At 63.3% G+C, this 54,729-nt stretch carries 52 protein-coding genes, 1 tRNA gene and 2 pseudogenes (1 of these 55 cut by a window edge); 28 read left to right on the top strand and 27 right to left on the bottom strand.

Annotation, left to right across the window (positions count from 1 at the left end; genetic code table 11):
• The first annotated feature begins 11 nt into the window (after positions 1-11).
• From AC07OK_RS21470 to AC07OK_RS21455, 4 genes are all read left to right on the top strand, one after another.
• On the top strand, positions 12-1,106 hold the full coding sequence (locus tag AC07OK_RS21470; protein WP_494692191.1) for a histidine kinase: 1,095 nt from the start codon (positions 12-14) through the stop codon (positions 1,104-1,106).
• Positions 1,096-2,247: a sensor histidine kinase gene (locus AC07OK_RS21465; RefSeq protein ID WP_494692190.1), complete on the top strand. Its 1,152-nt coding sequence runs from the start codon at positions 1,096-1,098 to the stop codon at positions 2,245-2,247. The genes AC07OK_RS21470 and AC07OK_RS21465 overlap by 11 nt, the downstream gene beginning before the upstream one ends.
• On the top strand, positions 2,183-2,992 hold the full coding sequence (locus AC07OK_RS21460) for a LytR/AlgR family response regulator transcription factor (protein WP_494692189.1): 810 nt from the start codon (positions 2,183-2,185) through the stop codon (positions 2,990-2,992). Before AC07OK_RS21465 ends, AC07OK_RS21460 begins: the two co-directional genes overlap by 65 nt.
• A 112-nt stretch (positions 2,993-3,104) precedes the next feature.
• Positions 3,105-4,052: an alpha/beta fold hydrolase gene (locus tag AC07OK_RS21455; RefSeq protein ID WP_494692188.1), complete on the top strand. Its 948-nt coding sequence runs from the start codon at positions 3,105-3,107 to the stop codon at positions 4,050-4,052.
• A 14-nt stretch (positions 4,053-4,066) separates the two neighbouring features.
• On the opposite strand, the gene AC07OK_RS21450 is transcribed toward AC07OK_RS21455, so the two are convergent.
• The gene (locus AC07OK_RS21450; RefSeq protein ID WP_494692187.1) at positions 4,067-5,704 is read right to left on the bottom strand and encodes a serine hydrolase domain-containing protein; all 1,638 of its coding nucleotides are present in this window, start codon (positions 5,702-5,704) and stop codon (positions 4,067-4,069) included.
• 106 nt (positions 5,705-5,810) lie between these two features.
• Between AC07OK_RS21450 and AC07OK_RS21445 the strand changes: the two genes are divergently transcribed.
• A complete protein-coding gene (locus AC07OK_RS21445) occupies positions 5,811-6,635 on the top strand; it encodes an AraC family transcriptional regulator (protein WP_494692186.1) in 825 nt (274 codons plus the stop codon).
• Here the strand turns inward: AC07OK_RS21445 and AC07OK_RS21440 are convergent.
• Both AC07OK_RS21440 and AC07OK_RS21435 read right to left on the bottom strand, forming a co-directional pair.
• Positions 6,592-7,215 carry a LysE family translocator gene (locus tag AC07OK_RS21440; RefSeq protein ID WP_494692185.1) on the bottom strand — a complete coding sequence of 208 codons (624 nt, stop codon included), beginning with the start codon at positions 7,213-7,215 and terminating at the stop codon, positions 6,592-6,594. The genes AC07OK_RS21445 and AC07OK_RS21440 overlap by 44 nt on opposite strands.
• An 83-nt stretch (positions 7,216-7,298) precedes the next feature.
• Positions 7,299-8,903, bottom strand: coding sequence for an alpha-amylase family glycosyl hydrolase (locus AC07OK_RS21435; protein ID WP_494692184.1), 1,605 nt, complete (start codon positions 8,901-8,903; stop codon positions 7,299-7,301).
• Between the two features lie 277 nt (positions 8,904-9,180).
• Here AC07OK_RS21435 and AC07OK_RS21430 point away from each other — a divergent pair, with 277 nt between their 5' ends.
• The 3 genes from AC07OK_RS21430 (at position 9,181) to AC07OK_RS21420 (ending at position 11,456) form a co-directional block, all read left to right on the top strand.
• Positions 9,181-10,719, top strand: coding sequence for a sensor domain-containing diguanylate cyclase (locus tag AC07OK_RS21430; protein WP_494692183.1), 1,539 nt, complete (start codon positions 9,181-9,183; stop codon positions 10,717-10,719).
• 93 nt (positions 10,720-10,812) lie between these two features.
• The gene (locus AC07OK_RS21425) at positions 10,813-11,064 is read left to right on the top strand and encodes an AbrB/MazE/SpoVT family DNA-binding domain-containing protein (protein ID WP_494692222.1); all 252 of its coding nucleotides are present in this window, start codon (positions 10,813-10,815) and stop codon (positions 11,062-11,064) included.
• On the top strand, positions 11,061-11,456 hold the full coding sequence (locus AC07OK_RS21420; protein WP_494692182.1) for a type II toxin-antitoxin system VapC family toxin: 396 nt from the start codon (positions 11,061-11,063) through the stop codon (positions 11,454-11,456). Before AC07OK_RS21425 ends, AC07OK_RS21420 begins: the two co-directional genes overlap by 4 nt.
• A gap of 66 nt (positions 11,457-11,522) precedes the next feature.
• Here the strand turns inward: AC07OK_RS21420 and AC07OK_RS21415 are convergent, their stop codons facing one another.
• Both AC07OK_RS21415 and AC07OK_RS21410 read right to left on the bottom strand, forming a co-directional pair.
• Positions 11,523-11,858, bottom strand: coding sequence for a collagen-like triple helix repeat-containing protein (locus AC07OK_RS21415; protein WP_494692181.1), 336 nt, complete (start codon positions 11,856-11,858; stop codon positions 11,523-11,525).
• 101 nt (positions 11,859-11,959) lie between these two features.
• Entirely contained in the window at positions 11,960-12,658 is a 699-nt protein-coding gene (locus AC07OK_RS21410) for a glutathione S-transferase family protein (protein ID WP_494692180.1), read from the bottom strand.
• A gap of 92 nt (positions 12,659-12,750) precedes the next feature.
• Between AC07OK_RS21410 and AC07OK_RS21405 the strand changes: the two genes are divergently transcribed.
• A complete protein-coding gene (locus tag AC07OK_RS21405; protein WP_494692179.1) occupies positions 12,751-13,716 on the top strand; it encodes a GlxA family transcriptional regulator in 966 nt (321 codons plus the stop codon).
• On the opposite strand, the gene AC07OK_RS21400 is transcribed toward AC07OK_RS21405, so the two are convergent.
• Complete coding sequence (locus AC07OK_RS21400; RefSeq protein WP_494692178.1) at positions 13,676-14,596, bottom strand: cupin domain-containing protein; 921 nt, start codon at positions 14,594-14,596, stop codon at positions 13,676-13,678. The genes AC07OK_RS21405 and AC07OK_RS21400 overlap by 41 nt on opposite strands.
• A 100-nt stretch (positions 14,597-14,696) precedes the next feature.
• On the opposite strand from AC07OK_RS21400, the gene AC07OK_RS21395 reads away from it, so the two are divergent.
• Together AC07OK_RS21395 and AC07OK_RS21390 are read left to right on the top strand one after the other, a co-directional pair.
• Positions 14,697-15,422: a hypothetical protein gene (locus tag AC07OK_RS21395; RefSeq protein ID WP_494692177.1), complete on the top strand. Its 726-nt coding sequence runs from the start codon at positions 14,697-14,699 to the stop codon at positions 15,420-15,422.
• Between the two features lie 109 nt (positions 15,423-15,531).
• Positions 15,532-15,972, top strand: coding sequence for a nuclear transport factor 2 family protein (locus AC07OK_RS21390; RefSeq protein ID WP_494692176.1), 441 nt, complete (start codon positions 15,532-15,534; stop codon positions 15,970-15,972).
• A gap of 33 nt (positions 15,973-16,005) precedes the next feature.
• Here the strand turns inward: AC07OK_RS21390 and AC07OK_RS21385 are convergent, their stop codons facing one another.
• Complete coding sequence (locus tag AC07OK_RS21385; RefSeq protein WP_494692175.1) at positions 16,006-16,926, bottom strand: substrate-binding periplasmic protein; 921 nt, start codon at positions 16,924-16,926, stop codon at positions 16,006-16,008.
• A 181-nt stretch (positions 16,927-17,107) separates the two neighbouring features.
• On the opposite strand from AC07OK_RS21385, the gene AC07OK_RS21380 reads away from it, so the two are divergent.
• Positions 17,108-19,453, top strand: coding sequence for a TonB-dependent receptor (locus tag AC07OK_RS21380; protein ID WP_494692174.1), 2,346 nt, complete (start codon positions 17,108-17,110; stop codon positions 19,451-19,453).
• Between the two features lie 39 nt (positions 19,454-19,492).
• Positions 19,493-20,446, top strand: coding sequence for an MYG1 family protein (locus AC07OK_RS21375; RefSeq protein ID WP_494692173.1), 954 nt, complete (start codon positions 19,493-19,495; stop codon positions 20,444-20,446).
• A gap of 18 nt (positions 20,447-20,464) precedes the next feature.
• Here AC07OK_RS21375 and AC07OK_RS21370 read toward each other — a convergent pair whose 3' ends face one another.
• Positions 20,465-21,337, bottom strand: coding sequence for a LysR family transcriptional regulator (locus AC07OK_RS21370; RefSeq protein WP_494692172.1), 873 nt, complete (start codon positions 21,335-21,337; stop codon positions 20,465-20,467).
• A 95-nt stretch (positions 21,338-21,432) separates the two neighbouring features.
• On the opposite strand from AC07OK_RS21370, the gene AC07OK_RS21365 reads away from it, so the two are divergent.
• On the top strand, positions 21,433-22,344 hold the full coding sequence (locus AC07OK_RS21365) for a DMT family transporter (protein WP_494692171.1): 912 nt from the start codon (positions 21,433-21,435) through the stop codon (positions 22,342-22,344).
• Positions 22,345-22,372: 28 nt separating this feature from the next.
• Entirely contained in the window at positions 22,373-23,725 is a 1,353-nt protein-coding gene (locus AC07OK_RS21360) for an aminopeptidase P N-terminal domain-containing protein (RefSeq protein WP_494692170.1), read from the top strand.
• 57 nt (positions 23,726-23,782) lie between these two features.
• Here AC07OK_RS21360 and AC07OK_RS21355 read toward each other — a convergent pair whose 3' ends face one another.
• From AC07OK_RS21355 to AC07OK_RS21345, 3 genes are read right to left on the bottom strand one after another with little or no spacing between them, the layout of a single operon-like run.
• Positions 23,783-24,682: a PEP-CTERM sorting domain-containing protein gene (locus tag AC07OK_RS21355; RefSeq protein ID WP_494692169.1), complete on the bottom strand. Its 900-nt coding sequence runs from the start codon at positions 24,680-24,682 to the stop codon at positions 23,783-23,785.
• A 32-nt stretch (positions 24,683-24,714) separates the two neighbouring features.
• Complete coding sequence (locus AC07OK_RS21350) at positions 24,715-25,302, bottom strand: C39 family peptidase (RefSeq protein WP_494692168.1); 588 nt, start codon at positions 25,300-25,302, stop codon at positions 24,715-24,717.
• Between the two features lie 39 nt (positions 25,303-25,341).
• Entirely contained in the window at positions 25,342-26,019 is a 678-nt protein-coding gene (locus AC07OK_RS21345; RefSeq protein WP_494692167.1) for a hypothetical protein, read from the bottom strand.
• A gap of 385 nt (positions 26,020-26,404) precedes the next feature.
• Here AC07OK_RS21345 and AC07OK_RS21340 point away from each other — a divergent pair, with 385 nt between their 5' ends.
• Both AC07OK_RS21340 and AC07OK_RS21335 read left to right on the top strand, forming a co-directional pair.
• A complete protein-coding gene (locus AC07OK_RS21340; protein WP_494692166.1) occupies positions 26,405-27,004 on the top strand; it encodes a TetR/AcrR family transcriptional regulator in 600 nt (199 codons plus the stop codon).
• A gap of 26 nt (positions 27,005-27,030) precedes the next feature.
• Positions 27,031-27,297 (top strand): YciI family protein, encoded by a 267-nt coding sequence (locus tag AC07OK_RS21335; protein WP_494692165.1) that lies wholly within the window; start codon positions 27,031-27,033, stop codon positions 27,295-27,297.
• Here AC07OK_RS21335 and AC07OK_RS21330 read toward each other — a convergent pair.
• Entirely contained in the window at positions 27,271-28,341 is a 1,071-nt protein-coding gene (locus AC07OK_RS21330) for an RNA-guided endonuclease InsQ/TnpB family protein (RefSeq protein ID WP_494692164.1), read from the bottom strand. The genes AC07OK_RS21335 and AC07OK_RS21330 overlap by 27 nt on opposite strands.
• A gap of 104 nt (positions 28,342-28,445) precedes the next feature.
• Between AC07OK_RS21330 and AC07OK_RS21325 the strand changes: the two genes are divergently transcribed.
• A complete protein-coding gene (locus AC07OK_RS21325; protein WP_494692163.1) occupies positions 28,446-29,036 on the top strand; it encodes a dihydrofolate reductase family protein in 591 nt (196 codons plus the stop codon).
• Positions 29,037-29,116: 80 nt separating this feature from the next.
• On the opposite strand, the pseudogene AC07OK_RS21320 reads toward AC07OK_RS21325, so the two are convergent.
• The 3 genes and pseudogenes from AC07OK_RS21320 to AC07OK_RS21310 all read right to left on the bottom strand — a co-directional run.
• Positions 29,117-29,509, bottom strand: a pseudogene (locus AC07OK_RS21320) (nuclear transport factor 2 family protein); the annotation flags it as partial.
• A 66-nt stretch (positions 29,510-29,575) separates the two neighbouring features.
• Positions 29,576-30,958: pseudogene (locus AC07OK_RS21315) on the bottom strand (FAD-binding oxidoreductase); the annotation flags it as partial.
• Between the two features lie 139 nt (positions 30,959-31,097).
• Entirely contained in the window at positions 31,098-31,997 is a 900-nt protein-coding gene (locus tag AC07OK_RS21310; RefSeq protein WP_494692162.1) for a LysR substrate-binding domain-containing protein, read from the bottom strand.
• 106 nt (positions 31,998-32,103) lie between these two features.
• Between AC07OK_RS21310 and AC07OK_RS21305 the strand changes: the two genes are divergently transcribed.
• The 6 genes from AC07OK_RS21305 (at position 32,104) to AC07OK_RS21280 (ending at position 35,854) form a co-directional block, all read left to right on the top strand.
• Positions 32,104-32,958: an aldo/keto reductase family oxidoreductase gene (locus AC07OK_RS21305; protein ID WP_494692161.1), complete on the top strand. Its 855-nt coding sequence runs from the start codon at positions 32,104-32,106 to the stop codon at positions 32,956-32,958.
• A gap of 186 nt (positions 32,959-33,144) precedes the next feature.
• Positions 33,145-33,558 (top strand): PAAR domain-containing protein, encoded by a 414-nt coding sequence (locus tag AC07OK_RS21300; RefSeq protein ID WP_494692160.1) that lies wholly within the window; start codon positions 33,145-33,147, stop codon positions 33,556-33,558.
• Positions 33,555-34,097, top strand: a complete 543-nt coding sequence (locus AC07OK_RS21295; RefSeq protein WP_494692159.1) for a PAAR domain-containing protein — start codon at positions 33,555-33,557, stop codon at positions 34,095-34,097. Before AC07OK_RS21300 ends, AC07OK_RS21295 begins: the two co-directional genes overlap by 4 nt.
• Positions 34,098-34,106: 9 nt before the next feature.
• Positions 34,107-34,697, top strand: coding sequence for a lysozyme (locus AC07OK_RS21290; protein WP_494692158.1), 591 nt, complete (start codon positions 34,107-34,109; stop codon positions 34,695-34,697).
• On the top strand, positions 34,681-35,106 hold the full coding sequence (locus AC07OK_RS21285; RefSeq protein ID WP_494692157.1) for a hypothetical protein: 426 nt from the start codon (positions 34,681-34,683) through the stop codon (positions 35,104-35,106). The genes AC07OK_RS21290 and AC07OK_RS21285 overlap by 17 nt, the downstream gene beginning before the upstream one ends.
• Positions 35,107-35,458: 352 nt before the next feature.
• The gene (locus AC07OK_RS21280; protein ID WP_494692156.1) at positions 35,459-35,854 is read left to right on the top strand and encodes a cupin domain-containing protein; all 396 of its coding nucleotides are present in this window, start codon (positions 35,459-35,461) and stop codon (positions 35,852-35,854) included.
• A gap of 259 nt (positions 35,855-36,113) precedes the next feature.
• On the opposite strand, the gene AC07OK_RS21275 is transcribed toward AC07OK_RS21280, so the two are convergent.
• The 4 genes from AC07OK_RS21275 to AC07OK_RS21260 form a co-directional block, all read right to left on the bottom strand.
• Positions 36,114-36,443: a HigA family addiction module antitoxin gene (locus tag AC07OK_RS21275; RefSeq protein ID WP_494692155.1), complete on the bottom strand. Its 330-nt coding sequence runs from the start codon at positions 36,441-36,443 to the stop codon at positions 36,114-36,116.
• Positions 36,444-36,460: 17 nt separating this feature from the next.
• Positions 36,461-36,742 carry a type II toxin-antitoxin system RelE/ParE family toxin gene (locus AC07OK_RS21270; RefSeq protein WP_494692154.1) on the bottom strand — a complete coding sequence of 94 codons (282 nt, stop codon included), beginning with the start codon at positions 36,740-36,742 and terminating at the stop codon, positions 36,461-36,463.
• A 245-nt stretch (positions 36,743-36,987) separates the two neighbouring features.
• On the bottom strand, positions 36,988-37,782 hold the full coding sequence (locus AC07OK_RS21265; RefSeq protein WP_494692153.1) for a substrate-binding periplasmic protein: 795 nt from the start codon (positions 37,780-37,782) through the stop codon (positions 36,988-36,990).
• A gap of 152 nt (positions 37,783-37,934) precedes the next feature.
• Positions 37,935-38,834 carry a LysR family transcriptional regulator gene (locus tag AC07OK_RS21260; RefSeq protein ID WP_494692152.1) on the bottom strand — a complete coding sequence of 300 codons (900 nt, stop codon included), beginning with the start codon at positions 38,832-38,834 and terminating at the stop codon, positions 37,935-37,937.
• Positions 38,835-38,962: 128 nt separating this feature from the next.
• On the opposite strand from AC07OK_RS21260, the gene AC07OK_RS21255 reads away from it, so the two are divergent.
• Positions 38,963-39,712 (top strand): SDR family NAD(P)-dependent oxidoreductase, encoded by a 750-nt coding sequence (locus tag AC07OK_RS21255; RefSeq protein WP_494692151.1) that lies wholly within the window; start codon positions 38,963-38,965, stop codon positions 39,710-39,712.
• 192 nt (positions 39,713-39,904) lie between these two features.
• Here the strand turns inward: AC07OK_RS21255 and AC07OK_RS21250 are convergent.
• Positions 39,905-39,980, bottom strand: a tRNA-Phe gene (locus AC07OK_RS21250).
• Between the two features lie 122 nt (positions 39,981-40,102).
• On the opposite strand from AC07OK_RS21250, the gene AC07OK_RS21245 reads away from it, so the two are divergent.
• Positions 40,103-41,503: a M20/M25/M40 family metallo-hydrolase gene (locus tag AC07OK_RS21245; protein ID WP_494692150.1), complete on the top strand. Its 1,401-nt coding sequence runs from the start codon at positions 40,103-40,105 to the stop codon at positions 41,501-41,503.
• 3 nt (positions 41,504-41,506) lie between these two features.
• On the opposite strand, the gene AC07OK_RS21240 is transcribed toward AC07OK_RS21245, so the two are convergent.
• From AC07OK_RS21240 to AC07OK_RS21210, 7 genes are all read right to left on the bottom strand, one after another.
• The gene (locus AC07OK_RS21240; protein ID WP_494692149.1) at positions 41,507-42,817 is read right to left on the bottom strand and encodes an alpha-amylase family glycosyl hydrolase; all 1,311 of its coding nucleotides are present in this window, start codon (positions 42,815-42,817) and stop codon (positions 41,507-41,509) included.
• Positions 42,814-45,171, bottom strand: coding sequence for a S9 family peptidase (locus AC07OK_RS21235; protein ID WP_494692221.1), 2,358 nt, complete (start codon positions 45,169-45,171; stop codon positions 42,814-42,816). The genes AC07OK_RS21240 and AC07OK_RS21235 overlap by 4 nt, the downstream gene beginning before the upstream one ends.
• A gap of 130 nt (positions 45,172-45,301) precedes the next feature.
• Positions 45,302-46,708, bottom strand: a complete 1,407-nt coding sequence (locus tag AC07OK_RS21230) for an MFS transporter (RefSeq protein WP_494692148.1) — start codon at positions 46,706-46,708, stop codon at positions 45,302-45,304.
• 87 nt (positions 46,709-46,795) lie between these two features.
• On the bottom strand, positions 46,796-47,368 hold the full coding sequence (locus tag AC07OK_RS21225; protein ID WP_494692147.1) for a hypothetical protein: 573 nt from the start codon (positions 47,366-47,368) through the stop codon (positions 46,796-46,798).
• 362 nt (positions 47,369-47,730) lie between these two features.
• Entirely contained in the window at positions 47,731-48,441 is a 711-nt protein-coding gene (locus AC07OK_RS21220; RefSeq protein ID WP_494692146.1) for an SDR family oxidoreductase, read from the bottom strand.
• Positions 48,442-48,516: 75 nt separating this feature from the next.
• Entirely contained in the window at positions 48,517-49,095 is a 579-nt protein-coding gene (locus tag AC07OK_RS21215; RefSeq protein ID WP_494692145.1) for a TetR/AcrR family transcriptional regulator, read from the bottom strand.
• A gap of 130 nt (positions 49,096-49,225) precedes the next feature.
• Positions 49,226-49,855 (bottom strand): hypothetical protein, encoded by a 630-nt coding sequence (locus tag AC07OK_RS21210; RefSeq protein WP_494692144.1) that lies wholly within the window; start codon positions 49,853-49,855, stop codon positions 49,226-49,228.
• A gap of 426 nt (positions 49,856-50,281) precedes the next feature.
• Here AC07OK_RS21210 and AC07OK_RS21205 point away from each other — a divergent pair, with 426 nt between their 5' ends.
• Together AC07OK_RS21205 and pepN are read left to right on the top strand one after the other, a co-directional pair.
• Positions 50,282-52,339, top strand: a complete 2,058-nt coding sequence (locus AC07OK_RS21205) for a S9 family peptidase (RefSeq protein WP_494692143.1) — start codon at positions 50,282-50,284, stop codon at positions 52,337-52,339.
• 62 nt (positions 52,340-52,401) lie between these two features.
• A protein-coding gene (gene pepN / locus AC07OK_RS21200; protein ID WP_494692142.1) for an aminopeptidase N crosses the window boundary here: on the top strand, positions 52,402-54,729 show its 5' portion. 309 nt of this gene lie beyond the right edge of the window; 2,328 of the gene's 2,637 nt are visible here — the first part of the coding sequence; the start codon lies at positions 52,402-52,404; its stop codon lies beyond the right edge, outside the window.

The raw sequence follows: 54,729 nt of genomic DNA, 5'->3' as shown, positions 1-54,729 counted from the left end.
CAGGAATCGCCATGCAGCTGTCCGCCGCCCTGCCAAGTCAAGCCCAGCTGCACGCCTGGCTGCCGCCCTTTGTCGCGGCGGCGTTGGCGTGGAATCTGCTCGCGCTGTCCGGCGCGCTGGCCAGCTATGGCGACGCCCAGCAGCATGGCACGGGCCACGCCTCGTTCGCGCTGACGCTGCTGCGCTTTGTGGCGCAGCACTTGCCGCTCGTGGCGCTCAGCCTGGTGCTGGCGGTCGGCTTTTATCGCGCGCAACGGCGCGCGCCGCAGTTGGCGCAGCTGCTGCCGGCCTATCTCGGCGTGCTGGCGCTGGGCGTGCCCCTGCTGTGCATCTGGCAAAGCGCGATCGACGGCGTTTTCAGCGGCAGGGGCCTGGCCTCGCCGCTGGCCTTGCTCCAGCAGCAGGGCGCGCTCAGCTGGTGGTTCCAGGCCCTGCTGCTGACGCTGGCGTTCTGCGCCCACCTGGCCTACAGCGCCTGGCGCCACGCGCATGCGCAGGCGCTGGCCTGGCAGCTGGCGCAACAAGCCAACCTGGCGCTGCGGCTGCGCTTGTTGCAGGGCCAGCTGGAACCGTATTTGCTGTCGGGCGCGCTGGCCGGCATCGCCCGGCTGAACCGCCAGGGCTTGCGCGAGCCGGCCACGCGGGCGCTGGCGCGCTTGAGCGACCTGCTGCGTTATGCGCTGCGCGCCAGCCGCTCGGACTGGCAAAGCGTGGCCGATGAGGTGCGCTTCCTGCGCGACTATCTCGACCTGCAGCGCATCTGCCGCGACGCCGGCCTGGACGTCGCATGGCAGCTGGAAGCGCTCGACTGGAGCGGCTACCGCTGCCCGCCGCTGCTGCTGTTGCCGCTGCTGGAGCAGGCGCTGGAGGCAGCGCCGCCGCGGCTGACGGTGCGCATCGTCCGCCAGCCAACGGACGAGGGCGGCCTGGTGCTGGTCGAACTCAGCTATCCGCACGGGGCCCGCGCGGGCAGGGGCGCGGCGCTGGCAGCGCTGGAGGCGCGGCTGGCCTTGCAGTACGGCGGCGCCGCCACGCTGGCGCTGCAGACCGATGGCGAGCTTACCCATCTCCGCCTGGCCTATCCGGTGGCGCGCCATGATGATTGACGCCATCGCCCTGCCGCAAGCCGCGCCGGCATCCGCGTGGCCGGCGCTGCGTGCGCTGCGCGCATGGCGGCCGTGCCTGCTGATCCTGCTGGGCTGGCAGCTGCTGGCGCTGCTCGAAGCGCTGGCCAGGGCCATCGACGCCGGCCACGCCGGGCGCGCGCTGGCGCTGCCGGCCTTGCTGTCGACGCTGATGCTGCAATACCTGCCGCTGGTGTGCAATAGCTGGCTGCTGGCGCTGGTGTTCCGCCGCTGGCCCGAGCGGCTGGCGCGGCGCTCGGCCTTGCTGCTGGCGCTAATGCTGTCGATGGCGGTGTTCCTGCCACTGCTGACCGGCGTCGATATCCTGGTGGTGCTGCTGCGCGACGGCCGCCCGCTGGCCGACTTCCCCGCCATGCTGGACCAGGTCGGCCGCATGACCTGGTGGTACAACCTGTTCGTGGTGGGCCTGGCCTTCCTGGCGCAGGCCGGCTACAGCGCGTGGCGCCGCGGCCGGCAGCAGGAACTGTCGGCGCAGCGGGCGCAGACGGAACACCTGCAACTGCGCCTGGGCCTGCTGCAAGGCCAGCTCAAGCCGCACTTCCTGTTCAACGCGCTCAACAGCATCAGCGCGCTGGTGCGCACCGCCGATGCGGCGCTGGCCGACCAGGCGCTGGGCCATCTGGAGCAGCTGCTGAACTATGCGCTGGCGGTGGGCCAGGGCAAGCCGGCCAGCGTCGCCGACGAGTTGCATTTCCTGCGCGGCTACCTGGCGCTGCAAAGCCTGCGCTACGGCGACCGCATGCAGCTGGACTGGGCGATCGAGCAGCGCGACTGGAGCCGCCATGCCTGTCCGCCGCTGCTGTTCCAGCCGCTGGCCGAGAACGCCGTGCACCACGGCGTCGAGGCGCACCAGCAGCCTTGCCGCATCCACATCGGGCTCGAGTATGCCGCCGGCATGCTGCGCCTGCGTATCGCCAATCCGGTGCTGGCCGCCTCGCGCGCCGGCACCGGCCTGGGTTTGAGCATGACGCGTGAACGCCTGGACATCCTGTACGGGCCGCGCGCTGAACTGAACATAGACGCCGATGAACACCACTATGCGATCGAACTACGCTTCCCCGTCGACGGCCCGGCCCAGGACGGTCCTGATCGTCGACGATGAACTGCCGGCCATCGCCAACCTGGAATGGCTGCTGGCCCGGCATCCGCAATGGCGGGTGCTGGAATCGTGCCGCTCCAGCGAGCAGGCCAGGGCGCGCTTGCAGAGCGCGCCGGTCGACCTGATCCTGCTCGACATCCAGATGCCGGGCCAGTCCGGCCTGGAGTTCGCGCGCGAGCTGTGCCAGCGGCCGGGCGCGCCGCTGATCGTGTTCGTCACCGCCTACGACGAGCACGCGCTGAGCGCCTTCGACATCTTCGCGCTGGACTATATGCTCAAGCCCTTCGACGACGAACGCTTCGACCTGATGCTGCGGCGCGCGGCGCTGATGCTGGAGCTGAACCAGCAGGCGGCGATGAACGGCGCGGTGCACGCCTACCTGCGCGACCGCGCCGCCGACGAGGCCGGATACAGCGCGCCGCCCTTGCAGCAGGTGGTGGTGCGCACCGCCGCCGGCCTGGAGCGCATCGCCCTGGACGATGTGCTGTGGCTGGGCGCGGCCGGCAATTATGTCGAGCTGCATCTGGCCGGGCGGGTGGTCCTGCACCGCAGCACCATCACCGCCATCGTCGAACGCTTGCCGGAAGATGCGTGGGTGCGGGTGCACCGGACGGCCGTGGTGCGGCGCAGCGCCATCGCCGGCCTGCGCAGCGACAGCGACGGCTACTACGCGGTGCGCCTGGCGCAGGGCGATACGGTGCGGGTCAGCGCGCGTTACCTCAAGCAGGTGCAGGCCATGTTCGCCTGAAGGCCCGGTTCGTCCCAGAACTGGCGCGATTGATCACATTGTCATAGCCGACAGGTTTACCTCCGTGGCAAGCTAGCTTCACCTTATGGCTTACCTCAGGAGGAACACCAGAATGAACAAGATCGGTATCAAACTGCTGGCGCGGATGGCGGCGATGATTTTCGCCTGCGCCGCGCTGGGCGCAGGCGCGCACGCGCAGTCGCTGGAATCGGACAAGTCGCTGGAACAGAGCGTCAAGATCGTGCGCGTCCATAATCTCGATTTTCCCGTACTCGACGTCGGCAAAGGGCCTGTCGTCTTGCTATTGCATGGCTTCCCTGATTCGCACCGCGTGTGGCGTCATCAGGTGGCGCCATTGGTGCGCGCCGGCTACCGCGTGGTGGCGCCGGACCTGCGCGGCTTCGGCGACGCGCCCATCCTGCCGGCCGTGTCCGACTACACCATCGGCAAGGTGCTGGGCGACGTGACCGGCCTGCTCGATGCGCTCGACATCAAGCAGGCGCGCGTGGTCGGCCACGACTGGGGCGCGGTGGTGGCCTGGTACCTGGCGGCGTTCTTCCCGGACCGGGTGGAGCGGCTGATGGTGATGTCGGTGGGCGCGCCATGGAACCCGGCGTTCAACAGCATCGAGCAGCGCGAAAAGTCCTGGTACTCGCTGTATTTCCAGTTTGAAGGCGTGGCGGAAGCGCGCTTCCGGCAGAACGACTATGCCTTCTTGCACGCCCTGAGCCGCGACGAGGGCGACATCGACGCGGCCATCGCCCACTTCAAGCTGCCGGGGACCTTGACCGCCGGGCTCAACTGGTACCGCGCCAATTCGAAGCCGTCGATGCCGCCGCCGGACGGCACGCCGGCGCCGCCGACCCCCAAGGTGCATTGCGATGTGGTGGGCGTCTGGAGTGATCGCGACCACTACCTGACCGAGGAACAGATGCAAGCCTCGGTCGACGAAGTCACCGGCAAGTGGCGCTACCACAGGGTGGACGGGGCGGGCCACTGGATGATGCTGGAACATCCCCGTCGGGTCAGCGAACTGATACTCGATTTCCTCGAGCGTTAGGCCGCTGCGGCCGGTCAGCCGCGGCGCACCAGTTTCATGCCGTTGGCGCGGCCGGTGTAGGCCACCATGCCGGTGATCTTGCCGGCATGGTTGCGTTCCAGCCGGACCACCAGACTGCTGGCGCTGAAGGCGTCGGCGAACACATTGCTCATCGGCATCTCGCCGAAGCGCGGCACCGTCAACCACAGCTTGCCGTCCTTGAGTTTCATGACGAAGGTGGCGTTCAGTTCGGCGCTGTAGTAGCTGCCGGCGACGGCGGCCAGCTGTTCCGGCTTCATGCTGCCGGCGCTGACCCGTTCGAAGCGGGCCGCCGGTTCGCCCGGACGCTCGACCACCAGCGTGCGGTCGGTGATGGTGGCCGGCTTGGCGGTGCGCTTGGGGTCGCGCATGAAGCGGCCTTCGCCGACCGGCAGCAGTTCCTGCTTCATGCCCGGCCCGGTGTACCACAGCTTGCCGTCCAGCGCCTCGACCCGGCGCAGCATGCCTTCGCGCGCGTTCCAGTAGACGCCGGCATAGCGGGCCGGATCGGCCAGCGGCACGGCCTGCGCTTCGGCGGCGGCCGCCGCCACCGGGAATTCGCCGGCCGCGTAGATGTCGGCCACCCGGCGCGCCAGGCTGCTCGGGTCGAGGTCGGGGCGGTTGCACAGCACGGCCACGCCCAGCTTCAGCTTCGGCAGGCGCAGCAGTTCCGCCTTGTAGCCGGCGAAGGCGCCGGCGTGCGACACCACGTCCAGGCCGCGATAGTTGTCCAGCATCAGGCCGCGCGCATAGTTCAGCGGGGTGCCGTCGTTGAGCTTGCCCACGGCCTGCAGCTGCTCGACCAGCTGGGCGCCGCCGACCTTGGGCTGGTAGAAATTGGCGTCCCACTTGGCCAGGTCGGCCACGGTGGACTGGACCGCGCCGTCGCCGGTATGTTCCCAGTTCGACATCAGCAGCGCAAAGCTGGCGGGGCCGTTTGGACGGTAGGCGGTGGCGCGCCGCGGCACCACCGTGTCGTGGTCGTCGAGGATGCGGGTATCGCTCATGCCCAGCGGCTCGAAGATGCGCGCCTTGGCGAAGGCGGCCATGCTGCCGCCGCTGACTTTTTCGACGATCTGGGCCAGCAGCAGGTAGCCGGTGTTGCTGTAGGCGTAGGCGCTGCCGGGCTGGAAGTTCAGGCCCTGCTGGCGCGCGACGTCGGCCACGGCCTCTTCGTTGGTGCTGACGTCGCCCAGGGCCACGCCTCTCAAGTTCATCAGCAGCAGATAGTCGCGCAGGCCGCTGGTGTGGTGCAGCAGGTGGTCGACGGTGATCGGCGTGCCGTAGTCCGGCAGTTGCGGCAGGTAGCGGCGGATGTCGTCGTCCAGTTTGAGCTTGCCGTCCTGCACCAGCAGCAGGATGGCGGCGGCGGTGAATTGCTTCGAGGTCGAGCCGAGGTCGAAGACGGTGTGTTGCGCATCGATGGCGACGCCGTACTCAAGGCTGGCGGCGCCGTAGCCTTGTTCCAGCAGCGGCTTGCCATCGCGCCAGGCGGAGACGGCGCAACCGGGCGCGTCGGCCTTGGCGTAGGGGGCGAACAGGGTCGCGACCTGCTCGACGGGCGTGGCGGCGCCGGCGGCATGGGCCAGGACCAGGGCGGACAGCAGCAGGGACAGGCGGGTAGGGTTTTTCATGGTGATCTCCGTTGTGGTTAGGTGTTGTAGTGAAGTATAACACCGGCACTGATGGGGATGTCAACATTGAAATTAATTAATTTGTGGAATGGGGTATGCTGGCGATATGCCGCATTCGAACGCCAAGCCCGGTCCCCGTTTCTGGCGGGACGCCAACCTGCCCCACATCGAGGCGCGGGCGGTGGGCGATGGGCGCAAGCTGGGCTACGCCAGGCACTCGCACGAGACGTTTTCGATCGGCGTGATCCGGGATGGCCACACCAACTACCTCAACCAGTCATCGCGCCAGCTGGTGGGGCCGGGCGCTGTCGTGCTGATGAATCCGGGCGATGTGCACGCCTGCAATCCGGTGGGCGATGAGACCTGGTCGTATCGCATGCTGTATGTCGACCGCGGCTGGCTGGCCGGCTTGCAGCGGGAATGGGGCTTCAGCGCCAATGCCGACTTCCGCCCCTACGCGGCGACCATGAGCACGGCGCCGGCGCTGTACGCGGGCTTCAACCATTTTTACGAGGTGTTGACTGCCGGCGGCTCCGACCATCTGCTGCGGCAGTGCGCGGCCGTGAGCTTCTTCGAGCAGGTCCAGTCCGGCCTCGATCCGGCCGCCCTGGTCGAGCGCGAAGCGAACCGCAAGCTCGAACGCGCGGCCGACTACATCAACGACAATTGTGCTGCGGCGCTGAGGCTGGAGGATATCTGCGGCGCCGCCGGGCTCTCGCCCTCGTACCTGATCCGCGCCTTCAGGAAGCGCTACGGCATGACGCCGCACGCCTACCTGCTGAACCGCCGCATCCAGCTGGCGCGCGGCTTGCTCAAGGAGGGCAGGGCGATTGCCGAGGTCGCGCTGGAGACGGGCTTTGTCGACCAGGCGCATTTCCAGCGCATCTTCAAGCAACTGCTGGCGGCGACGCCGGGACAGTACCTGCGCTGAGCAGCAGGTAGGCGGCGCTGGCCGCCAGCAGCAGCGCCATGGCGCGGTTAAACCAGCGCATGACGGCGGGATCGCCCAGGCGGCGGCGCAGGAAGGTGCCGGCATAGGCCCAGCAGGCGATCGACAGGTAGCAGATCACGAAGTACAGCGCCGCGAACTGCCACACCAGCACGGCGTCGCCGTCGGCGGCAAACGCGCCCATGCCCGCCACCGACGCCACCCAGGCTTTGGGATTGAGCCATTGCATGGCGGCGCCGGCCGCCAGCGACGGCCCCCCGGCGCCGCCGGCCAGCGACAGCGCGCCGTCGTCGCGCGCCAGCTTCCACGCCATGAACAGCAGGAAGGCCACGCCGGCCAGCTGTATCGCCCGCGTCAGGGCCGGCAGTTGGGTCAGCAGTTCATGCAGGCCCAGGCCGGTCAACAGCAGCAAGGCGGTGAAGCCAACGGTGGCGCCGGTGACGTGGCGCATGCTGGCGCGCAAGCCGTGCTGCGCCCCGCTGCTGAGGGCGACGATGTTGACCGGGCCGGGGGTGATCGACGAGGCCAGGGCGAAGGCCGCCATGGAAATCAGGATGCTCATAGTTGCGTATCTCCGGTAAGAATGAATCATGCCGGAGCGACGATACGCGGCGCGCGCAGCGCCGTATTGTAGAAAACAACCCTTCAGCAGGCGCGGATCACGCAGCCATGCGCGGCCAGCTTGCCGTGCGCCTGGTCCCAGCCATCGGCATACAGCACCGGGCCGGCCGGGGCCTCCAGCGTCACCGGCCGGTCCGACAGATTGGCCAGCACCGTGATGGCGCCGGCGCCACTGCCGCGCCGCATGCCGATCACGCCTGGCGGCAGTTCCTCGATGAACGCGGTGGCGTCCTGGCGCAAGGCCGGATGGGCGCGCCGCAAGGCCAGCAAGGCGCTGTAGTGCTTGTGCATGGCGGGGTTGAAGGCGCCCCAGTCGAGCCGGTAGCGGTCGAACAGCACCGTCCAGTCGCGCCAGCTCGGTTCGTCGAACTCCTGGCCCATCAGGATGTGCGGCACGCCATCCATGGTCAGCAGCAGCGCCGCCGCCGCGCGGTGGGCGCCGGCGCCGAGCACCTTGCTGGCGCGCGGTTGTTCCTTGTCTTCCAGCCAGCGCATGCGCAGCGCGCCGCGCGGGAAGCTGTAGGTCGACTCTTTCCAGTACAGGGCAAAGGCGGACGCGTCGGCCTGGCCGCAGGCGACGCGGCGCAGCATCTCGCGCGTGCCGCCTTCATAGGTCAGGTCGCAGCTGTGCAGGTGATGGAATTCGTCGTAGGACTGCGAGATCAGCGCGATGTCGGGCCGCAGCGCCGCCAGCGCGCCGCGGATCTCGGCCAGGAAATCGGTGGGCGTGATGTCGGAATCGTCCAGGCGCAAGCCGTCGAAGCCGTAGCGGCCGACCCAGCGCCGCATGGCCGCGATCAGCTCGGTGCGCAGCGCGCGCTTGCTGAAATCGAAGCCGGCGAAGTACTCGCGTTGCGGCACCGCGTAAAAGACCTGGCCGTCGGCGTCGCGGGTGTACCAGTCGGGATGGGCGGCGGTCCAGGGATGGTCGGCGCTGCTGCGGTTGAGCGTCCAGTCGAACACCACGCGCATGCCGCGCGCGTGGATGGCGTCGACCAGCGCCTGCAGGGCGGTCTCCTCGCCCAGCGCCGGATCGATGGCGTCGAAGTCGAGCACCGCGTAGGGATCGCCCAGCGTGCCGCGCCGTCCCTGCAGGCCGATCGGATGGATGGGCATCATCCAGATCACGCTGACGCCCAGTTGTTCCAGATAGTCGAGACGGGCGCGCACGCCGTCGAAATCGCCGCCGAAAGCGGGCACCGACAGCTGGTAGATCACCGCCTCGCGCAGCCACGCGGGACTGGCCAGCGCCTGATGGCGGCGGTAGAGCGGGCCGGCCGCGTCGGCGTCCAGCCCGCGCTGGCGCATCAGCACGTCGCCATGCTCATCCACCGTCAGGCAGGAATTGTTCTGGCCATCCTCGGAGATCCAGGGATTGGCGGGATCCGGTATCCAGTGCGTGCCATCGACGACGAATTTGTACAGGTGGCGGCCGGCGGCGATCGGCAGCATGCCTACCCAGCGGCCGGGTGCCACTTGCTCGAGCTGGCAGGCGTCGCCTGCCCAGCAGTTGAAAGTACCAGCCAGCGCGACGCTGCGCAGTCCCGGCGCGCCCTGGTAACGAAAGCGGATGCCTGCTGCGCAGCGTTGGGGCAGTTGTTCGGGGGAGGTCTGGAATTGGATGTTCATTGTGTTATTCAACTACAAAAATGTATTTAAGTAAATAAATATCCCGTTGATATGTGAGTTTTCACAATTTGATAATGTAGTTTAGGTACTTTATGGGGCGGTCTTGATACGGCGCAACGGCTGTGATTATTTGATAGTTTTGACTGGGCAGAAAGCGCACATACTTAAGGTCTTGCCCGGTAGATTATTCTTCGAGGTGACACCTATGATGTTCAGCAATATGTCGGCACGCCGCTTTGGTTTGCCGTCCGCCCGCCTCCCTCCGCGATTACCTGTCATGTACCTGGCCATCTTCTTTGTGGTGCTGGTGTGCAGCTCGCTGATCGGCACCCATGTATGGCTGACCGCGCACGCCCGCAGCGTGCAACTGAACGAATCGGAAATCGCCGCCGCCAACCTCGCGGAAGCCCTGGGGCAGCATGCTTATGACACGATCAAGGAAGCCGATACGGTCCTGGTCGGACTGGTGGAGCGGCTTGAAAACGACGGCAAGCTGGAGCTTGAGCTGGACCGCTTCCATACCCTGCTGGAGCGCCGGGTTGCGGAGTTGCCGCAACTGCACGGCCTCTTTGTTTATGGCGACGATGGGCGCTGGCTGGTCAATTCCCAGCACGTGCTGCTGAAGGGGCAAAACAACTCGGATCGCGAGTATTTCATCTACCACCGCGAGCATGCGGATCGGGGCGTGCATATCGGCCCGCCCGTGCGCAGCAAATCAACCGGGGATTGGATCGTCACGGTGTCGCGCCGTTTCAACCAGGCGGACGGCGCCTTTGGCGGGGTGGTGCTGGCGACCATCAATATGGACTATTTCCAGAAATTCTTCCAGCGTTTCAAAATCGGCCAGGATGGCGCGATTCAGCTGGTGCTGGATGACGGCATCTTGCTGGTGCGCCGGCCATTCAACGAACAATCGCTGGGCAGGGATATTTCCAAATTGCCGCTGTTCCATGATTACTTGCCCAAGGCCGCGGTCGGCACCGTCACGTTCACCTCGGCGCAGGACGGCGTGACGCGGATCAACAGCTACCGGCGCCTGGAAGCCTATCCGCTGGTGGTCTCCGCCGCCTTGTCCAGGGATGAAGTGCTGGCGCAATGGCGGGCCGATGCCTATCTCTACAGCGGCGGCGTCGTCATCCTGGTGCTGGTGATCTGCCTGCTGGGAATTCGGCTGGTGCGGCAGATTAATTTGCGGACACAGGCGGAGGCGGAACTGGTGCATACGCGCAATTCGCTGGTGACGCTGAATCAAACGCTGGAGCGCCTGGCGATGCAGGATGGCTTGACCGGCCTGTCCAATCGTCGCCATTTTGATGCCTCGCTGAAGAACGAATTCAGCCGGGCGATGCGCGGCGCCAGCTCGCTGGCGCTGATCATGATCGATGTCGATTCCTTCAAGCAGTACAACGATATCTTCGGCCATGCCGCGGGCGACGAGTGCCTGAGGGCGATCAGCAAGGTGGTCGCCGACTGCAAGCACCGGCCCGGCGATATCGCCGCCCGTTACGGCGGCGAGGAGCTGGTGGTGCTGCTGCCGGGGACGGATGTGGCGGGGGCGCTGGCGGTCGCCGAAACGATACGCGCGGCGATCGAAGAACTGAACATCAAGCATCCCGGCAACGCCACCGGGCACGTGACGGTCAGCGCCGGGGTCGAAGCCTTCGCGCCGGTGCGCTTCGAGACCGAGCCGGTCGAACTCATCAAGGCGGCCGACCAGGCGCTGTACCGGGCCAAGTCCCTGGGGCGCAACCGCGTCCATTCGAACATCATCGATCGGGAAGTGCGATTGGCTTCCAGCCTGGGTGTGGCTGGGTAGGCGTCGCAGCGACTTGGCCGCCGCTGGTTCGGCGTTTGAATGCAAGGTGAAATTGCATTACACTTTGATGCATCAGACGACGAGGACGACATCATGGCGGTATTGACTGTTACTGCGCGCGGGCAAGTTACGCTGAAGAAGGAAGTGCTGCAGCATTTGGGCATCAGGCCCGGCGATAAAATTGAACTCGACTTGTTGCCGAATGCAAGAGGCATACTTAAGGCCGCCCAGCCAGATGGAACGATAGGCGGGTTTGTTGGCCTGCTCGCTGAGCGGACAAAGAAAGTCGCGACCCTGGAAGAAATCAGCGAGGCGTCCGAACAAGGCTGGGCCGACAACACATGAAGGTAACGGTAGATACGAACGTCCTCGTTCGGGCTGTTGTCCAGGATGAACCCTTGCAAGCACAGGCCGCAGCCAAGATTTTGACAGATGCGACACTGATCGCGGTAGCCTTGCCCTGCCTGTGCGAATTTGTTTGGGTCCTACGTAAGGTCTATGCGTTCCAAGCGGCCGATGCGGCCTTGGCTATTCGCGCGCTAAGCGCTACCGCCAACGTGGAAATGAATCGACCCGCCGTTGAAGCCGGCCTGGCGGTGCTTGACGCTGGCGGTGACTTCGCCGACGGCGTTATAGCCTACGAAGGCCAATGGCTAGGTGCCGAGACATTTGTCTCCTTTGATAAGGAGGCGGTTGCATTGCTCATCGCGCGGGGGCAATCGGCGCGCCAGTTGTAAGTTGGCTGGCCGATCTCCGTTCCCGACAGCGAGGACGCTATTCCTTGGGCGGCGCCGCCGGCGCGATTAGCGTTGCGGGACGACGATCACGGTGTCGCCGGTCTTGCCTTTGGCGCCGGTGTCGCCTTTGACGCCGTCGTAGCCGGGAGCGCCGACCTCGCCCTTGGCGCCGGCCTCACCCTTGGTGCCATCGACACCGGGAACGCCGCTGTCGCCGGTCTGGCCGGTGGCGCCGGTGGCGCCAGGGCGGGCCTCAGCGCCGGTGGCGCCAGTCGCGCCGGCAGCGCCGGTAGCGCCGGCGGGGCCGGCGACCACTTGCACCACGGGTGGCGGTGCCTGGCGCTGGCAGGCGGCCAGGACGAAGGTGGCGGTGAGGGCGAGCAAGATCAGGGTACGTTTCATGATAAATCCTTAGTCAGTGACTGCGCCGCGGCATGCGGGGGTCTGAATGCAGCATGCGCCGACCCGCCGCCCTGGTCCGTGCGGTTCAGTACATAGCGGACTCACCCTGTGAAATGCGCCGAGATCGGCTGTTCGGTGGCGTCGAGCACAAAGCCGCGCGCGTCCGCGAACGCGGCGCCAAATGTCGGGCGCTGCGCGATGCGTGACAGGTAGCGCTCGAATATCCCGTCGCGACACAAGCCATAGGCGCGCGCCCAGAAAATGGTATGTCCCACGATGCAATCGGCTGCGGTGAATTTCTGCCCGCAGATAAACGGCGTCTGCTCCAGCCGCGCAAGCAACTGGGGTTCGATTTCATCGCGGAACTTCTTACGGTAGCGCGCCGCCGTCCGCGGGTCGCGCTGCGCGGCCGGCAAGACATGCTCGTGGGCGCGAATTTGCCATAGCACCATGTCGACCCAGGTTGATCCGAAGTGCAGCATTTGCAGATAGTCGGCGCGCTCGGTCGAGGCCTCCGGGGAAGGCGCCAGGCCGGCGTCGGGGAAGGCGTCTGCCAGAAAGGCGACCATGGCGGCGCTTTCGAACATGTGCTGCGATGCGCCGTTGTCCCAGGTAATCTCCAGCACCGGCACACCGTGGTTGGGATTCAGGCGCAGGAACTCGGCGGAATACTGCACGGCGGCGTAAAGGTCGACGTGCTCGACTTCAAAGGCATCGCCCAGGACCTCGTGCAACATCCATTTGGTGCGGGTGCTGCGGCTGGCGGGGGAGTGGTACAGCTTCAGGTGTTTAATTAACAAGATGGTCTCCTTGGGTAGAAGGCCACAGTCTGGCGTTTCGCAGCGCGCCGGTGAAGTATCATATTTGACATTTTTTATGTCAAAATAGACAAATGAAGATCATTACGGTTCTGGTGTTGGATGGCGTGTTCGACAGCAGCTTGTCGATTACGCTGGATACCTTGCATGCGGCGCAGTCGATACTTGCGGCGCGCAGCGGCGCGCCGCAAGTGCAGGTCAGGACCATTGCCGCCAAGGCGCACGTCACAACCGGCGCCGGCATGCGGATGAAGGCCGACCTCCAGTTCAAGACCGTCAAACAGCAGGCGTCGGACTGGATCATTGTGCCAGGCCTGGGCCACCGTTCGGACCAGGCGCTGAGCGATGGTTTTGCGCGCCGCGATACCATGCAGGCGATGCGCTGGCTGGCTGCGGCGGGCGCCGGCAAGACCAGGATTGCGGCCTCATGCAGTGCGGTGTTTTTGCTGGCGCAGGCCGGCTTGCTCGACGGCCGCAAGGCGACCACGGCGTGGTGGCTGGCCCCGGCGTTCCGCGCGCGCTATCCGGCGGTGACGCTCGACGAAGCGCGCATGCTGGTGCGCGACGGACCGTGCCTGACGGCGGGCGCCGCCTTGTCGCAGCTGGATTTGATGCTGGCCATCGTGTCGGAGGTGTTCGGCGAGTCGGTGGCGCATTGGTGTTCGCGCTATCTGCTGATCGACCAGCGCTCGTCGCAGGCGCGCTACATGATGCGCGACCACCTGGAGCATGAAGACCCGGCGGTGATCGCGGCGGAGCGCTGGATCGATGCGCGTCTGGCGCAGCCGATGACGGTGACGGCGCTGTCGTCCGCGCTGGCGCTGTCGCCCAAGACGCTGGCGCGGCGCATCGAGGCGGCGACCGGCGTCTCGCCGATCAAGTTCATTCAAAGGCGGCGTTTGTCGCGCGCCGCGCATTTGCTGGAAACGACGGCGCTCTCGATCGAAGCGGTCGCGGCGCAGGTCGGCTATCAGGACAGCACCGCCTTGCGCAAATTGATCAAGCGCGAGTTTGGCGTGACGCCGAGTACTTTGCGCTGATGGCATGCGCGCTCTCCAGGCGTTGCCCGTGCTGTTGCAGCCATGCGCGCGGCGAGTGGCCGGTGCGCGCCGCGAACGCGCGCGATAGCGCCGACGCGTTGGCGTAGCCCAGCTCGCCGGCCAGCACGGCGATCGAACGCCCGCCGCTCAAGCCGGCCTGCGCCAGCGCGATGCGCCAATCGGTCAGGTAGTCGGCCGGCGTTTGTCCCAGCACCTGGCGGAAGCGGTTGGAAAACGCGGTGCGCGACATGCCGGCGCAGAGCGCCATGCGTTCCACCGGCCACGCCTCGGACGGGCAACGGTGCATCGCCACCAGCGCGCGCGCCAGGCGCGGATCGGACAGGCCCATGATCATCCCCGTCTGGATGCCGGCTTCCTGCGGGTGATCGAGCAGCCAGCGCAGCAACTGGATCAAGACCACTTCAAACAGGCGATCGGCCAACAAGGGCTGACCGCAGCGCACCCGCTCTGTTTCGGCGAACAGCAGCGCCAACGCCGCCTCCAGGCCATCGATGCGCGCCAGCGGCAAGGCGATCAGCGCCGGCAGGGCGCGCGCCAGCGGGCTGGCCGGCCCGCCCTCGAAATTCACCGTCGCACAGGTGAAGTCGGCGCCGTCGAGCGGTGGATTGTGAAACCAATGGTGGGCCGGGCGCGGGTAGAACAGCAGCGTTGGCTCGCTCAGCACCACGCGGGCCGGCAAGCTCGTCTCGCCCGGATGGCTCACTTCCAGGCTGCCGCGCCGCAGCACATGCAGGTAGCCGTGGCCGCTGGAGGCGTCGAAGCGCTGCAGGCCGCACAGCGTGCCGGAATAGGACAGGCGGGCGCGCACCCGGAAATGTTCGAGCAGGCCGGAAAGGCGGTCTATGGTTGGCGGCGTCATATTGTATGAATTGGTATGTATTGTGAACAATAGGTATCCAATTGTACGCCCGGCGTCAGCATACTGCAGGTCCCCAACCATTCAATTCCTGGAGAACCGTATGAAAAAAAATCTATTGATGCTCACCTCGCTGGCACTGTGCTGGTCCGTTGCGGTCGGCGCCGCCGCGCACGACACTCACCGACTAGGCATCCAGGCGGCAGGCAACCAGGCCGTCACCGCGCCGTTCGACATCGTGCATGCCAAGATCAGCACCGAAGGCAATGTCGCCACCTTCCACCTCGCCGTCACCGGCAATGCGGGGGCCAGCAAGCCTGCCGCCACGGGCGCGCTGGCCGGCAGCCGGGTGTTCAGCTATGTCTGGCCGACCACGCTCGATCCCTCGGTGGTGGGCTTTGAAGCCAAGAGCGGCATCCTGGCCCTGGCGGTGACCTCGCATCCGGACTTCGACGACACGCCGCTGTTCCCGGCGCCGCTGGGCGCCTGGCACTCGCACTGGGTGGTGCTGCAAAACGACGATAGCTGCGGCAAGGGGGCGCTGAAAGTGGTCGACATCCCGTCCGGCAGCAAGCCCAAACTGCCCAAGACCTGGCCCGGCTTGCCGATCCTGATCGACAGCCCTGGCTGGGCGCCGGTGTTCAAGGGCGACAGCCTGGAGGTGCGGGTGCCGTTTGACGACATCGGCGTGCTCAGCACAGCCCGTTTCGATGGCGTGACGGCGGGCTTGCGCGTCAACGCCAGCGTCCACGCGCCGCTGCTGTGCGTCGCCGACGTGTTCAAGATTGCGTCGGGTGACTTGTCGCTGCCGGGTAAGGTTAATCAATAGGGCGGGAAACTGCGCTATCCTCGCAGTTTTACTCTCGATACTGCGAGCCGGCGCTGCACAAGGCGCGCACCGCGGCCGCGACATTTAACGACGTTCGAAAGGATATGGCATGAAACAACTTAAGCGCATGGTGACCGGATCGGTGTTCGCCTTTGCTGGCATGGCTTGCGCGGCGCCGTCGACGGCCGTGGAGGCCCAAGCCGTAGTCCAGCAACAGTTGAACGCCTATAACGCCCATGACATCCGGGCGTTCATGGCGACCTATGCCCCCAATGCGGAGGTATTTGAATTTCCGGCCAAACCGCTGATGAAAGGTACAGCGCAAATCCAGGAGTTCTATGAAACGAAGCGCTTCAACGACGCCCGCCTGCATGCGACGGTGGACAAGCGCATCGTCATGGGCAATGTGGTGATCGACTACGAACAAGTCAGCAACACCCAAGCCGGCGGTCCGGGCCGGGCGGAAGCGATTGCCATTTACGAGGTCAATGACGGCAAGATTAGCAAGCTGACGTTGATTCGAGGTAGCGCGAGCCTGGACAAGCAATAGCCGGCAGCTGGACCTCGGCGCAAGGATGTTCCATCAGCGCGCCAGTTCCAGCTTTTTGCGCGTCAAATCATCGAACCTGAACCACAGGTTCTTGCGTTCCAGCGGCGTGGCGTCGGGCAGCGAAGGATTGTTCAGTTCGATGACGCGGCGTTCGCTCAAACGGGCCTGTTTGATCGCCTCGGCGAAATGGTGAAAATACAGCTTGTCGAAAGAGCCGTCGGCGATGCTGGCCTCCAATCCCCGCTGCACTTCCTCCGCCAGCGCGCCATTGCGCGGGTTGACGAAAAAATAGATCGCGGCCGGGTAGTGGATGACAATATTGGGATCGATGACCAGCCCGCGGCGTCCCTTGATGGCCGCTTGCGCTTCTAGCAGCGAGAGCGGCAGATAATCGACCCTGCCGCTGGCGAGCGTATTGAACAGGCTTTCGTGCGACGACACCGAGTGTGTCTGCAAGCCATTGTGGCGCAGGATGGCGAGGTCCGGCCAGTCGTGGCCTTGCACGGCGCGAAAACGCTTCAAATCCGCCAGGCTGCCGACCCGGTCGAACTGGTGGGCCCGGCTCGCCGTGAGCACGGCGACCCGCCAGCCGATCAGCCCCTTGGTGATGGGGATTCTGACCGGCAGCAGTTTCGACTCGCGCTCGCTGGACGTCATCGTCGCCATGATGTCGACTTCCCCGTGCTCGAGTCCGATTTCCAGCAAGGCCCGGTCTTGCATCATGCGCATCGGCGTCAGCGCAACGGTGTGCTTGCCGCCGGCTTTTTTCAGCGCCAGCTGGAGTAGTTCCAGCGCATAGTCGCTGCCGCCGTCCTCGCGCGGGTAGCGGACCTCCGCTGCCTGGACCGTGAGCGTCGCCTGCAGGCAAAGCAGGGCGCAGCATAGCCGGAGCCAGCGGCGTGACCGCGCCACGGGGGGCTCAGCGTTGGGGGCTGCATGGATGGTCGAGGGCATGGTGTAGGTTATTCCATTCGAATGTGGCTTGCTGCTTGATTCTAACAGTTGGCCTGGCGCCACGCCGATGGCGTTTCCTTTTGCAAATGATGGGCCAGGCGTGCAAACTCAAGGGGTTGCAACCAGAGTGCGCGCCATGATTGAATCTGCTTGGTTCGGAAGGCTGTCTGTGGCGACGCGGATGTCCGGCGTGGCCGCCATCGGCTTGGTGCTGGGCGCGCTGGCGCCGGGGCCGGCCTGCGCCCAAGGGGCTGGCGCGACGCTCGACGTGGTGACCATCACGGCAAAAAAACGCCCGCAGTCCGCGCTCGACGTCAATGCCAGCGTGAGCGTGATCGACGGCGAGCTCATACGTGAAAACAATATCCAGGGCGTGCAGGATTTTTTTGCGCTGGTACCCAACGTCAACGCCCAGCAGAACGGCAACGGCGGCCCGCGCAGCGTGACCATTTCGATGCGCGGCATCAATGACCAGGGCGCCGGCGGCGAGCGCGTGGCGGCGGTCAGCGCTTTTGCCTTGTATGTCGATGAACTCAGCGTGGGCAATGCGGCGACCGATACCGCCAATCCGGCGCTGTATGACATTGAAACGATCGAAGTGCTGCGCGGCCCGCAAGGCACGTATTTTGGACGCAATGCCAGCGGTGGGGCGATCAATATCCAGACCCGCAAGCCGGTGCGGAAACTGTATGGCCAGATCGACCTCGGCGTGGGCACGCAGGGCGCGACGATGAGCAACGGCGTGGTCAACCTGCCGTTGTCGGACACGCTGTTTGTGCGCCAGACGCTGCAAAATCAGCGCGACGGCGGCGCGGTCCGGAACACCTATCCGGGCGGCGCCGGTTCCGGCACCGCGCTGGCCAGCGGCCGCACCGCCTTGCGCTGGCTGCCTGGCCGCGCTGTCACGCTCGACCTGAGCTATATGCAGTCGCACGAAACAGGCGGTATCCAGCCCGTGGTCGCGTCCGGAATGATTCGCAACTGGGGCTATGCCCGTTTTCCGCTCGATGCCGGTTTCATCGGCCGCACCGGGCTGTATCCGGACAATGTGAGCCAGGCCTACGTGGACGCGCCGGCGCATACCGCCAATGACGCCAGCGTCGCCAGCGTGCGCGCGGAAGTGCGCTTCGATAGTTTCGCCTTGAGTTCCGTGACCGGGCTGAGCAGAGGGCGCTCGGCGTCCTACCAGGACCTCGACGGCAGCGGGCTCACCCTGATCGACCGCGCCAGCACGTTCCGCGCGGCGTCGCGCAGCCAGGAGCTGCGCCTGCGTTCGCTGGGCGAGCGCGCGGTCGAATGGCTGGCGGGCGCCTACGTGTATGCCGACGCCAACGACTTCGACAACGCCATCCTGATCAAGAGCGTGATTTTCTCCTGGGTGCCGGGCGATGTCGCCAACCAAAACAATATCCATATCCGGCGCGGCGGCAGCGCCTTCTTTGGCGACCTGAGCTGGAACGCCACGCCGTACTCCACCTTCAACGCCGGCGCGCGCTACGCCCGCGACCGCGACCATCAGTACTGGACCAATGTGTATGCGGCCAACAGCGCCTTGTCGCTGCGCGCCGACGACCATGGCGTGCCGCAGCCGGGAGCGGTGTATTACCCGGTCGACGGCGACGCGCTGCGCAGCGGCGGCCGGTCGGCGCAAACCATCGGCACCGACGGGCGCAACAGCGGCAGCGACCTGTCGCCGCATCTGGCGTGGAATTACAAGCTGCATGCCGATGTCCGGCTATACGGCTCGGTGTCGCGCGGCTACAAGGCGGCCGGGGTGCGCGTCAATCCGGACTCCGGCCTGGACTTCCCCAACATCAGCCGCTACGGCAAGGAAAGCGTGACCAGCTACGAGGCCGGGGTCAAGGGCCTGTTTTTTGGCCATACGCGGCTGGAAGCGGCGCTGTTCGACATGGAGTGGCGCGATTTCCAGGTGCATATCAATCAAAGCTGGTGCCGCCTGGCCAATGGCGTGACGGTGGAGGACACCGGCGCGGTCGCTTGCGTGAGCGGCCCCATCCCGGTCGACCGCATCGTCAATGCCCGGCGGGCCCGCACGCGCGGCGCCGAACTGGCTTGGCGCACGCGGCTGAGCGGCGCCTTCAGCGCGGGTGGCGCGCTGGGCCTGCTCGACGCCCAATTCATCGACTACCGGAACTCGCCCAACGGCGACGCCTCGGGTTCCGACATCAACGGCGCGCCGCACCGCACGGCGACCTTGTTCGGGCAATGGGATGGCACGGCGGGGCGGGACAGTTATTACCTGCGGCCCGAGCTCAACTACAAGAGCGCTTACCGGAACGTGGTCGCGCCGGCCAGCCATGTGTACGCCTTTGGCGAATACATCGCGCCCCGCACGCTGTGGCATCTGCGCGCCGGCTATGCACGGGGGCGCGCCAGCTGGTCCCTGAGCGCGGAAAACCTGTTCGCCAAAAAATACTACACGGCGTTCCAGGAATCGGTTGCCGGCCGCAAGGTCGACGTGCACCCGCGCACCATCATGCTCAGGTTGAGCGTCAATACGGACTGACGGTATATCATGGCGGTCGTTTCAACGATAGGACCAGGCATGATCATAGCGACACATAGCGGCAAGTTTCACGCGGACGACGCGTGGGCGGTCGCCGTACTGAAGGTATTATTCCCCGACGCGGACATTGTCCGGACGCGCGAACCGGCGGCCATCGAGGCGGCCGACTTTGCCGTCGACGTCGGCGGCATCTGGGACCCGGCCACCGGCCGCTTCGATCATCATCAAAAAGGCTTCAGCGGAGCACGCCAGAGCGGCGTGCCGTACGCCAGCGCCGGCCTGGTCTGGCGCGAGTATGGCGCGCGCTGCGTCGCGGCATTGGCCCTGGCGCACTACGGCCACCAGTTGTCGGACGATAAGGCGCGGGAAATGGCCTACGGCATCGATGCGGACGTGGTGCAGTACCTCGATTTGTCGGACGTGGGGGCGGCCAAGAGCGCGCCGGGCGGCTATGGCCTCTCGGCGGTGATCTCGGGCTACAACACCAACTGGCTCGACGAGCAAAGGCTGGGCTACGGCGAGGCCGCCGACGCCTACCGCCTGGACCAGTTCCGCCGCGCGATGGCGGTGCTGACCGACGTCATGCTCAATGCCGTCAAATACCGGCTGGGCGCCTTGCTCGCGCTGGAGCAAGTGCGGCAAGGCGAGGTGCTCGAAGGCGGCAGAGTCCTGTTCCTGAAAAACGGCGCGCTGCCGTGGAGCCAGGTGGTGCGCAAGGAAATGCCGAAGGTGCTGTTCGTCATCAGCCATAACGTCGCCGAGCAACGCCACATGTTGCACACGGTCTCGGTCAGCCCCGAAAGTTTCGACGCGCGGGCCGACTTGCCGGAAGCGTGGGCGGGGCTGCGCGATGCCGAGCTGGCGGCGGTCACCGGCGTGGCGGATGCGGGCTTCTGCCACAACGGCAGGTTTATCGCGTCGGCCAAGTCCTACCAGGGGATATGCGCGATGGCGGCGCTGGCGCTGGCGGCCGTCGACGAAGACGCGGGCTAAGCGGCACTGCGGATGGTCCTATGCGGACAGACGCACCGGTGCACCGAATGCCGCCATGATTTCGTTGGCCAGGCATGCGGCGGCCGGTGAGCTGTTCTGCCGGCCTTTGATCAAGACAATCTCGAGCGGCGTGATGGGTGAGAATCCTTCCGCTTTACCCAGGCGCTGCAAATGCGCTGGTACGCTGCACTCGGCCAGCGCGGCGACAGCCAGGCCAGCGTCGACCATGGCCAGTATGCCCAGCAAGCTGGGACTGCTGTAGGTGGCGTGGAACGGCCGCGCCATTCCTGCCAAAGCCGCCAACGTGTGTTCGCGCGCGACACAGCCCTTTTCGTAGAGTGCGATCGGGAGCGGTGTCTTCTTCCAGGCCGCGTGGCGTTGCGCCCCCACCCATACCATCGGTTCGCGCCGGACGAACTGGCCATCCAGGCCAGCGCCGCGGGTGACGAAGGCCAGATCGATCGTCCCCTTGCGCAGCATGGGTTCGAGCAAAATGCTTTGCAGGCAAACCAGTTCGATCTCGACTTTTGCGAACATTCTTGAAAATCGCTCCAGCAAGGGCGGCAACAGCGACGCTACGTAATCGTCCGGCGCCCCCAGCACGACGCGGCCGACCACTTCCTGTTTGCGCAACGCCGCCATCGTCTCTTGTTCCAGCTGCAGCAACTGGCGCGCATAGTGCAGCAAGGTGTCGCCGGCGCGGGTCAGGGCTATGCGCCGGGTATGCCGCTCGAACAAGGGCTGGCCGACCGTGGCTTCCAGTTTCATGATTTGCATGCTCACCGCCGCTTGCGAGCGATGCATGGTTTCGGCCGCGCCGATGAAGCTCAAGCCTTCGGCCGCCGCGACAAAGGTACGTAGTTGGCTGAGATTCAGTTCAGGAAACGTCATGATTCATATAATCGAATGAAATAGTTAATTTTAAGTAGTTTGTATAAATAAAACTAAACAACGATCATAGCGTAAATCATTGAACGGAGTACCTCATGGCGGAGATGCATCGGCGTACGAACCAAGCGGGGCATGCAGCGTGGTGCTATGTCGGCGCAATGCTGATGTTGGCCACGCTGGGCATCTTTGTGCATGAGCTTGCGCTCGATTCCATCACCACCGCATTTTTCCGTTGCGTCTTCGGCGCGCTGGCGCTGACCCTGTTTTGCTGGCGGGAGGGACTGTTCAGGCGTGCCCATTTCGCACCGGGGAATGTCAGGCGGGCGCTGTTCAGCGGCGTGCTGATGGTGCTCAACTGGGTAGTGTTCTTTGAGTCGATCGGGCGCGTCGGCATCGCCGTCGCCACTATCGTGTTCCACGTCCAGCCTTTCTTCGTGCTGGCCCTCTCCGCCTTGCTGTTCCGGGAAAGGATCGCGGCCCACCAGTTGGCATGGATAGCCGTGGGTTTCGTCGGCCTGATACTGGCGTGTGGCTGGACCGGCGGCGCGTCGCCGGCGTCGAGTGGCGCGGTGATCGGCATCGCCTGCGCATTGCTGGGAGCGTTGGCTTATGCCGGCGTGACACTGACCACCAAGTCGATGCGCGGCATGCCGCCGCCGCTGATCGCGCTGATACATTGCGCGGTCGGCATCGTCGCGCTGGCGGCGTTCGTCTCGATCCCGGCCTCCGGCATCCGTCCGGCGCAGTGGGGCTGGATGGCGGGACTGGGCGTGATACCGACGGCGCTCGCCTACGTGCTGATTTATGGCGCCTTGCCGAAAATGGCCACCGCATCGGTCGCGGTCTTGACGTTCATCTACCCGGCGGCGGCAGTCGGCGTTGACTTTCTATTCTACGGTCACCGGCCAGGGGTGTTCCAGGCCGCCGGCATGGGGATGATCGTGATGGCGGGCCTGGGTGTCGGCGCCGGCTGGCGCTGGCGGCGCTGGCCGCTCGCGCGCACGTGAAACCAGCTTTATTTTGAAAGGAGTTCGAATGCATCAGTTCGTAAACAGACGTGCCCGCCTCGTCGAGCACATGCGCAGCAATGGCGGTGGTGTCGCCGTGATTCCGACCGCGCGCGAAGGGGTGCGCAACGGCGACGTCGAGTATCCATTTCGCCACGACAGCTATTTTTACTATCTGTCCGGCTTTGAAGAGCTCGATGCGCTGATCGTGCTGACAGTCGATGCCAGTCCCGGCGCGCGCGCGCAAAGCATCTTGTTTTGCCGTGAAAAAGACCCTAAAACAGAGCTGTGGCATGGATTTCGGCATGGCCCGGAAGGCGCCTGCGCCGTCTTCGGCTTTGATGCCGCCTTTCCGATCGCGACACTGGAACAGCGGATGCCGGCATTGCTGGCCGGCGCGCCGGCTTTGTACTTTTGCCTGGGGCAAGACGCCGGATGGGATGCGCGGGTCGCCTCCTGGCTGAATGCGCTGCGTGGGCAAGCGCGGTCGGGCGTCAGGGCCCCCGCCGCGATCTACGACGTCCAGGTGCTGTTGAACGAGATGCGTGTGGTGAAGGATGGCAGCGAACTGGCCAGCATGCGCCGGGCCGCCGACATTTCCGCCGAGGCGCATGTGCGGGCGATGCGCCGCACTCAAGCCGGCATGACCGAATATCAGATCGAGGCGGAGTTGCTGCAGGCGTTTCGCCACCATGGCGCCGCCGGGCCGGCCTATCCGTCCATAGTCGCGGCCGGAGCGAATAGCTGCGTGCTGCATCACAATCCCGGCGCCACCGTGCTGCAGCCTGGCGACCTGGTGTTGATCGATGCGGGTTGCGAATATGAAAGCTATGCTGCGGACATCACCCGCACCTATCCGGCTGCGGGGAAGTTTTCCGGCACGCAGAAAATGCTGTACGAGATAGTGCTGGCGGCGCAGATGGCGGCGATCGCCGAAGTCAAGCCGGGCAGTCGATTCATCGATCCGCATGATGCGGCGGTGCGCTTGCTGGCGCAAGGGATGCTCGATACCGGACTGCTCGACAAGAACAAGTCGGGCTCGGTCAACGATGTGATCGAGAATGGCGACTACCGGCGCTTCTTCATGTGCAAGACCAGTCACTGGCTCGGGCTGGATGTGCACGATGTCGGCGACTATGGCGAAGCGGTTGAAGGGGGGAGCGGCGCGGCCGGGCGGCCATCGCGCATCCTGCAACCGGGCATGACCATGACGGTGGAGCCTGGCATCTATATACGGCCGGCGCCGGACGTGCCGGAGCAGTACTGGCATATCGGGATACGGATCGAGGATGACGTGCTGGTCACGGCCAACGGTCACGAAGTTCTCAGTCATGGCGCGCCGAAGACCATCGCGGAGATTGAGCGTTGCCTCGAACGTTGAGGACGGTGATTTCTTGTCTGGCAACGCCAACCGACAACGGTTGGCGTTGCGCCACGATTAGCGCGCGCGTCGTGTGCGCCAGCGCCGGCCGCACCAGCCTGCCAGGCCCAATAACAGCATCGCGCCCGCGGACGGTTCGGGCACCGGGCTGGTTAGCGTCAGGCCGACGTCGGCCAGCACCGCCTCGTCGAGCGCGCCGATGCCGTAGCGCTGTCCGTTGTAGAACACCCAACCGTTGAACAGGTCGTTCACCAGGTCGGCGCCCGGGCGCCCGCTGGCCGGCGCATTGCCGAAGTGAAAATTGTTCCCCGACGTGATAGGCACCGGCGCGCCATACACGCGCATCGCGTTCGGCCCGTTGAAGAACATATTGGCGCCGTCGTAGCTGACGTACTGGTCCCAGGTCGACATGCCAAAGCCGGTCGGCGTGCGCCCGGTGAGGCGGTCGCCCCAGCCGTTGAACGCCAGCGCGTGGCCGATCTCGTGGATGAAGACCGATTCCGCATCGGTGCGGTTGCCCGGCACGGCCGCCGTGCGCGCATACGGATTCGGATCGAACCACAGGGTGTTGGCCATGTAGTTCGGATTCAGATCCAGGATCACGTCCGGCGCGCTCCCGTTCGGGTCGATCCCGCTGCTGATCTTGTAGGCCATGCCCTGCGCCCACAGCGAAGCGCCGGCCACCTCGCCCACGTAGGCCGAGGTGGCGGAATGACCCGACGCGTACGCTAGATTGGTCGACATGCGCACCTCGATGTCGATGTCGGCGTTGCCGGCCAAGTGAGTGCCCCAGGCCGCCACAGCGGCGCCCAATTGGGCGTCGATCTGGGAGCGATAGCTTGCCGCCAGATTCAAGGGGTCGTTGAAGCTGACCGTGTAAGCCAGCTTGGCATGCGCCGCCATCGGCGCCGCGCTCATCAGAGCCAGCAGGGCTGCGCGTGAAATGTTCCGTTTCATATTGGGTTTTCCTCGGAAAGTACGGCCGTCGCTCAACCGTTGATGTTCATGCGCTGGGTATGCGTCCACTTGTGGTCCGATGCCGATACCGCCGAGTCGTAGGTGGTCCAGGTCCAGCCCTCGCCCGGCCACGGATTCATGATGTAGACCCAATACGGGCCGTTGCTCGCGTCGTAGCCGCTGCCGACCATGATGTGGCCGCCGCCGTTGGTCCAGCCGTAGCGCATCACGAACGGCCGGTTGGCGTTGATGTCCCACATCACCGAAGCCCACGACGACGCCCAGTTATAGGCCGTGTTGGAGACGCCCCAGGCGGACAGGATGCTCTGCACGCTGCCGCTGGTGCCGTACATGCTGTTGGGCTGGTTGGCGTTGCTGTTCCACCAGAAGTCGGTATTGCCACAGGCGTAGTTGATGCCGTAGGCCCAGTTGACGATCTGGCACTGGCTCGGTGCCTTGTTGTAGTAGTTCAATACAGCCTTGCTCGATCCTGCCCAGCACCACTGGCTGTGTTCCTGGGTGACCAAGGGCACGTACAAGGTGCGCCACTGGGCGAAGGCCAGCGGCATGGCCAGCAGCAAGCTTGCGCCCAGCAGGACGCGTTTCATGAATGATTGCATGATAAATTCCTTCACGGTCGGGATAGGGGAGGGCGCCGCTTAGCGGAACGCATTCAAATTGGCCTTGACGGCGCCGCGCAGCGGATCGAGGAAGGCGGCGGCGTCCATCAGGCCATCGTCCGGCTGGCCTGCCTTGGCGGCGCGCTGCTGCAACTGCAGGGACTGGCGCGCCGAATGCAGCGGCGCGAAGCGGGCCGTGCCGTTTGCCGCCACTTCGAGAAAGTCGGACTGCGCCTGGTAGATGCGGATAAACCGCAGATTGCTGCGATCGGCATTGCCGTGGAAGGCCATCAGCGCCTCGACATCCTGGGCCAGCGTGCTGGCGCCGAACGCCACGGCTTGCCAGTGGCCGTTGACCTGCTCGACCGTGACCAGGCCGATCGGGCGGTCGTGCAGGTTGAGGACGAAGCGCCAGACCGGGCTCGGCTTGGCCATCGCGCTCAGGTCGGAACGACCGGCGACCAGGTCTTTGGGATCGACGGTGTAGATCTGGAAGCCATGGCCGACGCGCGCATCCTTCAGGTCCTGGACGTCGCTGACGTCGAGTGGAAAGCCGGCCGGCAGCGTGCCGGCATGGCGGGAGATGCTGGACGCGACGAATTGGGCGAAGTCGCGCCGCGCCGCCGTGAGCGCCTCGCTGCGCTGCGCTGCCATGGTCGGCGCGCCCGGCGCTGCGTGGATCGACTGCGCCAGCAGCGGCGCACTGGCGAGCGCCATCGTAGTACCAAGCAAGAGTGCGCGCAAGGTTGCGCGCGATGATGCGGTTCGAACTGGAACATGGATACTCATGACTGCCTTCTCCTCGTTACTGGTTGACATGTAACCTTGTGATAAATTTCACCCGTCCTTGCATCCTGATCGATCCGCAGTAGATTTTCTGTACCGATTTATGAGGTAAACTCATCTAAAATCGCATAAGTATGTGTAATTTTCAGTATCGTGATGCCGTGCTTGACTATGTCCGACGGATATTTGACCGATTGCGCCATACATTTTTCGCATGACGGCCCGAACCGAAATCGAACCACCCCGATTGTGTGTTCATTGACTCCATACCGATTGGTCGGTATGCTATTTTCAAATAACGACGGAATCGATCCCCATGTCCCAGCAACAACCTCACGATTCGAAAATCAAGCTACTTGACGCGGCACTTCAGCTGATACGCACCAAGGGCTATGCCGGCACGACGGTAGACGATATCTGCCGCCATGCGGGCATCACGAAAGGGAGTTTTTTTCACCACTTCAAGAGCAAGGATGACCTGGCGCTCGCGGCTGTGGCCTATTGGGGGGAGAAAACCGAAGGGATGTTTGCCGCAGCGGCCTATCACCAGGCCGCGGATCCACTCGGTCGCATACTCGGCTATCTCGATTTCAGGCAGTCGCTATTGCAGGGCGAAATACATCGCTACACATGTTTGCTGGGCACCTTGGTGCAAGAGACGTATGCCAGCCACCCTGCCATTCGCGCCGCCTGCGACATCGGCCTGGCCAGGCATGTGGCGGAACTCACGCGCGACCTTGCGCTGGCCAAGGCACGCTATGCGCCGCAAGCGACTTGGAGCGTCGAGAGTCTTGGGTATTTCATGCATTCGGTACTGCAAGGTGCTTTTATTTTTTCGAAGGCACACCAAAGTCCGGATGTTGCACGCGAAAGCATCGAACACTTGCGGCGTTATCTCAAGGCCCTGTTTGTTTAACGAACTTACTAAACGACGAGGATGATATGCAATATCTATTGATTATTAGCCACGATGAGTTGTTCGCGCCTAGCAATGCATTGATTACGGCGATCCGTGCATGGATCGAGGAAATGAAGGCGAAGGGTGTCCGCATCGACGGCAGGCCTTTGCGTCCGCCTGGCGATGCGACAACCGTGCGCGTGCGCGATGGCAAGGTCGCGCTGAGCAAGGGACCGTTCACGCAATCCAGCGACCAAATGTGCGCCTTTGACGTCCTCCCCGCCCTAAAGGACGGGGATTCCTACATCTAGCGTCGCACGTCCGCGACGGAGAATGTTTAACGCAGCATTGAGATCGCGATCATGTACGCAACCACAATCACTACATTGCCACTCTTTCGCATGTTCAGTGAACATGCTTCCAAGGCCTGCGATACCCTTCGGCCTCGAACCGGGCAAGGCGCCGCAATTCGAACAGGTTTGGGAGGTAAATCTTTCATTCGCTTCTACGAACCATGCGCCATGCTTAACGGCCTTGTACGCCAGTTTGTTTCGGAAGGACGACCAGCCGGCATCGAGAACGGACTTCGCCATGCTGGTCTTGGCAAGTCCGGCGGCGCTCACATTGCCCACCGCGATGTAGTCGAACTCACGCACCAGACGGCTCGACAATTTATGGTGAAAATCGTTTCTGCAATGGGCTATCTTGGCGTGGATCGCTCTCACTCGGCGCTTCTTGCACGCACGCTGGGCGACAGCAAGCGCTTGTTCCATACCACGGTAAATCCGCTGCGCTTCGATTTTCTCGCCAGTGGACAGCGTCGCGAAGTCTTTCAGTCCAAGGTCTATCCCCACCCCTCGCACCGGCGCGCGCGCGTGAGCGGCGGCCGCATCAACTTCAATCACGATGTTGAGAAACCAGTTACCCCGGCTGTCGCGGGAAAAATTCGTACCGTCCTTGATCTTGCCTTCCGGGAGCGGGCGACTGTGAAACACGCGAAACGTATTGCCGGCGAACCGGAACGCATCACCTTCGCGTTTCAGTTCGCGCCCCTTGAGCGGAACCCATCCCAGGTTTTTTTTGCCTCGGTAGCGCAAAAAAGGGCGCTTTTTCTGCGCTCTCGACTTGGCGTATTGCTCGCAAACCGCATTGATCGTGCCCGAGTGCAGGCCCAGTTCCTTGCTGCTGCCTTGCGTAAGCTTGTTCAGGTCGAAACCTGTGTGCCAACGACGACCAAACCGCAGAGCATCTTTCTGCCTGTCGTTGCAAAAATTCCAGACGAAATTGCACGCCCGGCTTTGCTTGTTCAGCAAGCCGATCAGCGACTTCACGCGGTAACGATAGACCAAAATCATACTGTGATTATATACAGTTATATCAACCGAAGGGCAACGACTGCTACGCCGTCGGCTCCTTTCACTCCCCGCCATGAAGGACGGGGTTTCTCGGAGCAAATCTGATGAAAAAATTGATACTTCAAATGCAGATGTCCGTCGATGGTTTGGTTGCTGCGTCCAATGAAGAGCGACAATGGCAGTTGTGGGACTGGGGCGATCATTGGCCGTGGGATGATGAGCTCAAGAATGATTTTAACCAGGCGTTTGCAAGCGTCGACACGATTTTGCTCAGCCGAAAAATGTTTGAGCAAGGGTTTCTCGCCCACTGGGCCAACGCAGCGGAAAAGTTTTCCAGCGATCGATATTACGCATTCGCGCGCAAGGTACTCGAGATGAATAAGGTCGTCGTCACGGACAAACTGCGCGAACCACTGGGCGAACGCGTCGCGCTTGCCGCTGGCGGCCTGGTTCTGGAGGTCAATGCCCTGAAGCGTCAGTCCGGAAAAGACATGATCGCTTTTGGCGGCGCGCGGTTTGCCGCAGCCCTGGCGTCCGCCGGCCTGGTCGACGAATTTCAATTCTTTATTAATCCAACGGTGATCGGTGCCGGCATGTCGGTATTTGCCAACATGTCCGATGGCCTGGAGCTCAAGCTGCTTGACTCCAAGCGCTATGCCTGCGGGATTGTCGTGAATCGATACGCGCCGACTTGATAATATCCGCAACCCGGCGCACTGAGGCGATGACCGGCGCGCTATCCATCCTGCGGCCGCAGGATGTTCTATCCCCGACCTTAATGATGCAGTTCGGTGGCGGCCGCTTGCTGCCCCGTTGGTCCGGGCTGGAACGCTCGTTCGCTTGCCGCCGTGTCGTAGAACGCCTCAAACCGAGCCACTTTGCCGTCCCGTAAAGTGAACACATGAACCCAGGAGCCGCCGTACGCGCGGCCGGTTGGCTTGGCTAGCCAACTGGCCTCGCCGGTCACGACCACCTTGTCGCCTTCGGCGATGAACTGTCCCGGCTCAAACCGGATGGTCTGCACAGAGGCGTCGAGCTTGGCGAAGAACTGCGCAATGCCCGACTTGCCATGGAAGTTGCCGGAAAAAGGTGTCAGCTCCGATTCCGGACTGCTCCACTCGGCGTCGTCGTGATAGCGCTCCAGCAGGCTCTGGATGTTGCCGTTCTGGTAGTCCCGGTAGCCCTCCATCACCACTTGCTTGTTTTCCTGCGTGTGCAAGATGGCTCCCGATAAAGCGGGGCGGATGTTCTGGTTGGTGCGGAACAGGTTGTCGGGATCGTATTGCCGTTTTATCTGCGCCAGGCGCTGATAGTTTTTGCCGTAGGCGTCGGCGCTGCGCTCGCTCTCGTCCTGGGTCAGGAAATTGACGTAGACGCCGCCGGTCGCGTAGGGCGCGGCGGCGCTGAAAAAGTCGCGCGCCCAGGCGATGCAGCGGGCGTCGTCGGCCGCGTCTTCCCAGCGCGTGTGCACGTTCATCACGTACAGCGCGTCGCGGTGCGGATAGGCCGTGTCGTGCGGCGCGGGCCGGCCCGCCTGTCCGCCCAGCAGCCCGAGGAAGATCTCGCATTGCGGCGTCGGCAGCCCGCTGGCGTAGCGGATGACGGTATCGATGGCCTGGTCGCTGAGCTGCGTGAAATTGTGCGATTTCCAGTAGTTGCGCGCGCCTGGCGTCAGCAGCGGATCGAACGCCTGCTGCCACGCCAGGTAGGGCGTGGCGCCGACATGCATGCCCAGCGGCTCGCCGAACTGGGTGATGCGATCGATCGCAGGCTGCACGGCAGCGGGTGGCAAGCGCGAGAAGATGGGCAGCACCAACACGTCCTGTCCATGCACCTCCGGCGGCAGGAAGGGCAGCGGCGGCGCCTTGCGCAGGACGGCCCAGACCGTGAGCTCGTCCGGCATCTCGTCGACGAAGGCGCGGTATTGCGCCAGCACGGCTTTGGCCTGGGCCAGGGAGAAAACGATCAACCCGGCCGTGACGTCGGGGCCGACCGGATGCAGTTGAAATTCAAAGCGGGTGACCACGCCGAAGTTGCCGCCGCCGCCCCGTATGGCCCAGAACAGGTCGGGGTGTTCGGTGGCGCTGACGTGCAGGTGCTGGCCGTCGGCCGTGATCAGGTCGGCCGCCAGCAGGTTGTCCGCCGCCAGGCCCAGCGTCCGGCTGAGCCAACCGAAACCACCGCCGAGCGCCAGCCCCGCGACACCGGTGGTCGAGTTGATGCCCAGCGGCGTGGCCAGCGCGTACGCCTGCGCTTCGTGATCGAAGTCGTGCAGCGTGGCGCCGCCTTCGACGTAGGCGCGGCGCTGCTCCGGATCGATCTGGATCGACTTCATGGCCGACAGATCGATCACCAGTCCATCGTCGCACAGCGCGCTGCCGGCGATGTTGTGGCCGCCGCCGCGCACGGCAAGGCTAAGGCCATGGTCGCGCGCGTAGGCCAGCGCGGTGCGGACGTCGGCCGTGCCCGCGCAGCGCACGATCAGGGCCGGGTGCCGGTCTATCATCCCGTTCCAGATCGCGCGCGCGGCGTCATAGCCGGCATCGCCGGCCTGCAATAGTTGTCCTCTTAGCGAGGTGCGAAGTGCATTGAGTTGATCATTCGTTGAAGTAGTCATGGCGCATCTCCAGGTGGCGGCTTGCGATGATGTTTTGGACGCGCAAGCCGGTGCTGACACGATTGGGCGGCGCGCACTTCATCATAGGAAACCGATGCGCGTTCACGCAAGCACAGGTGCTGGAATGATTGCGCGGGCGCTACCAGCGCATGGTCGGAATAAAATCCGCAAACGCCCGCAGCGGCGCCGGCAGATAGCGCCGGCCCGGATAGTACAGCGAGGGACCGCCAAAGGCTGGCCACCAGCGCTCCAGCACCGGCACCAGTTCACCGCGTTCCATGTAGGGCTTCAGCCAGTCTTCAAACAGGTACACTAGGCCGCTGCCGGCCACCGCCGCATCCACCTTCAAGTCGGCGCCGGCGCCCAGGTTGACGATCAACGGACCGGCCGGTTTGATGACGACCTTCTTGCCCTTGTGTTCGAATTCCCAGTCTGGCATGGCGCCGCTGGAAAAGCGCCCGCGCAGGCAGATATGCTTCAGCAGGTCTTCCGGCCGCTTGGGCATGCCGTGCTGTCGCAGATAGTCGGGCGACGCCGCCAGCGCAAAACGTTGCCGGCGCGGTCCAATCGGAATCGCCACCATATCCAGCTCCATGTGTTCTTCGTAGCGGACGCCGGCATCGCAGCCGGAGCGCAGCAGATCGACAAAGCTGTCATCGACGATGATCTCCAGGCAGATGTCCGGATACGCGGCGATAAACGGCGGGATGATGCGCGGCAGGATCAGTTTCGACACGCTGAGCGGCACGTTGAGCCGCAGTCGGCCGGCCGGCCGGTCGCGAAAACCGTTCACCACATCCAGCGCTGATTCGACCGCGTCAAGCGCCGGCATCAGCTGCTCCAGCAAGCGCTGGCCGGCGTCGGTGGTGGCCACGCTGCGGGTGGTGCGGTTCAGCAGGCGCACACCGAGGCCGGCCTCCAGCCGTCGCACCGCTTCGCTCAGTTGTGACGCGCTAGTGCCCGTCATGCGCGCGGCGCCGCGAAAGCCGCCGTGTTTGGCGACCGCGACGAAGGCGCCTATGTCCTGTAGATCAGCCATCCATCATTGTCCTGTATTTGGCACAAGTTGTGCCATTGCGAAGTATTGTCGCACAAATTTTTAGCACCTAGACTGTGTTCATCAACCCATCCTTCAGGAGAATATTTTGAGCACCTTCCAACTTGGCGATCTGGCTGTCAACCGCATGGGCTATGGCGCCATGCAGCTCTGCGGCCCGCACGTCTTTGGCCCGCCGAAGAATCGCGAGGAAGCGTTGGCGGTGCTGCGGGAGCTTGCTGCGCTGGGCATCAATCACGTCGACACCAGCGATTTCTACGGTCCGCATGTCACCAACCAGCTGATCCGCGAAGCGCTGCATCCGTACGCGGACGAGCTGGTGATCGTCACCAAGATCGGCGCCTCGCGCGGCGCCGACGCTTCGTGGCTGCCGGCCCAGTCGCCGAAGGAGCTGGAAGCGGCGGTGCATGACAATCTGCGCAACCTTGGTCTGGAACGGCTGGATGTGGTGAACATGCGCCTCATGTTCGACGTCATGGGGCCGGCGGAGGGCGACATTGAAGCCCACATCACGGCGCTGGCGGAACTGCAGCAACGCGGCCTGATACGCCACATCGGTTTGAGCAATGCGACCCTGCGTCAAGTGAGGCAGGCGCGCGGCGTCGCCCGCATTGTCTGTGTGCAGAATCAATACAACCTGGTCCACCGCCACGACGACGCGTTGATCGACGAGCTGGCGAAAGACGGCATCGCCTACGTGCCGTTCTTCCCGCTGGGTGGCTTCTCGCCGCTGCAATCAGCTGTCCTGTCCGACGTCGCCGCGCAACTGGGTGCTACGCCCATGCAGACAGCGCTGGCCTGGCTGCTGCAACGTTCGCGGAATATCCTGTTGATCCCCGGCACCTCGTCGCTCGCCCACCTGCGTCAAAATGCCGCCGCTGCCGATCTGGTGCTGCCGCCGGAAGCTGTCCGGAAGCTGAATGGCATCATCACGTCGGCATAGCGGTGTATCCACAAAGCGAAAACGCCAACCGGTGACGGTTGGCGTTTTGTTTGACACTGTTCTTGGTCTTGTTTAGCAGGGCGTGATTTGATTTTACGTAATTCTTGAGGGGAACATCGGAGGCATAATTTTCTGACGGCAACGTCGCCGTTCCAAGTAGCGTTCGAAACCATTGGAGGGAATGTGATGGAATATAACGAGCAGGACGGGCAACGCCTGGCTGCCGAGTTTATGGCGAAGTTAGCCCCCCGGCCCATCAAGGCGACCTATGACCTCGCTACGCTAGGTGCGAAGACGCGGCAAGGCGGGGAAATCGTTACGGCCAGCACGGATATGGAGATGGACGGCCACCGAATCGCTTGCGTGGGCGATGTGGTACGTTACCCTGATGGGACCGAAAGCAGGATCGTGTCGGGTGCCGGCTCCGCGCTGGCCTGCAACGACCAGCCTGTGGCGATTGTGGGCAGCGCCACTGACAATGGCGACATCATTACCAGCAGCTTGCAAAACGCCGCTCAGATCCGGGAGTATGCTGACGACGGTGGAATACCTGGCCTGCTGCAACCAGGCTATGTCGCGCTGTCCGGGAGAGAGGCGTGAACATTATCGGCTGGATTCGCGAAGGCGATATGGCCGCTTGTGGCGGTAAAGTAGCGGAAGGTCTCGACACTTGCACTAGTCGCGGCGTGCCGTATACCTTCCAAGGTGCTCGAATGGCCTGCCGCAACAATTGCTTGATTGCCGAAGGGTTTTCCCGCGCAACGCTTGCCAACGGCCGCAGCCGGGTAATTCATGGAATGAAGAGCAGCAGCGGGTGCCCCATTTATTCCACTCTTAACGAAATTGATGGAGTAGGTAATGAGAGCGGTGAGGCAATTCCTCTCGGCTTCATACAGTGTCATGGCGGTCAATGGGTGGGCAATACAGCGGGCGTCAGTTCGTCATTCCGACAGAAGTATGACGAGCAATTTTTATTGCTCGATGGAGACGGCCGTCCGTTGGCTAGTACCTATTACACCGCAAAGCTGGCATCCGGCGAGTTCTTACACGGCGAAACAGACGAGGAAGGCAAGACACAGCGTTTCTACACGCCTAGCGTGCATCACATCGAAATTTACCTGGGACATTTAGACGATTAGGGACTCTTTATGCCTGATGCACTGGATAGCAATTCCACGCCTGTCGTTGCGGGAACGACTAACACGGTCATCGATTCCGTCAAGACTGGATCTACTGCCCGGCTTGGAAAGCCTTGGAAAGTTTCAGAGAATTTGCTGCAATTTCTTGGAACTTGGGAGAATGGTGTAATGAATGGCAAAAATTTTGCGCATCAGATCGTCACGAATGGATTTATTCTGAAGGTTTATAAAGACAGCCGAAGTTTGCCAACGGTCGGGTGCGGCCACCTCGTTGTGGCAGCGGACAAGCTCAAGGTTGGCGGAAAAATCTCAGAAGAACGAGCCAAGGAACTGCTGAAGAGTGATCTTGCCACGGCAGAGGGCGCAGTCAATAAGAACATTAAAGTTCCAATGCGTCAGTATGAATATGACGCACTTGTTTCCTTGACTTTCAATTGCGGCGTGAATGGAGCATCGAAACTGTTCGATGCTGTCAACAAGGGAAAATATGAGCTGATTCCGGCGACTATAGAGAAATTTAGAACCGGCGGAGGTAATGAGGCGCGCCGGGAGTCAGAGGCGGAGTTATTTAAAGCAGGGAGCTATGATGCTAGCCATTAAAATTTCAGCCTGCATCATTATCATGAGTATCTCCGGTTTCTGTTATGCGTCGACGGACCCAGAGTGCCTGAAGCATTTAGGCGGCGCGTTCGGTGATGTTGAGTGTTTCAATGGCTTATCCAATGACCTCAAACAGGAAAACAGGAAACTTGCGGCGAATGTTGCCTCCACGATTCCGAAGGGAAACGGAAACAGAGTCCTTCTGAAGAAATATTTGCAAAATCAAGTTAGTGCCCAAAATTTCTGCGAACTTGGTCGGGCGTCAATGACGAACTGGACCCGCGAAGCAATGACCGTCAATCCTCGCTATCACGACTATGACGTAGCCTACTATGAATGCGTGTACATTCTTTTGGAGCAAGAAAACAAGTTTTTGAAGAGTTTGTTCAGAAACGCCAACCAAAAATGACTATGCCCGGTGAATCTGGCGTACTGCTGAGTAGCCGGTGTATCGGAAATAGACTGGGGCCAAGAACTGGAAGCCCAGAGATGACAACGCCCACTTTCATGAGTGGGCGTTGCGTGAGGTATGTTCTTGGCGGCACGGGGGTGGAAACAAACCACCGACACAAGGATTTTTAATCCGCTGTACCGACTCGCCGAAGATAAATTTATCTGAAGTTTGGAGCTGCGAAAGCTTTTTTCCGTTCGAGTGGACGGCGCGGTTCCAACCAGGCCCAGTTGGCCAGATCGGCATTTTTCATTGTCGATGGAATAAAACAGAGTACCCTATCATGACAAACTTATTACGGAGGCTTGCCATGTCTGCTTATCGTGGTGCGTTGTTGCTGGGGGCGGCTAGTTTGCTCGTCTCGATGGGGGCATTCGCTGCGTGGCAAATGGAAACGAAAGGAGTCACCACCGCAGCGCTGGCGGCGCTACCGTTAGCGCCTCACTTTGCCGCCTTGGATGGCAAGCAGTTGCGCATGCGCCTGGTAACAGTGGCACCGGGCGGTACCATCGCCGTGCACAGCCATAAAGACCGGCCTACGCTGGAGTACATTATGCAAGGCACCATCATTGAGCATCGAGATGGCGTTGCTATTGAACACCGGGCCGGCGAAGTGGTCGTCGGAAGCGTTGATGTCAGCCATGGCTGGGAAAACAAGGGTAGCGAACAGGCCGTGCTCTTGCCAGTTGACATAGTCAGTCCGTGAGGCCGGTCCGTCCAGCCTGTTACTTGCTGATCCACGGAAAATCAAGCCGCCGGGGCTGGATGAATGCGCGGTTGAGGCACTGAACATGGGCACGCTAACGCCGTGCGGGAAATTGACCGCACAGGAGAACGACGCTTCTCAGAAACGACAACGCCCACTTGCATGAGTGGGCGTTGCGTGAGATATGTTCTTGGTGGCCCGGGGCGGAATCGAACCACCGGCACAAGGATTTTCAAGACTTGTGTCGGCGCGCCAACCTTCACGCTGCCAATGTTTGGCTGTTGTCGCCGCCTGCGTTACGCGGCTCGATGTCATCGATAATTTTTTTCATTGCCAGTCTGGCGGCCATTTTCAAATCATATGCCTGTTGCAGGTTAAGCCATGACTGCGGATCGCCACCGAAGTAGCGCGCGAGCCGCAGCGCGGTATCCGCAGTGACGCCACGTTTTTCGTTGACAATGTTATTGATGCGCGATGGCGTCACATGAAGCGCCTTCGACAGCGCATATGGCGTCATCCCTAGCGGGGCAAGAAACTCCTCCCGCAAGATTTCGCCGGGATGGATGGGCCGCATTTCATTCTTCATCATTTCACAGCCTTGATCAGTTAGTGATAGTCAATGATTTCCACGTCTTGCGGCCCATTTTCTGTCCAGACGAAGCAGATTCTGAATTGCGCATTCACTCGAATGCTGTGCTCTCCTTGGCGCTTGCCGCTGAGTGCCTCCAGATGATTGCCGGGCGGAGAGCGCAAGAAGTCCAAGGAGGCTGCGCTGTCCAGTAGCTGAAGTTTCCGTTCCGCACTGGCTCGGAAGTTTGCGAACCGGGGCACTGCCTTTCCTTCGAACAGCTTTTTGGTCTGTTCGCACTTGAAGGAGAGGATGGCCATATTGTATGCCGTTTATCGGAACGCGATAAGCAAGCGTAGCGCCTTTTAAGTATGCTGCGGATGAGCTGCGTCAGTGCCGTAAACCGCAGGCGGCAGGGGCGGCCGTGACGCGATCTAGCGTACTCTGAGCATTTGGCGTACCGGAATTAGAGAAGAGTCAAGGGCTGCGAATCCTGGAAACGACAACACCCACTGGCATGAATGGCCGTTGCGTGAACGATGTTCTTGTTGGCACGGGGGCCTGTCTATTTGATTCGCCGGTCCGCCAGGGGGCGTGCTGCGGACGTGAGCGAGAGCTGCTGTTCGGTGCGCGCCACGATGGCTGCCAGTGTGCCGTCTTTGTGCATCTTGCCCAACTCCAGATTAAACTGGGCAATGATCTGCTGGGCGTTCGGAGTCTGCGGATTGATGGCCAGATAGAGCGGCAGCGTCATCATCGGCGCTGGCGCGAATTCGATCTTGCCGAGTTCGCCATGGACGCCAATATTCGATTGGATATGATATTGCGCGATTAGCTTGTCCTCCAACACGCCGTCGACGCGCCCCATGGTGAGCTTGAGCAGATTGTGTATCGTGCGGCCGACCGGTTCGACCCGAAAGCCCTTCTGTGCCATGAATTCATCGCTGTATTCATAGTCACGGCCGATACCGATGCGCGCTCCGCTCAGTTGTCTGTACTCGGTGGCGTCCGGCAGTTGGCCAGGCATGTGCAAGATGAATAACCGGTTGGAGAGATAGCTGTCGCTGAAGAGCAGCTTGCGACGCCGCTCACCGGTGGTCCAGATGGCCACCACGCCGTCGGCTTGGTGCTGGTAGACCGTGGTCAGGACCCGCGACCATGGCATGATGGTGATATCAACCTGGTAGCCGGCACGCCGCAACGCGGTGGTCACGACCTCTGAGGCCAGTCCTTGTTGAGGTAAATCCTGGCCGGTGTAGGGTTCCCAGTAGTTCGCCACCAAGTGCACTGTGGGCGGGGCGGGGTGGGCCGACATTGCCAACAACAGCAATGCCAGTGGCAGCTTCGAGTGTAACTCCATGTGGGCCCCCTTTAGATTTCCATGATACTCCTGAATTTCTGTGGTTTTGCTATTTGGGCGCGGCGACACTTTCGATAGCTGGGATGATCTAGGCAATGCCAGGCATGACTCCAGGTATGCTGGCGCGGAAAATAGAAACACCCGCGGCGGGGTCAAACAATTGAGCTACCGTTCAACCCAGGCGTGGCGGCAAACACAGTGGTAATAAAATCGATGAACACTGCCGCGCGCTGGGGCAATAGCCGCTCGGAGGCATACACCGCGTTGAGCGGCGTCCGCGCGGCCGCATGCTCGGTCAACAACGCCCGTAGCTGGCCGGTGCGCAGCTCCTCCGCTACTGTCCACGATGGCAGATAGCCGATGCCGACGTCCTGCATGACAGCTTGGCGTATGCCCTCAAGACTGTTTAGGCGCAAGCGGCCTTTCACATGAACCTGGCCTTCCTTGAAAGGCCACCCGCCTCCGCCCGCCATCAAAGTGTAGATCAAGCACTGGTGCTGCAGCAGATCAGCCGGTTGCTCAGGCGCGCCGTACTTTTTCAAATAATTCGCGCTAGCTACACAAATGCGCTCGGACGTGCCGACACGGCGAGCCCGCAATGAACTGTCCTTGAGGACACCCCCTCGAAGGGCGATATCGACGCCCTCAGCGATAAGATCAATGTAACCGTCGCTCAGCCGAAGCTCAACCTCTACATCCGGGTAGCGTTCGAGGAATTCCGGCATCGCCACTATGATTTTTTCCGTGGCAAGCGTTGGCGCACAAGCTACCCGTAGCAAGCCATGAGGTTTTTGCTGTCCGCGTGCATCAGAATCGGCCTGGGCGATCAGATCGAGGGCTTGGCGTGCCTGTGTGTAGTAACGCTGTCCCTCCGGAGTAGCCACAAGTTGACGCGTCGAGCGATGGATCAGGCGCGTGTCCAATGCCTTTTCAAGTGACGCAATATGGCGACTGACGTTAGGCTGACCGATTCCCAGCTCGCGTGCCACTGCTGAAAAGCTCCCCGTCTCGACGGCCCGCACAAGACACTGCATCCAAAGCAATTTATCCATTTTAAATCCAAGTAATTTGATTCATGCAATTGGAGCATAGCTGATATGAGTGCTGTCGGTCTTATCAGACGGGTGTTGGTGAGGCACACTGAATCTGTACCTCATTCACAAATCACTCAAGGAACATCATGAAGCTCGTAGAAAAAGTAGTTGTTATTACTGGAGGCAGCACCGGCATCGGTCTGGCCATTGCAAAACGCTTCGTCAGCGAAGGCGCTCACGTCTACATCACCGGCCGTCGTCAGGCGGAGCTGGATGCGGCGGTGCAAGCCATCGGCGGCACAGCCGAGAGCGCCCGCGTCGATTCGGCGGACCTGGGGCAGTTGCAGGCACTGTTCGATCGCGTCAAGGAAAAACACGGCAAGCTCGACGTGCTGGTGGCCAATGCCGGCGGCGGTTCTCTGCTTCCGCTGGGCCAAATCACTGAAGCGCACTTCGACGACACATTTGCGCGCAACGTCAAAGGCACTCTGTTCACCGTGCAGACCGCGCTGCCACTGCTGGGCAAGGGATCGTCGGTGATACTGACCGGTTCGACCGCAGCCAGCGGCGGCACGGAAGCGTTCAGCGTGTATGCGGCGTCCAAGGCGGCGGTGCGCGCCTTTGCCCGCAACTGGATTCTGGACCTGAAGGGTCGTGATATCCGCGTCAACACGCTCAGCCCCGGTCCGATCAAGACGCCGGGCCTGGTTGAACTGGTCGGCACCGATGCCGGCCAGCAGCAAGGCTTCCTGGACCATCTGGCGTCGCTGATTCCAATGGGCCGGGTCGGCGATCCGGACGAGATCGCCAAAGCGGCCGTGTTCTTGGCGTCCGACGATTCAAGCTTCGTCAACGGCATCGAATTGTTCGTCGATGGCGGCCTGCGCCAGATTTAAGCGACCGGCACTTGCGGCGGTCCCGTGGCCAGCTGAGCGGAAAGGCGCGTCGAACGACTTGGACAATTAGATGATTTGGTCGATTCGGTGGCGGCGCTACAAAGACCCGGAAATAGACCGGAGCCGAGGACTGCGAATCCCAGAAACGACAACGCCCACTGGCATGAGTGGGCGTTGGGTGAACGATGTTCTTGGTGGCCCGGGGCGGAATCGAACCACCGACACAAGGATTTTCAATCCTCTGCTCTACCAACTGAGCTACCAGGCCAAGGGCCGCAATTATAGCAGATGCTCCCAGGGGGTTGGCAAGGCCCCGGCACCACTTTTATTGACAGTAACAATTCATGGGTATAAATTTAGTCGCTTTGACATGACCTTGATAGGGACATTATGAAGCGGGCGACTTGGCTGGTGGCGGGATTGACGGTGGCAGGCGCGGCGCATGGCGCCGATTTGACGCCGGTGCAAAAACAGATGCGCGAGATTTACCAGGAACTGGTGGAAACCAATACCACCAATTCGACCGGCTCCTGCACGGTGGCGGCCAACAAGATGGCCAAGCGCCTGAAAGCGGCCGGCTACCAGGACGCCGAGCTGCACCTGATCGTGCCGCCGGGCGGCCCGGCCAAGGGCAACCTGGTGGCGCGCATCAAGGGCGACGGCAGCAAGAAGCCGCTGCTGTTGCTGGCCCACATAGACGTGGTCGAAGCCAACCGCGCCGACTGGGTGCGCGATCCGTTCAAGCTGGTCGAGGAAGACGGCATGTTCTACGCGCGCGGAGCGTCCGACGACAAGGCCATGGCCGCATCCTTCGTCGCCAACATGATCCGCTACAAGAAGGAAAAGCTGGCGCCCAAACGCGACGTCGTCATGGCCCTGACCTGTGACGAGGAAATGGTGCCCAGCAAATTCGACGGCGCCGAATACCTGTTCAACCACCACCGCGCGCTGATCGACGCCGAGATCGCGCTGAACGAAGGCGGCAGCGGCCTGCTGGACAAGCAGGGCAAGCCGGTACGCCACGGCATCCAGGCCGGCGAAAAAATCTACCAGACCTTCCAGCTGGAAGTGACCAATCCCGGCGGCCACAGCTCGGCCCCGTATCGCGACAACGCCATCTACCACCTGGCCGACGGCCTGTCGCGCCTGGGGCAGTTCGCCTTCCCGTTCAAGCTGTCGGCCGTCACGCGCGCCTACTACGAACGCATGTCCACCGTGGAGCAGGGCCAGGTCGCCGCCGACATGAAGGCCATCCTCAGCGATCCGCCCGACGCGGCCGCGCTGGAGCGCCTGTATGCGGTCAGCCCGGTGCACAACTCCACCGTGCGCACCACCTGCGTGGCGACCAAGGTCGACGCCGGCCATGCCGATAACGCGCTGCCGCAGCGCGCCCGCGCCACCGTCAACTGCCGCATCCTGCCGGACGAGAAGGTGGACGATGTGCAGGCCACGCTGCAACGCGTGGTGGCCGACGACCAGATCAAGATCACCCGCATCGGCGAAGGCCTGAGCGCGCCGATGCCGCCGCTGACGCCGGCCCTGATGAAAGCAGTGGAAGAGATCAGCAACGATATGTGGCCGGGCGTGCCGGTGATCCCGACCATGTCGACCGGCGGCACCGACGGCCGCTTCCTCAACAGCGGCGGCATCTGGACCTACGGTATCAGCGGCATGTTCGGTGGCCCGGAAGGCAGCGGCGCGCACGGCTTGAACGAACATATCCGCGTGAAGTCGCTGTACGATGGCCAGGAGTACCTGTACCGCCTGGGCAAGCGCCTGGCCACCGAGTAGTCCTTATTCCGGCACGACGATGCGCCAGCGCCACGGCTTGAGCACGGTCTGGCCTTCGTCGCCGGCCAGCTTGTACTTCTGCAGCGTGGCGGTCGGGTTGACGATCACCCGCACGCTGTTCTTGCCCTGCGCGCGCTTGAAGGCAAACAGCTGCTCGTTGCCGACGTCGAGCTGCTGCACCGCGCCGCCGCTGGCGCCGTTCCACAGGGCCTGGTTTTCCTTCTTCAGCTGATTCAGGCCGGCGTAGAAGCCTTCCAGCTCGTAGCTCTTCCAGTCGACCGGATCTTTTTCGAAGAACTCCAGCTTCTTGTCCAGCCGCGCTTCCTGGCCGTTGTAGACCAGCGGGATGCCGGGCAGGGTGTAGCTCAGCACCGCCATCGCGCCGTAGGCCGGGCCGTACAGCTCCTTGTCCGTGCCCTGCCACGAATTGATGTCGTGGTTGTTGGTGAACTGCAGGCGGTAGGCGTCGCGCGGATACGCCTTGGGCGGATTGGCCACAAAGGCTTTCAGTTCAGCCGCTCCGGCCTGGCCCTTGCCGATTTTTTTCATGATCTCGTTGAGCGGCCAGTCGTAGCTGGCGTCGAAGGCCTTGTCGTGCAGCGCCGGCTCGTTCCATTCTGCGAGCATGAACACCGGCTTGATCTTGTCCAGCTGCGCGCGCGCCTGGTTCCAGAATTCGGTCGGCACCAGGCCGGCGGCGTCGCAGCGGAAGCCGTCGATGCCGGCCTCGCGCACCCAGAACGCCATCGCGTCCGTCATGCCCTTCCATAGCTCCTTGTTGCCGTAATCGAGGCCGATCACGTCGGTCCATTCCTCCGTGCCGCCCGCTTCGTTTTTGAAGGTGACGGAGTGGATTTCGCCCTTGTCGTTCTTTTTGTACCAGTCGGGATGCTGGGAGGCCCAAGGATGGTCCCAGGCCGTGTGGTTGCCCACCCAGTCCAGGATCACGTGCATGCCCAGCGCGTGCGCCTGCTTGACCAGCTTGCGCAGGTCGTCCATGCTGCCGTAGTCCGGGCTGACGGCGGCGTAGTCCTTCACCGCGTAGTAGCTGCCCAGCGTGCCCTTGCGGTTTTGCTGGCCGATCGGGTGGATGGGCATCAGCCACACGATGTCCACGCCCATCTGCTTGAGGCGGGGCAGCGTGGCGGCGAAGGCGTTCAGCGTGCCCTCCTTGCTGTACTGGCGCAGGTTCACTTCGTAGATGTTGGAACTGCGGGACCAGGCCGGGTGCTTCACGGCGACGGTTTCGGCGTGGGCCGCGAGCGGTCCACACATCAGTGCTACCAGCGGCAGCAGGGCGGCAAGCTTTTTCATGGAGCTCCTGATGGTTTCAGCGTGCGTTCGAACAGCTGATAGATGCGGCGGTATTCGTCGTACCAGCTTTCCGGATGCACGAAGCTGTGACGCTCCAGCGGATACGGCGCCAGTTCCCAGTTGTCTTTTTTCAGTTCGATGAAGCGCTGCGCCATGCGCACCGAATCCTGGAAGAACACGTTATCGTCGATCATGCCGTGGGCGATCAGCAGATTGCCTTGCAGCTTGTCGGCGTATTCGATCGGCGACGAAATCTTGTAGGCGTCCGGGTCCAGCTCCGGCGTGTTGAGGATGTTGGCGGTGTACTCGTGGTTGTAGGTGGTCCAGTCGCTGACGGGACGCAGCGCGGCGCCGGACTTGAACTGCTCCGGTGCGCGCAGCAGCGCCATGAAGGTCATGAAGCCGCCGTAGCTGCCGCCGTAGATGCCGACGTTCTTGGCGTCGCCCTGCTGGTTGGCCACCATCCAGTTCAAGCCGTCGATGTAGTCTTCCAGTTCCGGGTGGCCCATCTGGCGGTAGATCGCGGTGCGCCATTTGCTGCCGTAGCCGAGCGAGGCGCGGTAGTCCATGTCCAGCACGATGTAGCCTTTTTCCACCAGCAGGTTGTGGAACATCTGCTCGCGGAAGTAGACCGGATAACGCTTGCTGACGTTTTGCAGATAGCCGGCGCCGTGCACGAACATCACCACCGGATATTTTTTGCCCGCTTCCAGCGTGGCCGGGCGATACAGCTTGGCCCATACCGGATCGGCGCCGTGCGTGGACGGCACGGCGACGATTTGCGGCGTGATCCACTCGCGCGACTTGAAGTCGGCGTTGCGGGTGTCGGTCAGCTGGGTGGCGGCGCCGCCGCTGCTGGCGACGGTGGCGATCTGGGTTGGCATGTAGGCGCTGGAGTAGCGCACCAGCAGCTTGCGGCCGTCCGGCGACAGCGCGAAGCTCTCGACGCCACCCAGCGACGTCAGCTCGTGCAAGGCGCCGTCCCTGGTGGAGGCGGAGCACACCTCGTAGGTGCCCGGCAGTTTTGGATTGCACAGGAAGTAGGCGATGCTGCCGTCGGCGTTCCATTCGATCTCGCTGGTCTCCCACCGCCCGGAGGTCAGCGCGCGTGCTTTGCCGTCGGGCGTTTGCGTGTAGAGGTGGGCGTAGCCGCTTTCCTCCGACTGGTACCACAGCGTGCTGTTGTCCGGCTGCCAGCCGAAATCGTTGCCTCGATTGTTGACCCAGGCGGTGTCGCTCAGATGGTGCACCGGTTTCAGTTTGGCGCCGGCCAGGTCGACGGTGGCGAGCCAGCGGTCCTTGTTGTCGATCGCCTGCGCCATCACGGCCACCTGCGCACCGTTGGCGCTCCAGCGGATCGAGTCTTCGCGGTTTTCGAAGCGCAGGCCGCGATTGCCTTTGAGCGGATCGAGCTTGTGCGCGGCGCGCAGCTCGGCCAGCGGATCGATGGCGATGTTGGGCAGGGCGTCGAACGACAGCTCGGTCACCTTGCGGGTCGACAGTTCAACCAGTTTCAGTTGCTGCGGCAGCGGGCCGGCGTCGCTGACGCGCTTGCGCTGGTCGTCGCTCTCTTCGTAGCCCGATTCGGTCACGTACTTGGCCAGCTTGCCGACGCGGCGCTTGTCGCCGTCCTTGGCGCTGGTGACCACCAGCAGGTAGCGGCCGTCCGGCGACAGCGCGCTGGTGTCGATGACGACCTTCTCGCCGAAGTAGACCGGCAGCGGCGCGCGGGTGGGGTCGGCGCTGCGTTCGGCATTGCGGCGGTCGCGGGTGGCGTCCTTCTCTTCCTTCAGGCGCGCCAGCGTGGACAGCAGGCGCAGTTGCAGCTCGCGGCGGCTGTCGGCGTCCGGCGCGGCGTCCGGGTCCTTGGCGGTGCGCAGCAGCGCCACCGGCGACACCAGCCGCTCGGCGCGGCTCCAGCTGTACCAGTCGCCGCCGACGCGGAACTGCACGTGGGCGCCGTCCGCGGCGTACTGTGGATCGACGGCCGGCGTGGTGCCGCGCAGGATCTGCGTCAGTGCGCCGGTCTTCAGGTCGCGTTCGAACAGGTCGCCGTTGCGCAGCAGGATGGCGCGCGTGTGGTCGTGGTTGTAGACCGGCGCGGCGGCGTCCAGGTTGGCCAGCTGCTTGTCGTCGACCTGTTTGGCGGCGCCGGCGGTGATCTGGAAGGTGTCGCGCAGCGGCGAGCCGGCGCGTTTCTGCTTGTAGTAGATCTGGCGGCTGTCCCAGCCCCACCATGCGGCTTCCACCGGATTGCCGATCCAGTCGGGATTGGCCATCGCCTGGTCCAGCGTGATCGGGGTGGCGCTGGTGATGGATGCTGCGCCGGCGCTGGCGGCGAACGAGCCGGCCATGGCGGCGGCTAAGAAAGGCAAGACAAAACGCATCGGTAGTTTCGCTTTGAGGTTGGGTGAACGGGAGCGCCGGATCGCGACGCGACCACGATTCTAGCCCAAGCCCCAGTGACCTGTAATGCTTAAATCTTCAGTTGCGGGCCATCTTGTCGCTGCTGCCATGGCGCGCGTCCGGGCCGCCGTGGCGTGGCGTCAGCCGCAAGGCCAGCAACAGGATGGCGCCGGCCGCCAGGGTCATGGCGATCAGCACGGCCAGCATGGCGGCGCTGCCGCCCCACGCCAGCAGGCGCCCGCTCAGGACGGGCGCAAACGCGCCGCCCAGCAGGCCGAAACTGAGCACCAGCGCGATGCCGGCCGGCGCGCGCCGGCGCGACAGCAGGTCGGTGACGATGGCGATCAGCAGCGGCGCGGCGGAGGCGATGCCCAGCGACGCCAGCGCCAGCCCGGCCAGCGACCAGGCCATGCCGTCGTTGGCGGCCAGTGCCAGCGCCAGGCCGCCGGCGGCCAGCACCATGCAGGCGACGAAGTGGCCGCGCCGCTCGCGCCGGCGGTCGGAGTCGTAACCGATGGCGATCATGCCGGCCACCCCCGCCAGGCTGGGGATGGCGGCCAGCAGGCCAGGCTGCATATGGCTTGCTTCGGCCCAGCGCTGCATCAGCGCCGGCGCCCAGGACAGCAGCGCGTAGCTGGCGCCGATCAGCAGCAGGTTGGCGGCGGCCAGCAGGCACAGTGCGCGGTCGCGCAGCAGCGAGGCGATGGTGTCGGCGCTCGACGGCGGCGCGGCGTCGTCCGGCACCGGCTGGCCGGACGCCAAGGCCGCCTGCAGCTGCGCTTCGTCGCGCTCCAGGTCCTGCTCGACCATCAGCTGTTCGAACGGCGACAGCCAGCCGGCGGCGTCGGGACGTTCATCCAGGTAGCCGTAGACGATGGCGCCCAGCAGCACGGCCGGCAGGCCTTGCGTCAGCAGCAGCCATTGCCAGCCTTGCAGCCCGGCCGCGCCATGCAAGGCGGCCAGCGTGGCGTCGCACAGCGGACCGGCGGCAACGCCGGCCAGCAGCGCGGCCGACGCGAACACGGCGAACGCGCGCGCGCGGCGCGGCGCCGGATACCACCAGCAAAGGTAGAGGATCACGCCGGGGAAGAAGCCGGCTTCGAACGCGCCCAGCGCGAAGCGCAGCGCGTACAGCTGGAACGGCGTGCGGACCAAGGCGGCGGCGGCCGACACCACGCCCCAGCCCAGCATCAGGCGCAGCAGCGCGCGGCGGGCGCCGGTCTTTTCCAGCAGCAGGTTGGCGGGCAGGGCGAACAGGCAGCAGCCGGCGAAGAACAGGCCGGCGCCCCAGGCGTAGACCTGGTCGTCGAAGGCCAGGCTGGCCTGCATCTGGCCTTGCGCGTAGCCGAGGTTGATGCGGTCCAGGCAGGCGACCGCGTAGCACAACATCAGCAGCGGCAGCAGGCGCCAGCTGATTTTTCGATAAATGGCGTCCATGCCGGCGGCGCCGCGGAGGTGCAGTACGGTGGCGGTATGGGTCTGCATGCAGACGATATTATCTGCACGATTTTGCTTAGGCAAGCTTTAGCGGCGCGTGGCGGAACTCAAAACAACAGTGCTGCGTCGCCGCGCTCAGGCCGCCGCGGCGCCGGAGTCCAGGTCGTAGATGCGGGCGCGGCGCGGACGCAGCTCCGGCTGGGTGGCGGCGCCGTTGTCTTCCTGCGCCAGGAACTGGCTGCCGATCTCGAACCATTCTTCGCTGGAGATCACTTTCTGCGCCAACGGCAGCAGCTCCTGCTCTTCCTTGTCGAGGCGCTTGAGCAGGTTCTGGCAATACAGGTCCACCGTGCGGCACAGGAACTTGCCTTGCGAAGCGCTGCGGCGCATGGCGCGGCGCAGGCATTTGTGCACGGCGTTGAGCATGGCGCCGCCGAGCCGGCTCAGCGATTCGAGGTCGTTCATCAGCGCGCCGCAATTGGCGTCGGCCGCGCGCACGGCCGGCATCAGGCAGACCTCGACCTTGCGCTGGTGGCGCGTCTCGGCAAACGTGGTCAGTTCCTTGAGCTGGGATTCGATGAACACAGGATCGATTTCCTGCGGGCGACGCGCGATCGACTGCACGTATTGCAGCAGACGGGCGATGAAGTGGCGTTCTTTTTTTTGTTCGATGGATAGTGTCAATAAGACATAGGTGGCAGTGAGCATAACGTTTCCCGTATTTCGTCTGACTTCGGCTGCGCGGCAAGCGTTGAATGGCGGACGCGCCCGAGGTGAAGACTGCTACCTTAGCGCGGTGACGGACTCATTCAACGTCGATTTACAATTGTTCACAACTGGTCGTGTGGCAATAACAGTATCGAAATAAAATCGCGAAGATTACCGGCGGGGAAAACGAGTTGACTACACGCCATGCCGGTCGTGAACGTGCGTACTCTTCCTGACTGAGTTGGAAATTATGCGCCTATTTTGCGGATGAAAATACGTGATTTATTGCGTCGATCAAAAATATTTTGTATCTGGCCGCGACAAAGTTTCGCCACGGCCAGATTGCTGCGCTGCGGTAGCGATCAGGCCGCGCGCGGTTCGCCCAGGTAGGCGCTGCGCGGCGCGGTGAAGCCCTGCTTGACCTGGCGCGCGGTGTCGTCGGTCAGCACTTCGTCCTGGCCCGCCTCCAGCGCGGCGACGATGAAGCGGGCCACGTCGGCCGGCGCCGCTTTCGGCGCGTCGACGCCGTCGGTCATGTCGGTGTCCATATAGCCCATGTGGGCGCCCAGCACCTGTGTGTTTTGCGCCTGCAGTTCGCCGCGCAGGCCGTTGGTCATGGCCCAGGCGGCGGCCTTGGACACGCTGTAGGTGCCGCTGGTCGGCAGGCTGATCCAGCTCAGCGCCGACAGGATGTTGACGATGGCGCCGCCGCCGTTGCGCTTGAGCACGGGGGCGAAGGCCTGGCTCAGCGCCATCGGCCCGAACAGGTTGGTCTCCAGTTCGGCGCGCGCCGAGGCGGCGGCGTCGGGCGTGGAGACGCCGCTGCCGGTGAAGATGCCGGCGTTGTTGATCAGGATGGTCAGGTCGGGGATGGCCTGCGCGGCGGCGGCGATGTCGGCCGCGTTGGTGACGTCGAGCTTGATCGGCGTGACGCCGGCCAGGGTGACGCTGGCGGGATTGCGGGCGCCGCCATACACCTTGCGGGCGCCGGCGGCGAGGGCGGCTTGCGCCAGGGCCTTGCCCAGGCCACGGTTGGCGCCGGTGATGAGGACGACAGCATCGTTGAAGTTCATGGTAGTTCCTTTCAGTGGGTGAGATTGATGTAAAACAATATGACCGGTCATCTTAAAAAATGGCGAAAAAAAACATCACAGCAAAATACGGTTCAGCACCAGGTCGGCAAAGCGGTCCAGCGGCGCGCGGCTGCGGGACGCCTTCGCGTGCAGCACCGCGCCCTGCCAGGCGTCGATGACGAAGTGGGCCAGTTCCAGCGCCGGCTGCGGCGCGGCGATGCTGCCGTCGCGCTGGCCTTCGGCGATCACCACCGACAGGCCGGCCGCCCATTCGTCGTAGGCCACGCGCAGTGCGTCGCGCATGGCCGGGATCTGGGTCGACAGCTCGCTGCTGAAATTGCCCAGCAGGCAGCCGCAGTTGTAGTCGGTTGCGGTGTTGGCGCCGATCAGCAGGTCGAAATACACCCGCAGTCTGGCCTTGGGCGCCCGGCTGGCGTCGTCCAGCACGTCGAGATAGCCGGCCGCCGCCGCGCGGTAGCGCTGCAATACTTCCAGCCCCAGCGCTTCCTTGCTGGCGAAGTGGTTGTAGAACGAGCCCTTCGGCACAGCGGCGGCGTCCGTGATGTCCTGGACGCTGGTGGCGTTGAAGCCCCTGCTGTGCAGCAGGTTCAAGCCGGCGCTGACGATTTGCTCTTTGACGTGTGGTTTGGCCATGTGCTAAATATGACCGGTCGTCTCAAAATAGTCAAGCATAATTTTTGTTATCGAAATATTATTGAAACACATTAGCCATCATTTCGAACCGCTCACCGTCGTCGTCTTCGCGGTCCGGCAATATCGAGCGTTAATTCGTTGAGTTTGTTTTTCTGAGCCATTCTGAAACGAATAGACTGTAATCGTTGTACGTGATTTCGTCCGGTGAAAGCCTGAATTGTCCGCAAATGCCAGGCAGGTCAGCAGAAAATACGGCGTAGCGCGCCGTAATTTCTTTGCCCCCAGGAATTGTTGTACGCCTTGAAGCCGAGCTTAACCAATTCCTGACGTGCCCTATGAGCAAGGCGCTACTTCCTGCATGTGAGCGAATATCCTGGCCGGCAATATCCGAAAGGAATTTTTGATACCGATATTCTTCCTGATCCAGTATCAGCAAATTCTTCTTTTTCTGATCGTCGTCTCCGTATCGGCGGGCGCCCAGGAATAGACCCAGTTCGAATGGCATGTTAAAGCGGGGTAGTCCATTGACATAATCGAGCTCGGTGCGCGAGATGTCGTGGATGCCGTAACGCGATAACTCAATCAGTCTTCTAATCTTGTCGAACCGCACATCGCCCGCATCGTTCTCCTCCAAGGCGCAGCGCGGGACAAAGCCACAGTCGTAAATGGCAAACACCATGGCATTTTGCAATTCTTTGTAGTCGTCGTCGAACGGGCAATTGATGAAGACGTTATCGTTGTAATTGTTCTTCGCATCCATCGATGGCCTACTTCTTGTGGGCCAGGACTACGCTCGCAACGGCGCTACGCACGGCGCTCTTCGACAGCGCTCCGGATTTCGGAGGCGACTTGACGACACGTATGGATCTTTTCAGGGCGCTGTCGGATTTGGCATTTGCCGAAGTCGATCGGCTGCGGTGGCCGTTTGCCCCCTTCTTGCTCACACTTGTGGCCATGATTACCTCTGCTGGACAATTAGTTCGATAGAAAAACTGGTTCCAGTCTACACCTGCGACGCGGCGATGAACTGTACCTGCGCGCGACATACCGCAAGACTCGGGACATTTCTCCTCCGCGTCAAACAGGACGCTTAAGTAACAGTTTTGCTTGCTGCACTGCGATCTTGGTATCATGCCGGCAGCCGGCCACCAGCCGGTATTTTTCTTATAACGTCGGAGATCACCGAATGAGACTATCACTGCTGCTGTTGGGGACCGCGATCGCGGCGTCCAACGCCTGGGCCGCGCCGCGCGGCTTTACCGTTGAAGACATGGTCAAGATGGAGCGCGTCGGCAGCCCTGTGCTGTCGCCGGACGCCACCCGTGTCGTCTACACGGTGCGCTCCACCAACCTGGACAAGAACCGCGGCAACACCCAGTTGTGGATGCTGGACCTGCGCGCGCCCAAGGCCGCGCCGGTGCGCCTGACCCAGGCCGACGCCAGCAGCAGCGATCCCGAATGGTCACCAAACGGCGACGCGGTCTACTTCCTGTCGGCCCGCTCCGGCTCGCAGCAGGTGTGGCGCCTGCCGCTGGCCGGCGGCGAGGCGGCGCGCGTGACCGACCTGGCGCTGGACGTGGAAAACTTCCGCCTGTCGCCGCAGGGCGACCGTCTGGCGCTGAGCCTGGCCGTGTTCCGCGATTGCGCCGACCTGGCCTGCACCAAGGCCCGCCTCGATACGCAGGGCAAGGCCAAGGCCAGCGGCAAGGTCTACGACAAGCTGTTCGTGCGCCACTGGGACAGCTGGGCCGACGGCCGCACCAACGTGCTGTACGCGGCGCCTATCGACGCCAGCGGCAAGGTCAGCGCGCAGCCGGTCAGCCTGTCCGGCATGCTCGACGGCGACGTGCCGTCCAAGCCCTTCGGCGACCACGACGAATACCACTTCAGCCCGGACGGCAAGACCGTGGTGTTCTCGGCCCGCATCGCCGGCAAGACCGAAGCCTGGTCGACCAACTTCGACGTCTACACCGTGGCGGCCGAAGGCGGCGCGCTCAAGAACCTGAGCGCCGACAACCCGGCCTGGGACACCAAGGCGATCTACTCGCCCGACGGCAAGACCTTGGCCTACCTGGCGATGGACAAGCCGACCTTCGAGGCCGACCGCTTCCACCTGGTGCTGCTCGACGTCGCCAGCGGCAAGAAGCGCACCGTCGCCGACAGCTGGGACCGCTCAATCGCCGACTACCGCTGGACCCCGGACAGCAAGACCCTGCTGGCCAGCGCCGACGACATCGGCCAGCACCGGCTGTTCGCCATCGACGCCGCCAGCGGCAAGGTGACGGCGCTGACCGGCAACGGCTACGTCAGCGGCTTTGACGTCGCGCGCGACACCGTCGTCATGGCGCAGGCCAACCTGGCGTCCGGCGCGCAGCTGTTCAAGTTCAAGCTGGGTGGCACTGCCGACAAGGCCGCGCAGCTGACCACGCTCAACGCGCAGGCGCTGGCCGACGTCAAGTTCGGCGAGTACGAGCAGTTCTCCTTCACCGGTGCCAACGGCGAGACCGTCTACGGCCACGTGATGAAGCCATGGAACGCCCAGCCCGGCGTGAAGTACCCGATCGCCTTCCTGGTGCACGGCGGCCCGCAGGGCAGCTTCGGCAACTCGTGGAGCTATCGCTGGAATCCGCAGGTGTACGCCGGCGCCGGCTACGCCACCGTGTTCATCGACTTCCACGGCTCGACCGGCTACGGCCAGAAGTTCACCGATTCGATCAGCGGCGACTGGGGCGGCAAGCCGCTGGAAGACTTGCAAAAGGGCCTGGCCGCGGCGGTGCAGAAATTCTCGTGGCTGGACCGCGAGCGCAGCTGCGCGCTGGGCGCGTCCTACGGCGGCTTCATGATGAACTGGATCGAAGGCAGCTGGTCCGACGGCTTCAAGTGCATCGTCAACCATGACGGCGTGTTCGACACGCGCGGCATGGCCTACGCCACCGAGGAGATCTGGTTCACCGAATGGGAAAACGGCGGCGCCTACTACGACGTGCCGGAACTGCACGAGAAGTTCAACCCGGCGCTGAAGGTGAAGAACTGGAAGACTCCGATGCTGGTGGTGCAGGGCGACCTGGACTTCCGCATTCCGACCACGCAGGGCCTGGGCACCTTCACCGCGCTGCAACGGCGCGGCATCCCGAGCAAGCTGTTGATGTTCCCGGATGAAAACCACTGGGTGCTGAAGCCGGCCAACTCGCTGCTGTGGCACCACACGGTGATCGACTGGCTCGATAACTACCTCAAAAAATAAAACCAGTTTAACGACGCAACGCCCGCAGCCTCTGCGGGCGTTGCCACATTCAAGGAACACCCATGAAAAAATGCATGATCGTGGCCGCCATCGCGCTGGCCTACGGCGCCGCGCAGGCCGCCGCCGCACCAGCGGCTCCACGCGCCGAGAACGCCTTCCTGTCGCAAGCCGACGCCGCCGCCCGCTCGGCGCGCGTGGCCAATGTCGACTACACGCTGGACTTCATCTTGACCGGCAAGGAAACCTTCTCCGGCACCACCACCTTGAGCTTCGACCTGAGCGACGCCGGCGCGCCGCTGACCATCGACCTCGACAAGGCCACCATCCTCAGCCTGACCGTCAACGGCAAGCAAGTGGCGCCGCAATACAACCAGTGGTTCATCACCATCGCCCCGGCCGAGCTGAAGGCCGGCCGCAACAGCGTTACCATCAGCTACACGCGCCTGCACAGCACCAATGGCGAGGGCTTGCACCGCATGGTCGACCCGGTCGACCACCGCGTCTACACTTACTCGCACTTCGAGCCGGCCGCCGCGCACCAGATGTTCCCGGTGTTCGACCAGCCCGACCTGAAGGGCACGTATGAAATCACCGTCACCGCGCCGGCCGACTGGGTGGTGTCGTCGACCAAGCGCGAGACCGGCATCCAGGACATCGGCAACACCAAACGCTGGACCTTCCCGCGCACCAAGAAGCTGAGCTCGTACAACTTCGCCATGCACGCCGGCCCGTACAAGGTGTGGGAAGACCACGGCGGCCCGTACCCGATGCGTTTGTTCGCGCGCCAGTCGGTGGCGTCGCAGGTGTCGCCGCAGGACTGGTTCAACTACACCCGCCGCGGCCTGAAGTTTTTTGACCAGTACTTCGGCGTGCCCTACCAGTTCGAGAAGTACGACCAGCTGCTGGTGCCGGACTTCCTGTACGGCGCGATGGAAAACGCGGCCGCGATCACCTTCGCCGAACGCGGCTTCCTGTACCAGGACGAGATGACGGCGGCGCAGAAGCAAAGCCTGGCCGGCGTCATCATGCACGAGATGGCGCACCAGTGGTTCGGCGACCTGGTGACGATGAAGTGGTGGAACGGCCTGTGGCTGAACGAAAGCTTCGCTTCCTTCATGGGCACGCTGGCCACGGCCGAATCGACCGAGTTCAACAACGCCTGGCAGGGCTTCTACTCGGGCGCCAAGCAGGGCGCCTACGTGCAGGACCAGCGCGTGACCACGCACGCGATCGAAACGCCGGTGCCGTCCACCGCCAACGCCTTCGACAACATCGACGCCATCACCTACTCCAAGGGCGCGTCGACGCTGAAGCAGCTGCGCCACCTGCTGGGCGAGGAAGTGTTCCGCCAGGGCGTGCACAACTACCTGGTCAAGTACTCGTATCAAAATGCGAAGCTGGACGACTTCATCGGCAGCCTGGGCGAGGCCGCGCACCGCGACCTCGGCGGCTGGACCAAACAGTGGCTGTACGAGCCGGGCGTGAACACCATCGCGGCCGAATTCAGCTGCGCCGGCGGCAAGATCGGCAGCTTCCATCTGCGCCAGAGCGCGCCAAGCAAGGCGATGCCGACGCTGCGCGAACAGCGCGTGCAGATCGCCCTGTTCAACCTGGGCGCGGACGGACTGAAGCTGGGTAAGAACGTCGCCGTCACCTACAAGGGCGCCAACACCGCCGTGCCGGAACTGGCGGGCGCGGCCTGCCCGGACCTGGTCTATCCGAACTACCAGGACTGGGGCTATGCGCAAGTGCAGCTGGACAAAAAATCCTTCGCTACCGCGCAGTCCAGCCTGGGCAAGGTGGACGATCCGCTGCTGCGCTCGATGCTGTGGCAAAGCCTGTGGGACGGCGTGCGCGCCGCCAAGCTGCCGCTCAACGAGTTCCTGAGCACCGTGCTGGCCAACGCGCCGGGCGAGAAGGACTACACGCTGCTGGGCGACGTCACCAGCAAGATCCGCAGCGCCAAGGCCTACCTCGATGAGATGGGGCCGTCGGTGGCCGGTTACCAAGGCCAGATGGCGACGCAGCTGGAGCAGATGGCGTTCGCCGCCACCCTGGCCGCCAGCGGCGACAACAACTTCCAGCGCCGCTGGTTCGCGACCTATTTGGACATCGCCGGCACCCCGGCCGCGCTGGCCCAGCTGGCCGACATCCTCGGCGGCAAGCTGGTGGTGCCGGGCCTGAACGTCAGCCAGGACGTGCGCTGGGACATCGTCAACCGCCTGAACCGCTACGCCCATCCGGGCGCGGCGGCCCTGCTGGCGGCGGAACAGGAGCGCGACAAGTCCGACAGCGGCCAGGCCGCCGCGCTGGGCGCGACCGTGGTGCAGCCGGACGCCAAGGTCAAGGCCGAATGGCTGGCCCAGATCACCGACCCGCAAACCAAGCTG

The sequence above is a fragment of the Duganella sp. GW821-FHT07G03 genome (assembly GCF_059418605.1).
Note: the sequence above shows the minus strand (reverse complement) of the source record. Positions and strands in the feature narration are given on the sequence as shown.

What these genes read in the sequence shown, in the direction of transcription:
- AC07OK_RS21345 (WP_494692167.1), bottom strand. Translation starts at nt 26,019, where the DNA reads ATGGCGCTCGCCAGTGCGCCGCTGCTGGCGCAGTCGATCCACGCAGCG.
- AC07OK_RS21270 (WP_494692154.1), bottom strand. Translation starts at nt 36,742, where the DNA reads ATGGCCATCCTCTCCTTCAAGTGCGAACAGACCAAAAAGCTGTTCGAA.
- AC07OK_RS21385 (WP_494692175.1), bottom strand. Translation starts at nt 16,926, where the DNA reads ATGCCCTCGACCATCCATGCAGCCCCCAACGCTGAGCCCCCCGTGGCG.
- AC07OK_RS21350 (WP_494692168.1), bottom strand. Translation starts at nt 25,302, where the DNA reads ATGCAATCATTCATGAAACGCGTCCTGCTGGGCGCAAGCTTGCTGCTG.
- AC07OK_RS21260 (WP_494692152.1), bottom strand. Translation starts at nt 38,834, where the DNA reads ATGGATAAATTGCTTTGGATGCAGTGTCTTGTGCGGGCCGTCGAGACG.
- AC07OK_RS21335 (WP_494692165.1), top strand. Translation starts at nt 27,031, where the DNA reads ATGCAATATCTATTGATTATTAGCCACGATGAGTTGTTCGCGCCTAGC.
- AC07OK_RS21275 (WP_494692155.1), bottom strand. Translation starts at nt 36,443, where the DNA reads ATGATGAAGAATGAAATGCGGCCCATCCATCCCGGCGAAATCTTGCGG.
- AC07OK_RS21355 (WP_494692169.1), bottom strand. Translation starts at nt 24,682, where the DNA reads ATGAAACGGAACATTTCACGCGCAGCCCTGCTGGCTCTGATGAGCGCG.
- AC07OK_RS21210 (WP_494692144.1), bottom strand. Translation starts at nt 49,855, where the DNA reads ATGGATGCGAAGAACAATTACAACGATAACGTCTTCATCAATTGCCCG.
- AC07OK_RS21285 (WP_494692157.1), top strand. Translation starts at nt 34,681, where the DNA reads ATGATGCTAGCCATTAAAATTTCAGCCTGCATCATTATCATGAGTATC.
- AC07OK_RS21255 (WP_494692151.1), top strand. Translation starts at nt 38,963, where the DNA reads ATGAAGCTCGTAGAAAAAGTAGTTGTTATTACTGGAGGCAGCACCGGC.
- AC07OK_RS21300 (WP_494692160.1), top strand. Translation starts at nt 33,145, where the DNA reads ATGGAATATAACGAGCAGGACGGGCAACGCCTGGCTGCCGAGTTTATG.
- AC07OK_RS21235 (WP_494692221.1), bottom strand. Translation starts at nt 45,171, where the DNA reads ATGGCCGGCTCGTTCGCCGCCAGCGCCGGCGCAGCATCCATCACCAGC.
- AC07OK_RS21445 (WP_494692186.1), top strand. Translation starts at nt 5,811, where the DNA reads ATGCCGCATTCGAACGCCAAGCCCGGTCCCCGTTTCTGGCGGGACGCC.
- AC07OK_RS21420 (WP_494692182.1), top strand. Translation starts at nt 11,061, where the DNA reads ATGAAGGTAACGGTAGATACGAACGTCCTCGTTCGGGCTGTTGTCCAG.
- AC07OK_RS21225 (WP_494692147.1), bottom strand. Translation starts at nt 47,368, where the DNA reads ATGCTCACTGCCACCTATGTCTTATTGACACTATCCATCGAACAAAAA.
- AC07OK_RS21405 (WP_494692179.1), top strand. Translation starts at nt 12,751, where the DNA reads ATGAAGATCATTACGGTTCTGGTGTTGGATGGCGTGTTCGACAGCAGC.
- AC07OK_RS21240 (WP_494692149.1), bottom strand. Translation starts at nt 42,817, where the DNA reads ATGAAAAAGCTTGCCGCCCTGCTGCCGCTGGTAGCACTGATGTGTGGA.
- AC07OK_RS21230 (WP_494692148.1), bottom strand. Translation starts at nt 46,708, where the DNA reads ATGCAGACCCATACCGCCACCGTACTGCACCTCCGCGGCGCCGCCGGC.
- AC07OK_RS21400 (WP_494692178.1), bottom strand. Translation starts at nt 14,596, where the DNA reads ATGACGCCGCCAACCATAGACCGCCTTTCCGGCCTGCTCGAACATTTC.
- AC07OK_RS21430 (WP_494692183.1), top strand. Translation starts at nt 9,181, where the DNA reads ATGTACCTGGCCATCTTCTTTGTGGTGCTGGTGTGCAGCTCGCTGATC.
- AC07OK_RS21370 (WP_494692172.1), bottom strand. Translation starts at nt 21,337, where the DNA reads ATGACGTTTCCTGAACTGAATCTCAGCCAACTACGTACCTTTGTCGCG.
- AC07OK_RS21375 (WP_494692173.1), top strand. Translation starts at nt 19,493, where the DNA reads ATGATCATAGCGACACATAGCGGCAAGTTTCACGCGGACGACGCGTGG.
- AC07OK_RS21440 (WP_494692185.1), bottom strand. Translation starts at nt 7,215, where the DNA reads ATGAGCATCCTGATTTCCATGGCGGCCTTCGCCCTGGCCTCGTCGATC.
- AC07OK_RS21380 (WP_494692174.1), top strand. Translation starts at nt 17,108, where the DNA reads ATGTCCGGCGTGGCCGCCATCGGCTTGGTGCTGGGCGCGCTGGCGCCG.
- AC07OK_RS21330 (WP_494692164.1), bottom strand. Translation starts at nt 28,341, where the DNA reads ATGATTTTGGTCTATCGTTACCGCGTGAAGTCGCTGATCGGCTTGCTG.
- AC07OK_RS21360 (WP_494692170.1), top strand. Translation starts at nt 22,373, where the DNA reads ATGCATCAGTTCGTAAACAGACGTGCCCGCCTCGTCGAGCACATGCGC.
- AC07OK_RS21455 (WP_494692188.1), top strand. Translation starts at nt 3,105, where the DNA reads ATGAACAAGATCGGTATCAAACTGCTGGCGCGGATGGCGGCGATGATT.
- AC07OK_RS21460 (WP_494692189.1), top strand. Translation starts at nt 2,183, where the DNA reads ATGCGATCGAACTACGCTTCCCCGTCGACGGCCCGGCCCAGGACGGTC.
- AC07OK_RS21325 (WP_494692163.1), top strand. Translation starts at nt 28,446, where the DNA reads ATGAAAAAATTGATACTTCAAATGCAGATGTCCGTCGATGGTTTGGTT.
- AC07OK_RS21220 (WP_494692146.1), bottom strand. Translation starts at nt 48,441, where the DNA reads ATGAACTTCAACGATGCTGTCGTCCTCATCACCGGCGCCAACCGTGGC.
- AC07OK_RS21395 (WP_494692177.1), top strand. Translation starts at nt 14,697, where the DNA reads ATGAAAAAAAATCTATTGATGCTCACCTCGCTGGCACTGTGCTGGTCC.
- AC07OK_RS21390 (WP_494692176.1), top strand. Translation starts at nt 15,532, where the DNA reads ATGAAACAACTTAAGCGCATGGTGACCGGATCGGTGTTCGCCTTTGCT.
- AC07OK_RS21435 (WP_494692184.1), bottom strand. Translation starts at nt 8,903, where the DNA reads ATGAACATCCAATTCCAGACCTCCCCCGAACAACTGCCCCAACGCTGC.
- AC07OK_RS21290 (WP_494692158.1), top strand. Translation starts at nt 34,107, where the DNA reads ATGCCTGATGCACTGGATAGCAATTCCACGCCTGTCGTTGCGGGAACG.
- AC07OK_RS21215 (WP_494692145.1), bottom strand. Translation starts at nt 49,095, where the DNA reads ATGGCCAAACCACACGTCAAAGAGCAAATCGTCAGCGCCGGCTTGAAC.
- AC07OK_RS21245 (WP_494692150.1), top strand. Translation starts at nt 40,103, where the DNA reads ATGAAGCGGGCGACTTGGCTGGTGGCGGGATTGACGGTGGCAGGCGCG.
- AC07OK_RS21365 (WP_494692171.1), top strand. Translation starts at nt 21,433, where the DNA reads ATGGCGGAGATGCATCGGCGTACGAACCAAGCGGGGCATGCAGCGTGG.
- AC07OK_RS21470 (WP_494692191.1), top strand. Translation starts at nt 12, where the DNA reads ATGCAGCTGTCCGCCGCCCTGCCAAGTCAAGCCCAGCTGCACGCCTGG.
- AC07OK_RS21280 (WP_494692156.1), top strand. Translation starts at nt 35,459, where the DNA reads ATGTCTGCTTATCGTGGTGCGTTGTTGCTGGGGGCGGCTAGTTTGCTC.
- AC07OK_RS21415 (WP_494692181.1), bottom strand. Translation starts at nt 11,858, where the DNA reads ATGAAACGTACCCTGATCTTGCTCGCCCTCACCGCCACCTTCGTCCTG.
- AC07OK_RS21340 (WP_494692166.1), top strand. Translation starts at nt 26,405, where the DNA reads ATGTCCCAGCAACAACCTCACGATTCGAAAATCAAGCTACTTGACGCG.
- AC07OK_RS21265 (WP_494692153.1), bottom strand. Translation starts at nt 37,782, where the DNA reads ATGGAGTTACACTCGAAGCTGCCACTGGCATTGCTGTTGTTGGCAATG.
- AC07OK_RS21425 (WP_494692222.1), top strand. Translation starts at nt 10,813, where the DNA reads ATGGCGGTATTGACTGTTACTGCGCGCGGGCAAGTTACGCTGAAGAAG.
- AC07OK_RS21205 (WP_494692143.1), top strand. Translation starts at nt 50,282, where the DNA reads ATGAGACTATCACTGCTGCTGTTGGGGACCGCGATCGCGGCGTCCAAC.
- AC07OK_RS21465 (WP_494692190.1), top strand. Translation starts at nt 1,096, where the DNA reads ATGATGATTGACGCCATCGCCCTGCCGCAAGCCGCGCCGGCATCCGCG.
- AC07OK_RS21310 (WP_494692162.1), bottom strand. Translation starts at nt 31,997, where the DNA reads ATGGCTGATCTACAGGACATAGGCGCCTTCGTCGCGGTCGCCAAACAC.
- AC07OK_RS21450 (WP_494692187.1), bottom strand. Translation starts at nt 5,704, where the DNA reads ATGAAAAACCCTACCCGCCTGTCCCTGCTGCTGTCCGCCCTGGTCCTG.